A 55623-nucleotide genomic window follows, 5' to 3' on the forward strand; every position below is an offset into this window, starting at 1 on the left:
AGGCCGAGCATGCGCGTGCCCCAGCGCGGCGGCGCGTCCTTGGGCGGCTGCGACGCCTTAAACGGCTTGCCGGTGAGTTCGATGACCTCCAACGCCCGGACGGTGCGGCGCGGGTCCTTGTCCTCGATAATCGAGGCGGCGGCGGGGTCGATTTCTGCAAGTTCGCGGTGCAGCGCATCGATGCCAATGTCCAGACGGCGCGCCTCATACTTCGCCCGGACAGAAGGGTCCGTGGGTGGGAATTGCCAGTCATCCACCAGCGCCTGCACGTAGAGCATGGAACCGCCCACGAGGATGGGCGTCTTGCCGCGGGCTAGGATGTCCTCAACGTCGGCGACGGCGTCGCGCTGGTAGCGCGCCACGGAGGCGGGCTCGGTGACGTCCCAGACGTCGAGCTGGTGGTGCGGGATTCCCTCGCGTTCCTCAAGCGTGAGCTTCGCAGTGCCGATATCCATCCCGCGGTAGAGCTGCATGGAGTCGACGTTGACGACCTCGCCGTCGAGCTCGTGGGCAAGGACGAGGCCGAGGGCAGACTTGCCGGAGGCGGTGGGACCGACGACGGCAATGGGGCGCAGATTATTTTCAGGCATGACTCGACCCATCTTAGGGAAATTCGCCCCTACAACCTAAGACAAAGTGGGCCAGAAACTATTAAAGTGAGAAAAGACGTTTTATTGGCAGCCCCCGCGCGGGGCACGCAAGCAGAAGAAAGCACGGTGTGCGCACATGACTCCCATCCCTACCCCAGGCAATATGCCCAAGCCCGGCCCGCGCCCGGGAGCCAAACCCGGTGCGCACCGCCCTGCCGCACAGCCTGTGCCGGTGGCCACGCCGGTCGCCTCTGACCCGTCCAAATTCGGCCGCGTGGCCGACGATGGCACCGTGTATCTGAAGACCGCTGATGGCGAGCGAGAGATTGGCCAGTGGCAGGCCGGAACCCCGGCTGAGGGCTTGGCCCACTACGGTAAGCGCTTCGACGATCTTGCCACCGAGGTCGAGCTGCTCGAGGCCCGTCTCAAGGCGAACCCGGGCGAGGCCGAGTCCATCAAGAAGACGGCGTCCGAGCTGCGCGAGTCGCTGCCCACCGCCGCCGTCATTGGCGATATCGAGGCGCTGGACAAGCGCCTGACCGCAGTCCTCGAGCACTCGGACAAGGCCGGCCAGCAGGCGCAGGCCGACAAGGCCCGCCGCCGCGAGGAGGCCATCGCTGCCAAAGAGAAGCTTGCCGCAGAAGCCGAGGACCTCGCTGCGAACTCCACCGAGTGGAAAGCGGCGGGCGATCGCATCCGCGCCATCCTCGAGGAGTGGAAGCAGATCCGCGGCATCGACCGCAAGACGGACGACCAGCTGTGGAAGCGCTACTCCCGCGCCCGCGACTCCTTCAACCGCCGCCGCGGTTCCCACTTCGCGGAGCTCGACCGTAGCCGCGCCGCCGCGAAGGCGAAGAAGGAAGAGCTCGTCGCCCGCGCCGAGGCGCTCATGGATTCCACGGAATGGGGCGAGACCGCCCGCAAGTTCCGCGACCTCATGAGCGAGTGGAAGGCTGCCGGCCGCGCCCCGCGCGACATCGATGACAAGCTGTGGGCCGCGTTCCGTGCCGCGCAGGACAAGTTCTTCGACGCCCGCAACGCCCTCAACGACGAGCGCGACAAGGAATTCGCGGCGAACGCCGAGGCCAAGGACGCGCTGCTTGCCGAGTACGACTCCCAGATCGACCCGGAGAAGTCCATCGAGACGGCGAAGAACAAGCTGCGCGAGCTCCAGGAGAAGTGGGAGGACATCGGCTTCGTCCCGCGGGCTCGCATCCGCGAGTACGAGGACAAGATCGAGGCGCTCGAAAAGCGCGTCGCTGACGCCGAGTCCGCCGAGTGGCGCCGCACAGACCCCGAGGTCCAGGCCCGTGTCGCCCAGTTCCAGGCCAAGGTCGACGACTTCACTGCGCAAGCCGAGGCCGCTGAGGCCAAGGGCAAGACGAAGAAGGCCGAGGAGCTGCGCGCCCAGGCCGCGCAGTGGCAGGAGTGGGCTGACACGGCCGCTGCCGCCGCGAACGACCAGTAAATGCGCCTCATTCAGGTCTCCCCGCCCGCTGCCACGCTCGTGGCGGCGGGCGCCTTCGATCCCTCAGACGTCGTGCGCAGCTTCGTCTTCGCCTCGAACCTCGCGGCGCAGGAGGCGACGGGCGACCCCGCCGCGTCCGTCGCGCCGGAGCGCGTCCTCAATCGTCTCAAAGGCTCGACCGAGTCCACGACTCTCCTCTTTGCCGCTGTCGAGGGCCCCGCCGTCGGCGAGGTGGGCGAACTCGGCCTGCCCACCACGCCCGCCGCCGTCGACCCCGGCGCCGACTCCCCGCTCTTTGATTACCGTGGCTTTATCTTGCTCACGCTCCCCCTGCTTGAGGAAAAGGGCCACGCCGACATCGAGCTCGTCCTCGACGTCGATCTATTGCCTCTGCCGGGCGAGCCGCTCGATCTCGAGGGCGAAGAAGTCGCACGCTGGCTCGCCGCGCAGTCCCTCACGCTCATGGGAAAGCTCGGTCGCGATGTCGCGCAGGTGGGACTCACAGTCGAGCCCGAAGACCCGTTCCTCCCCGCATTCCGGGAGCTGGGCTTCGAGTGCAAGCACCGTGAGGAACAAATCGTCTGCTCTGTCCCCGCAGACCCAGCGGTGCCGCTGCTTCCCCACGGGCTCGCCGTGCGCGTGTGGGAGGACTACGACATCCCGGACGCGGAGCTGCCAGACGTCCTGGAGCTGCTCACCGTCGCCGGCGCCGACACGTGCAACGGGGCGCTCACCGTCGAACCCGTCGTGTGGACCGCCGAGCGCCTCCGCGACGCCGCGGCCCGGCTGCGCGACCGCAAGGCGCACACCCTGCTCGTGGGGCTAGAAATCGAGGGTCGCGTGGTGGTTCTCAGCGAGCTCGCACACCAGGAGCACGGGGATCCCGAGGTCGCCGAGTGGACGCTTACCGTCACCGCGCGTGACCGCCGCGGCGAGGGGCTCGCGCGCTTGGCGCAGCTCGTCGCGCTGCGCGAGGTGCGCCGCGTGTGGCCCGAGGTCACCCGTGCGTACGGCTCCTTCGCGCCTGCCGATGCCCCCTCCGCCCAGCTAGCACAAAGCCTCGGCGCGCGGAGGATCTCTGCGGCCGAGGCCTGGGAGCTCAAGCTCTAGTTCTCGCTAGTTTTCGCGCTGGCGGCGGTGACGCTCGGCGGCCTGCGCACGGCGGTCGTCGATGAGGACCGGATTATCGTCTGCGGCATCCTTCGGCGTGTGCGTCTGAACGGCGACGACGGCGTTCGGGCGGGCGGCGAGCTCGCGCACGCGCTCCTCGGCAGCGCGCTGCTCCGGGGACTTGTGCATGATAATCCGCGCGAAGGCGACGACCGCAATGATATCGCCGAGGAGCAACAGGTAGAAACCCGGGCCCGTCGAATTCGCGGCCCAGAAAGCCCACAGCGCGACGAAAAGGCCGAGGCCCACGAGCATCCACGCAATTTGGGCAAGCATCGTACGGCGTGCCACGAGCGTAATAAGCGTGAGAATCATTCCGATGGCCGAGGCGAGGGCGAAGACCTGCTCCATGATGGAGACGTCGCCCAGCCCCAGGAGCGTTTCCGCGCCGCTGAAGCCATTCGTGTTGTCGAAGAGCAGGCTCACAACGTAGAGCAGCACCGCAACGCCCAGCGGGATAGTCGCGCCGCCGAGCTCCAGTGTTTTCGCCGCGCGCTTCTCCGCGGCGAGCGCGTCCTGCAATTCTTTCGTATCACTCATGGAGCTCAACCTTACTCTGGCTTAGCAACCACACGATTTTTCGCCAGGCTCGCCAGCGACCGGCGCGGATGCCGGCTTGCCGATGGACGGCAGGCCTAGACCCACGCCAATCGGCGCGGTGGTCGGGGTCTCGCCCGCGGCCGACATGTCGCCCGCCTTGGTGCGACGGTGCTCAGTGACGCCGGCGTCAGCAATGAGGAAGAAGGATCCTGCGTCCGTGACCGTCGTGTGAACGACGTCGCCGGGTCGTATATCTCCGGCAATCTCATTGCCGGCGGCATCGGAAGGCGTGAAGTGCACGAGGCGGCCGTCGCGGGCGCGGCCGGTAAGACGGTGGGTCTCCTCGTTTTTCCGGCCGCCGGTAGCCTGGACGAGCAGCTCGACGTCGGTGCCCACGAGCTTGGCGTTCTCCTCCGCGGCGATGCGGTCCTGGAGCGCGACGAGGCGCTCGAAGCGGTCCTGGACGACCTCCTTAGGGATCTGATCCTCGCGGGCGCCAGCCGGGGTGCCGGGGCGCGGCGAGTACTGGAACGTGAACGCGGAGGCGAAGCGGGCGCGCTCGACGACGTCCATGGTGGCTTGGAAGTCTTCCTCGGTCTCGCCCGGGAAGCCCACGATGATATCCGTGGTAATCGCCGCATGCGGAATCTTCTCGCGCACCTCGTCGAGGATGCCCAGGAACTTCTTGGATCGGTAGCTGCGACGCATCTCCTTGAGGACGCGGTCCGAGCCGGACTGTAGCGGCATGTGCAGCTGCGGACAGATGACGGGGTTCTCGGCCATGACGTCGATAACGTCCGAGGTGAACTCGGCCGGGTGCGGCGAGGTGAAGCGCAGGCGCTCCAAGCCTTCAATCTTCGCGACTTCGCGCAGCAGCTTGGAGAACGCGAATTTATCGCGCGGCAGGTTGGGGTCCGCGAAGTTCACGCCGTAGGCGTTGACGTTCTGGCCGAGCAGCGTAACTTCGGACACGCCCTGGTCAACGAGCGCCTGGACTTCGGCCAGGATGTCGCCCGGGCGACGGTCCTCTTCTTTGCCACGCAGCGACGGCACGATGCAGAACGTGCACGTGTTATTGCAGCCCACGGACACGGACACCCAGCCGGCGTACGCGGACTCGCGCTTGGCAGGCAGGACGGAGGGGAACTCCTCGAGGGAGTCAACAATCTCAATCTGCGCTTCGTCATTGTGACGGGCACGCTCGAGCAGCGTGGGCAGCGCCGCCATGTTGTGGGTGCCGAAGACGGCATCAACCCATGGCGCGTTGCCCAGCACGGTGTCCTTATCCTTCTGCGCGAGGCAACCGCCCACGGCAATCTGCATGCCGGGGTGATTGTCCTTCGTCTTCTTCAGGTTACCCAGCGTGCCGTAGAGGCGCTTATCGGCGTTCTCACGCACGGCGCACGTATTGAACACGACGAGGTCAGGCTCCTGCTCCTCCGCGGCGGCGACATAGCCAGCCTCTTCTAGCAGACCCGAGATGCGCTCAGAGTCGTGAACGTTCATCTGGCAGCCGAAAGTACGCACTTCATAGGTACGCGCGGAACCATCCGGGTTGGTGCCAGCGCTCTGCGCGATCTGGCCGAGGGCGGCCTCCGGATCGACTCCGGTGACGGCGTTTTTGGGGTTTCTAGTGTTCATGGGGGCGCTCACGTCGGTTCATTCTAACGACGCTCGGGGGTAACTCATAACCGTGCTCTTTCCCGGTTCACCAACTTCGCCGCATGAATGTTTCCCGCCATCCACCAGGCGTTTCTATATATTGACAGATATACTCCTTTTTGCAGGCGGGTGAAGCGTTATCAAAATGTGACCCTATTGCTCACCCTTGTGGCACCGCGCACCTTATTATCCCAACATGACCCGTTCAACATACGGAAGGAAGTAGTGATGTGAGCAACTCCCCAATGATTCGCATCAGCGACGTACAAAAGTACTTCGACGATTATCACGCATTGCGCGACATTAATCTCGAGATCCAGCGCGGCGAAGTTGTTGTCGTGCTCGGCCCCTCGGGATCCGGTAAGTCCACGCTGTGCCGCACCATCAATCGCCTCGAGACCATCGAATCCGGCTCCATCGCCATCGACGGCACCCCACTGCCGGAGGAAGGCAAGGCCCTGGCCACGTTGCGCGCCGACGTGGGCATGGTCTTCCAGCAGTTCAACCTCTTCCCGCACTTGACCATCAAGGACAACGTGACGCTGGGCCCCATCAAGGTGCGCAAGATGTCCAAGTCCGCCGCGAACGACCTGGCGCTCCAGCTCCTCGACCGCGTGGGGATTGCCAACCAGGCAGACAAATACCCGGCGCAGCTCTCCGGTGGACAGCAACAGCGCGTCGCCATCGCCCGCGCGCTCGCGATGAAGCCGAAGGTCATGCTCTTCGACGAACCAACCTCCGCGCTGGACCCGGAGATGGTCAACGAGGTCTTGGACGTCATGACGGACCTCGCCAAGGAGGGCATGACCATGGTCGTCGTCACGCACGAGATGGGATTCGCCCGCAAGGCCGCGGACCGCATCTTGTTCATGGCCGACGGCGAGATCGTCGAAGATACCGACCCCGACTCTTTCTTCACCAACCCGCAATCGGGTCGCGCCCGGGACTTCCTGGGCAAGATCCTCCACCACTAATCCCATCCTCATCTCAAGGAGAAACACCATGTCTCGTTCCCACATCACCCGCGTTATCGCCGCCACCTCCGCCGTCCTTGCCTCTGGCGCCCTGCTCGCTGCCTGCGGCGGCTCCTCCGACTCCGCCTCCGGCGAAGGCGAGGGCCTACTCGCCCACATCGAGTCTGGCAACGTCACCCTCGGCACCAAGTTCGACCAGCCGGGTCTCGGCCTGCGCGAGGGCGACGGGTCCATGTCCGGCCTGGACGTCGACGTCGCGACCTACGTCGTCAACCAGATCGCGAAGGACAAGGGCTGGGCTGAGCCAAAAATCGAGTGGAAGGAAACCCCTTCCGCGCAGCGCGAGACCCTCATCGAGAACGGCCAGGTCGACATGATCGCCGCGACCTACTCCATCAACGCCTCCCGCGCAGAGAAGGTCAACTTCGGTGGCCCGTACCTCGTCACCCACCAGGCGCTCCTCGTCTCCGAGGACAACGCGGAGATCAAGGGCCTCGATGGCCTCGACGGCAAGATCCTCTGCTCCGTCACCGGCTCCACCCCGGCTCAGAAGGTCAAGGAGGCTCTGCCGTCCGTGCAGCTCCAAGAGTTCGACACCTACTCCTCCTGTGTTGAGGCACTCTCCCAGGGCACCATCGACGCAATGACCACGGACGCGACCATCCTCAACGGCTACGCCGCCCAGAACGAGGGCAAGTTCAAGGTTGTCGAGCTCGAGAAGGACGGCAAGCCGTTCACCGACGAGTACTACGGCATCGGCCTCGCCAAGGACGACCAGGAGGCCACGGACGCCATCAATGCGGCGCTTGAGGAAATGCACTCCTCCGGCGAGTTCGACAAGCTCGTCTCCGCCAACCTTGGCGAGGGCGACGCCATCGAGCCGGGTACCCCGGGCGACCTGTCCTTCGTGGAATAACGCCCCCTTAGGCCGGGCTTGACAAGCCCGGCCCCTCCCATCCCCAATGAACGAGGAGAAAACATGAGCTCCATGTGGAGCCAGCTGGGTCCAGAACTCTGGCCCGCGTTTTGGCTCACTATCAAACTCACGCTGTGGTCGGCGTTGGGTTCCATGATCCTTGGCACCATCCTGACCGCGATGCGCGTCTCCCCCGTCGGCATTCTGCGCTTCCTGGCTACGACGTACATCACGATCGTGCGCAATACGCCGCTCACTCTGGTCGTGCTGTTCTGTTCCTTCGGTCTGTACCAGACCCTCGGTGTCACGCTCGCCAGCCGCGAGTCGGCGACATTCCTCATCGACAACAACGTGCGCCTGGCCATCGTGGGCTTTATCCTCTACACCTCCGCATTCGTCGCTGAGTCGTTGCGCTCCGGTATCAACACCGTAGACTTCGGCCAGGCGGAGGCCGCCCGCTCGCTCGGCTTGTCCTTTAGCCAGACGTTTAGCACCATCGTCTTCCCGCAGGCCGTTCGCGCGGCCATCGTGCCGCTGGGCAATACGCTCATCGCGTTGACGAAGAACACGACCATCGCGTCCGTCATCGGCGTCGCCGAGGCCTCGCTGCTCATGAAGTCGACCATTGAGTTCCACGCCAGCCAGCTCTTTGTCATCTTCCTCATCTTCGCAGCAGGCTTCATCATCCTTACGCTGCCCATGGGCCTTGGCCTGGGCAAGCTCTCTGAGAAATTGGCGGTGAAGAAATAATGTCCGTACGCGCCACAGTGCTTTACGATGCCCCCGGCCCTAAGGGCCAGCGCAACAACGTCATCTATACAGTCATCACCGTCATCGTCGCCACCGCGGTCCTCGCGTGGGTGTTCATGAAGCTGAACGAGCGCAACCAGCTCAGCCCTGAGCTGTGGACGCCGTTCCTCAATTCGCAGACATGGACGACGTATCTGCTCCCGGGTCTCAAGGGCACGATCTTCTCCGCCGTCGCCTCCATTCTGTTGGCCATCGTCTTTGGCGTGGTCTTCGGTCTAGGACGCCTGAGCGAGCACCGCCCCGTCCGCTGGGTGTGCGGCATTGTCGTGGAGTTCTTCCGCGCCATCCCCGTGCTGCTGCTCATGATTTTCGCCTACCAGCTCTTCGCGGTTTACGACCTCGTGCCGTCCAAGCACCTCGCCTTCGGCGCCGTTGTCTTCGCGCTCACGCTCTACAACGGCTCCGTCGTCGCCGAGATTCTGCGCTCCGGCATCCGCTCGCTGCCCAAGGGCCAAACCGAGGCAGCTAAGGCGCTGGGACTGAGCCACCAGCAAACCATGTTCAAGGTGTTGCTCCCCCAGGCCGTCGCGGCGATGCTGCCTGCGCTCATCTCGCAGATGGTCATCGCCCTCAAGGACTCCGCGCTCGGCTACCAGATCGGCTATGTCGAAGTTGTCCGCTCCGGTATCCAATCCGCGTCCTTCAACAAGAACTACCTGGCTTCGCTGATCGTCGTCGCCATCATCATGATCCTCATCAACTGGGGACTCACAGTGCTGGCCCAACGCATCGAGCGTCAGCTGCGCGCCGGCCGCGCCCGCAAGAACATCGTGGCCAACGTGCCGCACCATCACTCGCAGGGCCTCGACACCAAGGACGAGGTCAACGCCGATTGGCACGCACCCGGCTACAAGGAAATCCGCAACCCCGCGGAATAACCACCTCACATGGGCACGCCGAACCCCCAGCAACCAGCTGGGGGTTTACTCGTTTTCCAGCTCCGCGCAGCGCGCCTCGAGAGCCGCCTTCGCCACGCGCAACGACGCGCCCTCGTTAAAGCCGCGGCGGGCAAGCACGCCCACGATGCGCCGCAGTACCTTGTCGCGCTCCGCACGGTCTTCCGGGATGGTCTTCACCGAACGAGCCTTTTTAGCAGCAAGATCTTCCATAATTGACTGTTCGGACTCTTGCGTCACCTGCTCGAGCGCCTCCGCGCGGTCTACTTGCACTACCCCCTTACGCTGCAGCTCGCGGTCGAGCACCCACGCCGACTTGCCGCGGCGCGCATGGCGTTGGCGCACCCATTCGCGCGCGAATGCCGCGTCATCGAGCAGGCCCACGTTCGCAAGATCGTCGAGGACCGACTCGATGACCTCCGGGTCAAACTCGGCCCGCACCAGACGGTCATGCAGCTCCGACCGCGAACGCGCACGCTGATCGAGCAACAGGAGCGCGCGCGAGCGCACCTTGGCTTTAGCTTCTTCTTCCTGGACATCAAAAAGCCCGCCCCCGGCGGCACCAGATTCATAGGCTTCTAGTGCTTGGCGTAGCTTTTCGAGCTTCTCGGGAGCGGGTTCTGACACGGCTTACTCGTCGTCGAAGTCGACGGTTGGCACCAAGTCCACAGCCTCGTCCGAGAGACCGTCATCCGCACCCGGGACGTCCATGTGGACCTCTTCATCCGTGGCGGCAGCGGTACCGATACCCAGCTTGGTGAAGATCTTCTTCTCGATCTCATCCGCCAGGTCCGGGTTGTCCTTGAGGAAATGGCGTGCCTTTTCCTTGCCCTGGCCCAGCTGGTCGCCCTCGTAGGTAAACCAGGAGCCCGACTTCTTAATGAAGCCATGCTCGACACCCATGTCGATGATCGAGGACTCACGGGAGATGCCCTCGCCATAGATGATGTCGAACTCCGCAATCTTGAACGGCGGCGAGACCTTGTTCTTCACGATCTTGATCTTGGTGCGGTTACCGATGGCGTCCTGACCGTCCTTGAGCGTCTGAATGCGGCGAATATCGCAACGCACGGACGCGTAGAACTTGAGCGCCTTACCACCGGTGGTGGTCTCCGGCGAGCCGAACATGACGCCGATCTTCTCACGCAACTGGTTAATGAAGATGGCGGTCGTACCCGAGTTGTAGAGCGCACCGGTCATCTTGCGCAGTGCCTGCGACATGAGGCGGGCTTGCAAGCCGACGTGGCTATCGCCCATCTCGCCTTCAATTTCCGCCTTCGGCGTCAGTGCGGCGACGGAGTCGATGACGATGATGTCAATGGCGCCGGAGCGCACGAGCATGTCCGCAATCTCCAGGGCCTGTTCACCGGTATCCGGCTGGGACACGAGCAGGTTATCCGTATCCACGCCCACGAGGCGTGCATATTCCGGATCCAGCGCGTGCTCGGCATCGATGAACGCGGCGATGCCGCCGTCCTTCTGCGCCGAGGCAATCGCGTGGAGGGCCACGGTGGTCTTACCGGAAGACTCAGGGCCGTAAATCTCGACGATGCGGCCGCGCGGGAAGCCGCCGATGCCCAGCGCCACGTCGATGGCGGTATTGCCGGAGGAAATAGCCCGAATAGGCGGGCGATTATCGTCGCCCAGGCGCATGACGGCGCCCTTGCCAAAGTCCTTCTCGATCATCGCCATGGCGGAGTCGAGCGCCTTCTGGCGATCCTCCGCGGCGCTGACCGTGGTGCTCTTCTTGGTCTTTGCAGCCATAGTGTGTCGTCCTTTAATAAGTCTATTGAGCGTCTATGTATCTTACGGGGCGCTAACCCCGCTTACCGAGTTAGACTGCGCGCCCACCCATGTGGGTTCCACGCGCGGTGCAAGTATTTTCTTTCATCCTGCGTCCCGCGGTATGCACAGAACTCTACGTCCCGCCGGAACATGCCCCTCATACTACACGCACGAATGTTCGATGTTCGAATTTTCGGCGCGTGTTCGGGAACTCTCCTACTTACTGTTGTAGTCCACGCCCAGGCGTCGTTCTTCAGGGACTTCAAAATCCTCACACAACTCGCGCCAGACGTCGCGCGGATCGACGCCACGTTCGATGAGTTCGTCCGCCGTGCCGCCGAGCTTCGCCAGCACGTGGGAGTGCGAAATCCACTTTCCCTCGGAGTCACCAAATTCGTCGACGATCAATTGGTGGTATTCGGTCAAACGCATGGCGGCCAGTGTACCGCGCCCCCTTGGCCCGTCGTGGACGCCGTCCCCCAATGCCCTGCATGAACGCTGTTCAAAATCCCTCTTTTACTGGGTTTTCCATCCGCGGTGCTACAGTTTCTCGCTATGAAGAAGAACTCTCTCGCCACAGATCTTGCCTACGTGGCCGTCTTTACCGCACTTGTCATTGTCCTCGCTTTCGTCTCCATCCCTATCGGCACGGCTGGCGTTCCGATCGTCCTCCAGAACGCCGCGCTCATCCTCGCCGGCTTGGTGCTTGGCGGCCGTCGCGGCATGTACGTCGGTCTCCTCTTCCTCTTCCTCGGTCTCGCTCTTCCTGTCCTCGCAGGCGGCGGCACCACCCTGCGCGCACTCGCGGGCCCCACGGCCGGCTACATCATCGGCTACGTCATCTCCCCCGCCATCGCTGGCCTCATCGCCTACCGTTCCCCGCGCAACAAGGGCGGCATGACCGTCATGCTCGCCATCGCAGCATTCGTCGGCCTTGCGGTGCAGTACACCTGCGGCGCTCTGGGCCTCATGGTGCGCTCGGGCATGGAGGCATCGGCAGCCTTCGCGGCCCAACTGCCCTTCATCGCGCCGGACTCCGGCAAACTCGTCGTCGCCATCCTCATCGCGCTCGCTGTCCACGCCGCGTTCCCGGATCTTATGGGCCACAAGAAGACCGCTTCGAAGAAGGCCGCCGTTGCCTAAGGTCGAATTCCGCGGGGTGGGCGTGTCCTATGACGAGACGCTCATCCTCGACGACATCAACCTCACGCTTACCGAACAGCGCATCGGCATCATCGGTGAGAACGGCGGCGGCAAGTCTACGCTCACGCGTCTTATCAACGGCCTGGGAGAGCCCACCACTGGCACCGTCACCGTCGACGGCCTCGACGTCGCCGAGCACGGCAAAGAGATCCGCCAGAAGGTCGGCTTCGTCTTCTCTGACGCCGAGAACCAAATCGTCATGCCGCAGGTGCGCGACGACGTCGCCTTCTCCCTGCGCCGCTTCAAGCTCCCCAAGGCCGAGCGCAACCAGCGTGCCGATGCCGCCCTTGACCGCTTTGGTCTCGCCGACCGCGCCGAACAATCGCCGCACACCCTCTCCGGTGGACAAAAGCAGTTGCTAGCGCTGGCCGCCGTACTCGTCATCGACCCAGTCCTCATCATCGCGGACGAGCCCACGACGCTACTCGATTTGCGCAACCGTGACCGCATCAAGCGCGAGTTTGCCAAGCTTGAGCAACAGCTCATCGTCGTTACCCACGATCTCGAGTTCCTTTCGGACTTCGACCGCGTCATATGCATCGACGACCACCACGTGGCCGCCGACGGCACGCCCGATGAGGTCATCTCTTTCTACCGTGACCTCATGGCCACCCGTCCCCTCTAAAACATGAAACGCCGCACGAATATCCCGCTGTCCGTCTACGTTCCAGGCGACACGTTCATTCACCGGATGAAGCCGAGCTGGAAGATCCTCATTCTGATCGTCTTCATCCTGGTGACGAGCATCTTCTGCCGCACGATACCGCTCGCCGCGGCCTCCGTCTTACTCCCGGCGCTCGCCTTTGTCATCGCAAAGGTTCCGCCGAAGATTGCGTGGAGCCAGATGTGGCCGCCGCTGTTTATCCTCGTTCCACTCGCCGCCTTCCAGTGGTGGGCTCGCGACTTCGAGTACGCCGTGGTCATGTTCCTCACCATCTTCGCCGCGATGATGGCCGCATTCCTCCTCACGCTCACCTCCACGGTGGACGCCATCATGGAGTCCCTCGAGGACTCCCTGCGCCCACTCGCCCGCTTCGGGTTACCGGTGGAAACCATCAGCCTCGCCATGTCGCTCACCATCCGGCTCATCCCGCTCATGTTCGAGACAGTCTACGAGGTCCTCGATGCCCGCAAGGCCCGCGGCGCCGGCTTTAGTCCGCTGGCTTTCGGCACGCCGGTCATTATCCGGTCCATCCGCCGCGCCCGCGCGATGGGCGAAGCGCTCCAGGCCCGCGGAGTCGGCGACTAGGACGCCAGCCTGGATTTCAGAACAAGGAAGGACCCAGAACCGCGCGCATCTGGGTCCTTCGTTGTTCCACACTGCTATCGGCTGATCGCACTACGCCCGGCGGCGTGGGGTTGCGTGGGCGTATTCCTGTCGCAGGGTACGCAAGCTGGCGGACTTCTATCAGATGGGTATTACTGCGGCTAAAAGCTACAGCCCGCGGTAAAAGGCAAACGTGGAAAGAGCTGTCGACATTGCGCAGACCTGGTGCGCGGAATACTTGGATGACCAGGAGTTCTACAGTTATGACCAGCTCAATGAAGCCTTGGTTGTGCAAACGGACTTCATCAATGATAGGCCGTACTTTCGAGGTCAGAAGGTCTCACGTCGGCAACTGTTTGAACTAGCTCCTTTTTCGCGGTGACTCTGGGCGGTAGGGGGCAGGGCGTTGGCTTGGATCCGGGCCCCAACTCGGCTCCGGTAGCGGATACCAGCTAGGCATCCGCGGCAGCATCGCTAATACATCCTCACGAATCCATCCCATTTGTAGCTGAACGATCCGATAATCATCGTCGGGATATTCTTCGTTCAGACCAGCCGTCCACCGTTCACAATGAGCACGGTGAGACACTGCGTGCTCACCAATTGCATTGAATTCTGATTCATGCGGCTCTCCGTGAAAACTCACAGCGATCAAAAACTCTTCACCGGTCTCAAGTGGACGGGTGATCCCGTATGTGCCGTGGAGACTTTTCCTATAGTCGATTGTGACACATTCACACGAGAGAAACTTGTAGTCCAACCCACTAGTTAGCTCTTCCATTTCGGGATAGTCGTCCATTGCATGGACTGCCCACAGTTCCTCGGATTGACGCCACCACCACCTATAGTAACGTTGGCAATCGGGCAAAACGTTAGGTGGGTACATTGGACTCATTTTATTCCACACTCCAATCGTGTATTTGGTGGATAGGCACGTGCATAGTACTTCTTTCCACTTACATCGATAGTTCCAGCAACCGAACCACCGAAGATTGTCTTCTTGTCCCCGTCGCATTTATATGCAAGGGCCTCAGACTTTAAGCTCGCCTCACTTAAGCTATGATTTTCAAACTCCGCTAATTTGACAAATGATCCCATTGGCAACGGAAACCATTGATGGGCATGCAGACTTAGCGAATGGTCGATTCTCGTTACCCGTTTGGAACACTTAGTATAAGCCTTAAATCCGACTATCTTGTCTTCACCCGTGGCACCGCTTTTTGTGCGTCGATGAATATACTGCGGTTCAAGCACGCACGGGCCATATTCTTTGGTAATTGCGGCTCGCTCGGCAACCGCCGGAACACTCCCGTATCCGTTCTGCAAAATGCTGTTTTCGATGCTCCGGAAATACTCTTCCGCGTCAGCAGGAGATGGAAAATAGATGTAAGGAGTCACATATCCGTCAGAGCCATCAAAGACCTTGCCTCGAATAATTCCATTCTCAAACTGCTGCGTTGCTTGCAGAGTTCCCTCTTCAACCACGGCATCAGCAATGGGGTAACCATACTCACCCACTTCAAATCCAGCTGCACCCCATTTCTGAAGTATTTCCCCCTCCACGGAGTGCGCACCAAACCGTGGATGCCAATAAATGGATCCGCCTTGAAATCGCGAAAATCGCCCAACCCGATCTGGCGTCATCGCCTCATCTGCCACAGGAAAGCCGAGCGTCGAGTTTGTTCCACCTTCAGCCAACCACTTGTCTAAAATTAAGCCATTGATGCTCGCCACTTGGAAGCCTTGAAGTGCCGGACTTCGATAAATCCTGCCGCCTTCAAATTGCTGCATCCAACCTGAAACCTCACCGTCGAGAGCGGTCGCACCGTTGACTGGGTTTTCGCCACTGGTCGGATAACCAAGCCATCCCGCTTCCCAGCCATTGCGCGCCCACACTGCGGCAGTCATTCGAGACACCGCATGCGCACCATGCTCCGGCGACCAGTAAATCCACCCATTAACAAACTGCTGACGGAAACCTCGCCCGTCAGGGTTTTGTTTCTTCACCTCCGTTGGGTAAAGAAGCCAACTCGTCAGACCTCCTAGACGCTCATATTGATCGAGAGTTGCACCGCACACTTCAATACCCGTTGGCCAAAAGGACTCACATCGATATGCCGCCCGCGCCAAGCTATCGACCTGAGAACTTTCCTCTGCAACGGTCACCTCAGCATAATCCGCACGTTGCCGATCAACATCAAGCGGCACCCCATAACGATCCGACCACATGCTACCTTGAACCAATTCACTCTGCGGTTGGCTATCTTCAACTACCCTTTCGAGTAACTCGCGAGTTTGCTCAAGATCCTGCTGTGTCTGGCCCTTCTGGCCATCGACAGTAACAGGCTCATCCTCAGGAAAATAAAACTCCTTCTCGTAATCCTCCCGGTCTTCAGGTGCAACAACACGAAGCCCTGAAGTCTCCTCAGAAATTGGCTGCGATTCCATAGCCGGTCTAACTGGAAAATCGAAATTCGAGCTGTCCGCAGCTAGCGCAGGTAATGCTTGCAACGCCAACAGAATTACAGTACCGAAAATGCTCGTTTTCCACCTACTTCGACCAACCAGGCCCTTGTGCGAGCCTTGTGTCACCATTTCGCCTTCTCAGCTTTATGTGATGTAGTTACTATTTTCAGATTATTGTAATTGCTCGCACTTGACATCGTGTTGGAAACGACAACTAAAATTTCCACCACTTCAGCCCAGCCCCTCACTCCGCGAAACTCATCACCTGCCCCTAGGGCTTCAACTAGATCAAGGCCGACTACACCCCATTCAGCCGGGAACTCGAACCAGTACCCCGAGCTCATCCTCGATCCCTACTTCAACCAGACTTGCACAATTTGTCCTAGTCCAAAACCTCATGGACATAACAAATTTTTCCTAGTCCGCGAGTTTTGGCTTAGGCTTTGAGGATTCTGGTGATCAGATTTGTGGATTCTTCGTCGATGTCGGGGTGGGATGTCGTAGCCACTATATAGGAAGCGACGAACGGCATGATTGACCCCGATACTTTTAAGAACGATCGCGACCACCGACTCATCTCCTACGCCGAGCGCGAAAGGTATATCACAGCGGCCACAACGTCACTACCGGAGTCGGTACCCAACGAATATCGAGAATTTTTCACCCAATACGGCGACTTCAGGGCACCGGGTTTCGTACTAGTTTCGCCTCACTACGATCCGCGGGAGATGTACTACATCGATACTGGCTACGGAGCCTTCGGTGACTTGTGCCAGGGCTTTGGCCTCGACTTACAGTACTGGTTCCCGGTGGAACACTATGACGGGTTTTCCTACGCGGTGCATCACCGCCTTCCCGACGGCACAATTGAATTCGGTTCCTACGACTTCTCGAACCAGGCCTATTACCGCGGACCATTCTCATCCATGAAGGAATGGATGGCGTCCCACGCTCGGTCGTCCTAATGGACCGCCATCGGTGGCGACGGCGCACGCCAGGATTTAGGGACAGATTTTAGGACAATGAGGGGTCCGGAACCGCGCGGTTCCGGACCCTTCGTTGTTCTAAACTGCCGTCGCTAGGCGCAACGAAGCCCCGGCATCCTACTGATGCCGGGGCCCGAGCTATCTTAGGTTACTGCTCGCCGCGGAGCTCGCGGAGGCGAGCCTGGACGGCGTCGTCGGAGGCCGTGTTGGGCTGTGCGGCGGCATCGGCAGCCGAGGAGGCGGTAGACGGTGCCTCGATGGCGTCTGCCTTGGTGCCCTCGACGGACTTCGGGGCGTTCATCTCGGCGCGGATTTGCTCGAGACGGGAGTGGCCCGCCATCTGGATGCCCGACTGCTGGACCTCGCGCATGCGGGCGTCGACGGTGTTCTCCGCGAGCTCAGCCTGGCCCAGCGCGTTGGCGTAACGACGCTCGATCTTGTCACGCACAGCGTCGAGCGACGGCGTGTTGGTATTGGTGAGCTCGTTCATGGACTGCAGGGACTCGGAGACCTTCTCCTGCATCTTGGCCTGCTCGAGCTGGGAGAGCAGCTTGGAGCGCTCCTGGACCTTCTCGCGCAGCACGGTGGCGTTGCGCTCGACAGCCTGGCGAGCCGCGGCAGCCTGCTGCAGAGCCTGGTCGTGGAGCTTTTTCGTGTCCTCCACGGACTGCTCGGCGGTGACGAGCTGCGCGGCAAAAGCCTCGGCAGCGTTCTCGTACTCGATGGCCTTGGCCTCGTTGCCGTTCGCGCGCTCCTTGTCGGCGAGTTGAATGGCCTGGCGGGTGTTCGCCTGCAGCTTCTCAATGTCGCCCAGGCGGCGGTTGAGCTGCATCTCCAGCTGGCGCTGGTTACCGATGACGGCAGCAGCCTGCTGGGAGAGCTCCTGGTGCTGGCGCTGGGCCTCGGAGATGGCCTGCTCAATCTGTACCTTGGGATCCGCGTTCTCCTCGATCTTGGAATCAAAGAGTGCCATGAGGTACTTCCATGCCTTCACAAACGGGTTAGCCATAGCTTCTGTGTGGCCCTTTCTCCTAAAGAATTTCGTTTCTAATCCGGCCACCATCCTAGTCAAGCGTTCGGCCGGGCGCCGCCATTCTCCCCTACGGGGTAGGCATTTGTCATCGATTCGCCACCTCATTGCCGGGAAACACACAGGTTCTGGCTCGACGCGCACGAGACGACCCTCGGAGGATAGCCATTCATGCAGGATGCGCCTCTTGGCGTGAATCCGCGAGCAGGGTGAATGACCATCCTCGGAGGGCCAGGTAGGTCCAGATACGCACACGCACCCGCGCAGAGGCGGGTGCTCTGTGTCCGGGTTTAGGCCTCGGAGGCGGCGGGAGCGGTGTTGGCCAGCTCCTCCTCGACGGAGGGCAGAACCATGTTGCCGGCGGCCTCAATGAGGACCTCCGCCACCGTGGTGTCTAGGCCGTGGCAGACGGCGGCGAGCATCTCCGAGGAGACCTCCTTACGGCCGCGCTCGAGCTCAGACAGGTAGCCGGGCGAGACGTGGGCGATGGCTGCGAGTTCGCGCAGCGTCACGCCCTTGTCCGCGCGGAAGGCACGGAGGGTAAGTCCAAGGGCTTCGCGTAGGAGCGGCTCGGGTGCACGACGGCGCTCGGCCGGAGCCACGGACGTGGAAACGGTCTTATCAAGTAGTGCAGTAGTTGTGTTCATCACTGAGTACAACGGGCCGCGGTGCAAAGTTGTTCCCGCTCGACTCAATTTTCTTTCACGGGTGCTGCTGCCAGGCATTCTGCGAGGAAATCAAAGGCTTGGTCCACGGCGCCGCGGCGAATCTCGGCGCGCGTCCCGCCCAGGCCCACAGCGGCGAATTCCTGACCGTCGTTCGCAGCGTTGTTCCAGATACCGATGTAGACGGTGCCGGGTGCCTTGCCCTCTTGGAGGTCGGGGCCTGCGACGCCGGTGAGCGAGACGCCCCAGTCGGCGCCGGTTTCGCGCACGGCGGCATGGGCCATGACCCGGGCAGTCGCGGCGGACACAACGCCTTGGGCCTCGAGTACTGCGACGGGCACACCCGTGAAGTGACTCTTGACCTCAGTCGCGTAGGTGACAAGGCCGCCGCGGAGGGCGGCGGAGGAACCGGGGGCATCGGCAAGCGTGGCGGCGGCAAGACCTGCGGTAAGGGACTCGCAGAACGCGACGGTCTCTCCGCGGGCGACGAGGAGGGCGAGAAGATCGGCGCTACGCATTTTCACGCCGGCCATCGATGAGGTACTGGATGCCGGTCACGACGGTGACGACGACGGCGAGCAGCATGACCACGAGGTTGGGCACATCCATCCAGTGCGGCAGCGGGCAGAGGTACAGCCCTACGGCAAGCGACTGGAGCGCGGTCTTGAGCTTGCCGCCCTTGGAGGCCGGCACGACCTTGCCCTGGCGCAGGAGGAACATGCGCCAGAAAGTAATGCCCAACTCGCGCACGAGAATGACGATGGTGATCCACCACGGCAGGCCGTAGGCAACGTTGAGGCAGATGAGCGCGGTGGTCATGAGCGCCTTGTCTGCGATGGGATCGGCGATTTTGCCGAAGTCCGTCACGATATTGCGGGCGCGGGCGATGTCGCCGTCGAGCTTGTCCGTGATCATGAGCAGGACGAAGACGATAAACGCCCACCACTGGTGGTCAGTGAGCGCGAGCCACGCGAAGACAGGAATAAAAAGAATGCGAAGACTCGTCAACAGATTGGGCAGGTTCCAATTCGACGGCTTCTGAGCGGGGCTTGCGGTCTTCACGCCAGTTATCCTACCCGTTCCCCCTCCCCGCCCGCGGGCTACCGCCTACACTTGGGGGCCATGAAGTACTTCGCCTTTATCTACGATTACACCCCCAACGACCCCCGCCTCGCCGATGTCCGCCCGAAGCACCGTGACTTCATCAACGATCTCAAGGCACAGGGCCACATTCTCGGCTCCGGCCCGTTTACTGATTCGAAGGGTGGCGCGCTCATCGTCACGCAGTACGAGGACGAGAACACAACCGTCGCCCAGGCTATTGAGCTCATGGACGGCGACCCGTTCCACACGGAAGGCATTGTCACCGCGCGTGCCGTGCGCGAGTGGAACCCGGTGATTAATAGCTTCGAGGACTAAGACAAAAGAAACGCCCCGCGTCATCGCGGGGCGTTAGTGCGTTGTGGGGTTAAGGCAGTTGTGCCTTGGGAACCTCGGAGGCAAAGCCGATGAGGTCGCCCTTCTTGTCGCGGACAATCTTGTTGCCCTCGTCATCCCAGTCGTAGTGGTTGTGGGAGACGCGGATGCCGCCTTGGGCCTCGTCGCGCTTGTTCTTCCAGATAGACAGCAGCACCGTAATGGTGAGGATACTGACAATCGTGATGAGCGAGCCGACGGTGGAAATCTCTGGGGCACCGTGGACGTCCTCGCCGCCGTTGATGAACGGCAGGTTGTTATCGTGGAGGGCGTGGAGCAGGAGCTTGGACCCGATGAAGAACAGGATGAGTCCGAGACCGTAGGGCAGGTAGACCAGACGGTCAAGGAGGCCGTCGAGCAGGAAGTACATCTGGCGCAGGCCCATGAGCGAGAAGGCGTTCGCGGTGAAGACGAGGTAAGCCTCGCTCGTGATGCCGTAGATAGCCGGGATGGAGTCGAAGGCGAACATGACGTCAACGGCTCCGATGGCTACCAGGGCAATGAAGAGCGGGGTAAGCCCCTTCTTCCCGGACTTCTCGTCGCGGTGGGTGAGCTTATCGCCATGGTAGCGCGGGGTGACGTGGATGACCTTGCGGAGCATCTTGATGATGAACATGTCGTTCGGGTCGGTCTCCGGGGCATCGCGAATCTCGTCGATAATGAGCTTCACGGCTGTGTAGAGCAGGAAGATCGCGAACAGGTAGAACACGTCCGACCACGCCGCAATAACGGCAGCTCCGAGCAAAATAAAGACGAGGCGGAATGCCAGCGCGAGAACAATACCGATGAGCAGCACCTTTTGCTGGTACTTGCGCGGAATCTTGAAGGCACCCATGATGAGCGCGAAGACGAAGAGGTTATCGACACTCAGCGCCTTTTCCGTCACGTAACCCGTGAGGTACTGCATGCCGTGTTCGTGGTCCCAGACAATCCAGACCATCGCGCCGAAGAGCAGCGCGAGACAGACGTAGAACAAGGTCCACATGCCGGACTCTTTGAGAGTCGGCTCGTGCGGGGTGCGCACGTGGGAGTAGAAGTCAAAGATAAAGAAGCCAAGAATGACAATGAGCGTAACCGCCCATATCCATAGCGGGACGTGCATAAAGACGTATCCTCCGGTCGACGTTGCAAAAAAGACCGGAGGTCTCCCCCGCCCGCCCGCTCCCGCGGGCGCGGAAACTGATGCGGGCCGGCGCGACCGGGAGCCGTGCGACGCTAGGCGCCGCACAACTGACCGTGTTGACGATCAGCGCCGACGGAGTGGGGTACTCCCCTCCAATACTTGGGCTAGCTTACACGAAACCCCGTGGCACTCGTAAGCGCCACGGGGTTTATGGTCACAGCCGGATTAGAACGCGCCGGAGGACGGGTTGTACGTCGCCTCGACGGTCGTCGTCCCCTCAGTGTCCGAGCTCTCCTCGGCGGAGTCAGCCTCCAGGTCAAGCTCCTCCTGGACTTCCTTGGGTGCCTCGGCCGGGTCGGCGCCCTTCAAGTACCACAGCATGGTCTCGAGTTCCTCAGGCTTGGTGAGCACCTCGCGGGCCTTGGAGCCCTCGGAGGGACCGACGATACCGCGAGATTCCATAAGGTCCATGAGGCGGCCGGCCTTGGCGAAGCCGATGCGCAGCTTGCGCTGGAGCATCGAGGTCGAGCCGAGCTGCGAGGTGACGACGAGCTCGACGGCCTCGAGCAGGTCGTCGAGGTCCTTTCCGATGTCCTCGTCGATATCCTTCTTAGATTCGGCCTGCTTGTCCTCAGTGACGCCCTCCGTGTAGTCCGGTTCGCCCTGTGCTTTAGCGGCGTCAACGACAGCCTGGATTTCGTCGTCGGCGACGAAGGCACCCTGCATACGCACGGGGCGACCACCCTGCGGGATGAACAGGCCATCGCCCATGCCGATGAGCTTCTCCGCGCCGCCCTGGTCGAGAATGACGCGAGAGTCGGTGAGCGACGACGTCGCGAACGCGAGACGCGACGGCACGTTGGTCTTGATGAGACCGGTGACGACGTCCACGGACGGACGCTGGGTGGCGAGTACGAGGTGGATACCAGCCGCACGCGCTTTCTGCGTGATGCGGACGATGGACTCCTCGATCTCCTTCGGGGCGGTCATCATGAGGTCGGCCAACTCGTCGACGACACAGACGATGAACGGATACGGGTGCATCTCGCGCTGCGACCCCGCCGGAGCCTGAATCTCGCCGGAGAGGACCTTGCGGTTGAAGTCCTTGATGTGGCGCACGCGCGCGGACTTCATGTCCATGTAGCGCTGCTCCATCTCTTCGACGAGCCACTGCAGGGCCGCCGCGGCCTTCTTCGGCTGCGTGATGATCGGCGTGATGAGGTGCGGGATGCCCTCGTATGGCGTGAGTTCCACCATCTTCGGGTCGACGAGGATGAGGCGCACCTGCTCCGGCGTCGCGCGGGTAAGCAGCGAGACGAGCATAGAGTTCACGAACGCGGACTTACCGGAACCGGTCGCACCGGCGACGAGCAAGTGCGGCATCTTCTGAATCGAGGAGGAGATGAACTCGCCCTCGATGTCCTTGCCCAGGCCGATGAGCATCGGGTCGTCCGAGGCATGCATATTGTCCGAGTCGAGGACCTCACGCAGGCGCACCATCTCACGGTCCGGGTTGGGGACCTCAATACCCACGGCAGACTTGCCCGGGATCGGCGTAAGCAGGCGAACATTCTCCGTCGCCACGGCGTAGGCGAGGTTGGACTGCAGGTTCGTAATCTTCGAGACCTTGACGCCCGGGCCGAGCTCAATCTCGTAGCGTGTGACCGTAGGGCCGCGCGAGAAGCCGGTGACCTGTGCGTCGACCTTGAACTCGTCAAAGACCTCGGTGATCGCCTCGATGATGCGGTCGTTGACCTCCGTACGGGCCTTCGTCGGTGCGCCAGCGGTAAGCAGCGAGGTCTGCGGCAGGTCGTAGTGCGTGTCCGACTGTCCGGCGGCGCCAGACGCCGCGGGGCTTGCCGATGCCGCCGGGGCCGCAGCCGCAGCCTTTCCAGCCTCGGCTTCCGCCTCCACGTTGCGACCGGTCGCCGGGTCCATGCCGGAGCGGGCGATGATGGCCTCACGGATGGCTTCGCGTGACGACGCCTTGGTGTCAGAAACCGGGGCTTCGGCAGCCGGGGCTGCCTTCGGCGGCGTGGAGACGGCCTGGCTGATACGCCCGGTGGCATCGGCAGCAGCAGCGGCCGCACCGGACACGGCCGCGGCGGTCTTGGCGCCCTCGCGCACGGCACCGGTGGCGGCGCCTGCAGCAGCACCCGCCGCAGCACCAGCGACGGTGTTGGCAGCGGTCGTGGCAGTGCGCTTGAGCGAACCGGAATCCTGCTTGCGCGACGAGACAATGTCAGCGACCGACGCCGAGCGCTTGATGGAGCGCGTCGGGGCTTCCGGCTCAGGCTCGGGCTCCTGGGCGGCAAAGGACATCGTGGCCGGCTCGGTAACGGCCGGGAACTCGTCCGTGTCGCCGACGCGCTGGTTCGTGGCCGGGCGGGGGATCTGCTGGGAGCGGCGGCGGGGGCTGCGCGGAACGTCCTCCGTATCCATTGGATGACGGCCAGGCTCCTCCACCGGGTAGTTCTCCATCGGGCTGCGCACGGCGCGGGGACGACGCTCCTCGCTCGGGCGGGAACGCCCCTCGGCGATGGCATCGATATCAGAGTCGGCGCGGCCATAAAGGTCCTCACCCTCGTCGTAGTCTTCGGTACCGCGCTCGGGCAGCCAAGACTTCACGACGGAGACGACCCAATCCCACGCCTGTCGCATGGTGATGCCAGTGACGGTGAGCGCACCGTAGATGATGACCAGGATGAGCAGCGGGATGGCGACGTAGCTGGAGAAACCGGCAGCGAGCAGACCGCCGGTCCAGGCACCCACGGCACCGCCAGCGAATTCGCGGTCCACCCACTCGGTGGGGTTGCCCGCGAAGAGATGGATGAGCCCGAGCATGGACACGATGATGATGGCGGTTCCGCCAATGACGCGGGCGCTCATGACGCCCTCGGGTCCATGGAGGTCGAACATGAGCACGAGGGCTAGCGCGATGAGAGCGACGGGCAGCACGACGGCACCCGCACCGATGGCCAGGTGTGCTGCGGTCGCGATAGCTGCGCCGATGGGGCCCGCGATATCAAGCCACACGGACGCGCCGAGGACCGCTGCCAGACCGATGAGGACTAAGCCCCAGGCGTCCGGGTTCTCCACGTGCACGCCGCGCGGGGCGTGGCGGCTGGCAAGGTTGTCGAGCTCCGCGTCGACGGCAGCCTGCGTGTCGTCCTGCTTCTTCCCTGCCTTGGATGTAGCTCCGGACCGGGACGTGCGACCAGAAATGGTGTCTGACTCCTCTGCTTCAAAGTTGTCGTCGAACTCGTCGACCTCGTCATAATCGTCATAGCTGTCACCACGCCGCGCGGCGCTGGCTATGCCGCTGCCCAGCCCACGGGTAAGTGAACCCACACCGCGGGCCGTAAAACCAAACGCCGCGCCGAGACCGTGGCCTACCGCACGGAAAGCGCTACCGGTCCGCTCGTCGGCGGACACGGCAGCGCGGTGCGAGGAGGTGACGGACAGCGTTTCGGGCGCGCCGGAACGCGCCCGGCCTGCAGGACGCGAGCGCGACGCTGAGGCCCCGGCTGTTTGGTTACGGCGCGCGGAACGATGGGTGCTCGACGCACCCTTCTTGCCCCGCGCGCCTCGCGAAGCAGCATTTTTGACAGACATAGTCGCCACTTTAGCGACTACAACCCCAATAATCACACGCGCCACACGGGCGACAGGATGTTTTCTCTATATATGGCGCTCTTTTCCGCGGCACACGTGATTGTCAAGCGATTGGGCTTGACTTAGAGGCTGGCGCGGTGGATGGCAGACGCATCACCCTCGATGGTGACCTCCGCGGCGTCGCGGCCGTAGGTCCACAGGATGAGCTCGCCCACCGTGCCAGACACACGAACGACGGCGCCGCCGTTGGCCGCCACGCCGTGCTTATCCGCGACGAGGATGCGCGGGTAGCCCGCCGCGAAAAGCGCGACCGGCTGCGCAGACTTGGAGAGCATACGCTTGGCGAGCATGCCCAGAGTCGAATACATCTCGTCGCTGACCGCGTCCGAGAAATCCCGCGGCGTAGTCTGCCCATTGGCGCGGCGCACATCTTCCAAGTGAATGTAGTGCTCCGCGAAATTCACCTTCGAGTCGGCGTAACGCAAAGGATTGTACTTTGAGGCTCCCCTCCCCCACGCGTCCACAAGCTCATCGAAGTCGCGCCCCTTGGCCTGCGCCATGGCGTTGTCGAGGCGACCAGCGAGTGCCGGCACGAACATGCCTGCGGCGGCATCGGGGCGGTTCTCGCGCACCCACAGGTGTGCGGCGAGATCGCGCGTGGTCCATCCTTCGCACAGCGTGGGGGCATCCGGACCAAGTTCATGGAAGAGCGCCACCAAGCGGGCGCGTTCAGCAGACGAAAAAGACATGAGCCCCAGCATAGTCGCGCACTACCCACGCGAACGCGCCTCACGCACACTCACCGAATCTGTACAGGAATTCGGCGTAACTTCACAGTTCTGTGAAAACGCCGAGCGCCCCAGCCGGGCTGCGGCTGGGGCGCTGTGCGCGGTGTCGCTTAGAGCGATTCGAGGGACGCGTGGACCTCGTCATCATCGGCGACGACGTTGCCCGACGCGGTCGGGACGATGGTCGGCAGGATGACCGGCTCGCGCTTGTACTTGGACTCCATGAGCTTGGAGACCTTGCGACGCAGCTTCTGGACCATGCGGTAGGTGTCGTTTTCGCCTTCCGCGGCCAGATCGTTCATGGTGTTCTCCACGAGCTTGGCGACCTCCGGCACGAGGGCACGGTCGTCGTCGGAGAAGCCCGTCGTCGCGACGGTCGGGTGCTCCATGAGGCGCATCGTACGATTGTCGATGACGCAGGTGATGGAGACAACGCCGCCGGCACCGAGGTTGGTGCGGTCAGCCAGGGTGTCAGCGTCGACTTCGCCCATGGACACGCCGTCCACGTAGAGGTTACCGACCGGAATCTGGCCGACGACCTGCGCGCGGCCGTGGCGTAGCTCGACCACAACGCCGTTCTGTGCGAGAACCACGCGATCCTCCGGAACGCCGGTGGAGATAGCCAGCTGCTTGTTCGCACGCAGGTGGCGCCACTCGCCGTGGACCGGCATAGCGTTCTTCGGGCGTGCCGCGTTGTACAGGAAGAGCAGCTCGCCACCGTAGCCGTGACCCGAAGCGTGGACCTTGGCTTCCTTGTTGGTGATGACCTCAGCGCCGATCTGCGAGAGCATGTTCATGACACCGTAGACGGCTTCCTCGTTGCCCGGGATGAGCGAGGAGGAGAAGATGATCATGTCACCTGCGCGAACGGTGATCTGGCGGTGTTCACGGCGGGCCATGCGCGACAGCGCCGCCATCGGCTCGCCCTGCGTACCTGTCGTGATGAGCAGGACCTTGTGCGGGGCCATCTTTGCGGCCTCATCAATCGGGATGATGGTGCCGCGCGGAACCTTGAGGAAGCCGAGCTTCTCCGCGATTTCCATGTTGCGCATCATCGAGCGACCGTTGAAGGCGACCTTGCGGCCGGCGTAGACGGCGGCATCGATAGCAGCCTGCACGCGGTAGACGTTCGAAGCGAAGGACGCGATGATAACGCGCTGCTTCGCGCCCGAGACCAGGCGACGGAAGGTCGCCGGGATGTCGCCCTCAGAGGCCGAAACGCCCGGGATGTTCGCGTTCGTCGAGTCACAGAGCATGAGGTCCACGCCCTCGTCGCCGTAGCGGGACAGCGCCGGCAGGTCGGTGGGACGGCCGTCGAGCGGCGTCTGGTCCATCTTGATGTCACCCGTGTGGATGATGTTGCCAGCCGGGGTGCCAAGCATGATGCCCAGCGCGTCCGGGATGGAGTGGTTGACGGCCCAGAAGCGCAGGCGGAACGGGCCGTAGTTGAGATCCGACTTCTCGTTGACCTCAACGAACTTCGGCTTCTGGCGGTGCTCCTTGCACTTCGCGGCGATGAGCGCGATGGTAAAGCGCGAAGCGATGATCGGCAGATCTGGGCGCAGCTTGAGCAGCCACGGGATCGCACCAATGTGGTCCTCGTGCGCGTGGGTCACGACCAGAGCCTTGACCTTCTTGAGCTTCTTCTCAATCGGGCCGAAGTCCGGCAGGATGAGGTCGACGCCCGGCTCGCCCGAGGACGGGAAGAGGACGCCCGAGTCGATGATGAGGATGTCATCGCCGTACTCGAAGACCGTCATGTTGCGGCCGATTTCGGAAATGCCGCCCAGCGCGTAGAGACGCAGTGCGTCCTTCGGCTGCTTCGGCGGTTCCGGCAGGCGCTGGGTCAGGTCGGCGCCCTGCATCGACTTCGGCACGTTGCGGCGACCGCGGCCATTATTCTTGCCGCCATTGTTGCCGCCGCGACCACGGCCACGGCCACGGTTGTTGCCGCCGTGGTTTTGGTCGCCACCGTTGTCATTGCCGTTATTGTTGTTATTGCCGTTGTTGCCACGGTTGTTTCCGCCGCGGCCACGGCCGCCACGGGAACCGCGCGAGCGGCGGCGGCCGTTGCCCTCGTCGTCGTTGGAGGACGACGAGTGAGCCTCGTTGGAGGCGTTGTTATTCGCCGCAGAAGCCTGCTCGGAGGGAGCCTGGAAAACCGGCGAAGCCGCCTCGTTCGAGGCCGCTTCGTTGCTTTCTGCCGGCGGGCCCGCCTTGCGGGTCACCTTCCGGGCACGTTTTTGGGGTTCAGTCATTCTTAAAGGACTCCAGCCTTTTCCATATCTAGGCGCAGAGCAGCAATCTCGTCCTCATTCGCTCCGAGGACCGGAAGACGCGGCTCTCCGCAATCAATGCCCTGCAGTCGCAGGGCCGCTTTTGCCATGGTTGCTCCACCCAGACGCGCCTGTGCGTGAATGAGCGGGGTCAAGATCTCGGCGTTAATCTCGCGCGCACGCGCCAGATCGCCGGCTTCAAACGAAGTATAAAGTTCTGCGAGAGCCTGCGGCGCGGCGTGGCCGACGACGGAGATAAAGCCCGATGCACCCAGGGCGACCCAGGGCAGGTTGAGCGGATCATCGCCGGAGTACCAGGCCAAACCGGTCTCTCGCATGAGTTCGGCGCCAAGTCCAAGGTTGCCCTTGGCGTCCTTGACGGCACGGATGGTGGGTAGCTCCGCCAAGCGACGCAGAGTATCTGCCTCGATGGCGATGCCAGAGCGGCCAGGGATGTCATAGACGCAGATCGGAGTATCCGTTGCATCCGCGATAGCAGCAAAGTGGCGGTAGACGCCCTCCTGGGAGGGCTTGGAGTAGTACGGTGCCACGACGAGGAGACTGTCAACGCCTACCTCAGTGGCGGCGCGTGCCATCTCGATGGACACGGCCGTGTTATTCGTACCGACGCCCGCGCAGATCTTCGCGCGGTCGCCAACCTCGGCCTTGACGGCCTTGAGCAGGTCTACCTTCTCCGCCGGCGTCGTCGTCGGCGATTCGCCCGTCGTTCCTGAGATGACCAGCTGGTCAATCCCGCTATCGACGAGATGAGCGGCAAGGCGTCGCGCGCCCGGCAGATCGAGGTTGCCATCCCCGTCAAACGGGGTGACCATAGCAACTCCGACGCGTCCGAACGTCTCAACGCCATTCTTTGCTGTCATACCTGTGCTCATGGGGTACAAGGTTACCCGCTCATGGCCCTCATGTGGACATCGGGCCGCGAGTGGCGTCTAAATCCGATCCGCCAGCCCACGCTCACGCGAACGGGCTCGACGCCATCTCCGTCCCATCCGGCAGCTGCGTGATGTGGAAGTCGTCAAAGAGCGTCGGCGCCTGCTCGCGCAGAATCTTCAGGCATTCCACTGCAACGGCCCGCAGCTCCGAGTCAGCATGCTCCGTCGCCCGCGCGCCAATAAACTGGCGCCATGCCCGGTAATTGCCGGTGACCACAATCCGCGACTCAGTCGCGTTGGGCAGCACCGCGCGCGCGGCTTGGCGGGCCTGTTTCTTACGCAGCAACGCATTGGGCTCGTCCTCGAGCTTGTCCTCGAGCGCGCGCAGCAGCTCCTCGTAGACGAAGCGCGTTTCGTCCACGGCCTGCAGCATCAACCGCGTGAGCTCCGGATCCGCTGCCACCAAGTTCGGCAGCACAACCTCCGCTTCCTCCGAGTGGACGAAGCGCTGGCTCAACTGGCTAAACGAGAAGTGACGGTGGCGCACCAGCTCGTGCGAGGCCGAACGCGAAATGCCCCGGATGTAGAGCGTCGCCGTGGCGTGCTCGAGCAACGCATCGTGGCCGACCTCCATGATGTGGTGAAGGTACGTCTCGTTTGTCGCCGTGCGCGGATTGGGCTTATCGAAGGACTCGTAACATGCGCGTCCCGCGAACTCGACCAACGCCTCCGCGTCCGTGGCGGAGTCATCCGGCGCCCAGGACACATCGGCTGGCGCGTGGAATGCCGTGGCCGCGATGAGCTGGACGTCGAGCTTCTTTTCTTTCGCCATTACAGATCCAGGTAGTTATCGAGGCCCACCACGAGACCCGGGTGCTCCGCGATATTGCGCACGCCCACGAGCACGCCCGGGGTAAACGAGGAACGGTCGTAGGAATCCTGGCGGATGGTGAGCGACTGGCCCTGGGCACCGAAGATGACTTCCTCATGCGCGACCATGCCACGCATGCGCACCGCATGCACCGGCACGCCGTCGACGTCCGCACCGCGGGCGCCCTCCAAGGACTGCTCCGTAGCGTCCGGCATGGCGCCCAACCCGGCCTCCTTGCGTGCCGCAGCAATGCCCTGCGCGGTGTGGATGGCCGTGCCCGACGGTGCGTCGAGCTTCGTCGGGTGGTGGAACTCGATGACCTCGGCGGTCTCGAAGAACTTCGCAGCCTGCTTTGCCAGCGTCATGGTAAGCACGGCCGAAATGGCGAAGTTCGGCGCGATGAGCACGTGACCCGCCCCCTCGGCCTTAGTCCACTCCTCCACCTTGGCCAAACGCTCAGCATCAAAACCAGTCGTACCAACCACGGCGTGGATGCCATGCTCGACCACGAACTTGAGGTTATCCATCACCACGCCCGGCTGCGTGAAGTCCACGACAACCTCCGCGCCGTTATCCACGAGCTCCTGCAGCGGGGTGTCGCGGTCAATCTCCGCCACGAGCTCCAGGTCGTCCGCTGCGTTCACACCCTCTACGATGGCTTGCCCGACGCGCCCCTTCGCGCCCAAAACCCCGACCTTGATTGTCATGTGCGACCTCCATACAACGCATTACGGCTACTTTTACTCGTTTCGCCATCCTACTCGTCTCGCACGCGCTCGCTTTTATAACGCCACCAGTCCCACCGCGAGGGCGCCACCGACCGCCCCAGCAAAAGCTAAAGGGACAAACCGGAGCACGAACCGGCGACCCCACACGCCCCATTGCAGGGCCACCAGCTTGAGATCCACCATCGGTCCCACTGTGAGAAACACCAGTTGCGCAACCGGACTGACTCCCACGAACGAGGCTGCAATGAAAGCATCCGCCTCAGAGCACACGCTCATGATGATGGCCAGCATCGCCATCGCAGCAATCGCCAGGAGGGGTTGGCCTGCCAGCGTTTCCAGCCACTGTGCGGGTAGGAGCACCTTCAATGTCGCTGCGATCATCGCGCCGAGCACGAGGCAGCCACCCGCGGAAGCGAAGTCGTCCACGATGTGTCCCGCAACGTGCCGCCATCGGTGCTCGCCTGGGACACGGTGATGCTCATGGCTGCCATGACGGGAGTTTTCGGCGACTGTAACGCCCACGCGTTGCCATGCCCAGCCCACGATGCTCGCCGCAACCAGGCCCGCTGCGAGACGCGCCCACGCCATCGCAGGCGCATCGGGGAAAGCTACGGCCGTCGCGACGAGCACCACAGGGTTGATAGCGGGGCTGGCCAGCATAAACGCCAAGGCTCCACTCGCAGGCACGCCCCGGCGCATGAGCGTTGCGGCCACTGGCACCGCGGAACACTCGCAGCCAGGCAAGATAACCCCGGCCGCGGCCATCCCCGGCACCCCAGCGCGCCCGGCGCGCAGGAATACCGAATCCGGGACAAGCACAGCCAGCACCGCAGAAACAACCACGCCCGCAACAAGGAACGGTGCGGCTTGGAAGACAATGGCGACCAGAAGCGTGGCCCAAGCGTCGAGCGCGCCGTGCAGACGTAACGGTCCCCCAACCCCAAGCTGCAAAGCCACGCCTAGGGCACAAATGACGACAGACCACACGCCGATCTGCCGCAGGCGCGCGCTAGTTTCAACAAGCTCCGGATCAACGTGGTGCGGGACTCTAGTGCTCATACGGATCCTCCGGCACCCCAATAGCGGAGATGTCGCGAGAAGCTGCCACGGCTAGCACCGGTTCTTGGCCCGGACTCACTGCGCCGGTCACCTCATACCAGGCGTCCTCGCTCAGCGCGGCGTTGGTATCCAGCCGCACCGAATAGGCCATGGCATCGGCCGCACAGCAAGAAATGGTGAAGCGGGTCAGGCGCCATCCGTCCTCCGCACGCACGGCGAACCCGCGCACCGTTACCTTTTTGCCAGCAATGTTCTCCGGCTCCAAGTGTGCGCGCACGTTCAACTCACGGATTCCCGCGGTCTCCCCCAGCGGAGCGAACGCAGATTTCCCGCGCAACTCTGAGGCCGCAGGCTGCCGGGCGCCTGCGTGATTCTGAGCGACCGTCGAGCCCAACTGATGCGGCTGCGCGAGCCACACCAGCGCCAGAGGAACGAGCAACAACCATGCCATGCGCGGCACGGGCCGATCCGCCCGCGCAACTATCGCCGCTCCGAAAAGCACCACACCGGCTGCAATGAGGAGCCAGCTAAACCGTGGCGCAAGGTAACGGGCCACGTCTCCGACTGCGACCAGCCACACCAGCCCTAGAGCGAACACGCCCACGAGCACCACGCCACATTGCCGCACTCGCACCTCACCCATACTTCTACGCCGTTATTGAAACCGCCCTACTATAACCCGCTTTCCGCCTAGACTGGAAGACATGAGTACCACACGCCACTTCCGTTACTCCGCTCTCCTCGCGCTGCCGTTAATCGTGGCTGGCTGCTCAAGCACCGAGCCTTCCGATGCCCCCGCCTCCCCCCTCGCAGCAACCTCCAGCTCGGGAACCACTAGTGCAGCAACGTCCAGTACCGAATCCAGCGCCCTGGCATCGAGTCCGGAGTCGCCCACCACGAGCACCGATCCCGAAGACACCGCCGGTTCCGCACCCGCCGGTTTCCTCGGCACCCCGTCGCTCGCGGACCAGCCGCTCACGCAAGCCGAAGGCGCCGAACTCGTCCCCGTCGCCGTGCGCGTCGGCTCGCACGAGGGCTACGACCGCGTCGTCATCGAATTCACCGGCCCCGGAAAGCCTGGCTGGTACACGCAGTACACCAACTCCCCCGCAGCCCAGGCCTCCGGCAAGCCCGTCGCCTACGACGGGGCCACCGCCCTCGTCCTCGGTATCGAAGGCACCCCGTGGCCGTCTACGCCGCAGCTCCAGCAGCAGTACGCCGAGTTCACCACCTACCCCGGCGCAGGCGCCGTCACCGGAGTCAACTTCGTCAACGCCTTTGAGGCGCAGTCTCAATTCGTCATCGGCCTCGACCGCCAGCTGCCCTACTCCGTGACCTTCCTCGAGGGCCCGCCGCGCGTCGTCGTCGACTTCCAGACCTCCTAGCCCCGCGCGCCTGGATTTCAGAACAACCAAGCCCCAGATTTTGCGAGATCTGGGGCCTTCGTTGTCCTGAAAACCGCGAACGGCCCGCACGGAACGAATCCGTGCGGGCCGTGTGAGCGTCAAGCGCTCATCCGATGAGGACTAGTCCTCCTCGACCGGGACGAGGGAGATCTTGCCGCGGTTGTCGATGTCCGCGATCTCGACCTGAATCTTGTCGCCGACATTGACGACGTCCTCGACGCGCTCGATGCGCTCGTCGCCGCCCAGCTTGGAGATGTGGATAAGACCGTCGCGGCCCGGCGTGAGCGAGACGAAAGCACCGAAGGCGACCGTCTTCACGACGGTGCCGAGGAAGCGCTCGCCGACCTTGGGAAGCTGCGGGTTGGCGATGGAATTGATGCGCTCGATGGCGGCATCGGCAGCCTCGCCCGTGGTGGCGGAGACGTACACAGTGCCGTCTTCTTCGATGGAGACGTCCGCGCCGGTTTCCTCAGTGATGGCGTTGATGGTCTTGCCCTTCGGGCCGATGAGCTCGCCAATCTTGTTCATCGGGATCTTCACGGACGTGATCTTCGGGGCCAGGCCGGACATCTCGTCCGGACCCTCGATGACCTCAGCCATGGTGTCCAGGATGGTGGCGCGGGCATCACGTGCCTGTTCCAGAGCCTGCGCCAGGACCTTAGACGGAATGCCGTCCAGCTTGGTGTCGAGCTGCAGCGCGGTAATGAACTCGGAGGTACCGGCGACCTTGAAGTCCATGTCGCCGAATGCATCCTCGGCGCCGAGGATATCGGTGAGCGCGACGAACTTCTCCTTGCCGTCGACCTCGCCGGAGACGAGGCCCATGGCAATACCGGCGACCGGAGCCTTGAGCGGCACGCCCGCGTTGTACAGGGACAGCGTAGAGGCACAGACAGACCCCATGGAGGTCGAACCGTTGGAGCCGAGAGCCTCAGAGACCTGGCGGATGGCGTACGGGAAGTCCTCACGGGACGGGATAACCGGGAGCAGGGCGCGCTCGGCAAGCGCACCGTGGCCGATCTCGCGGCGCTTCGGGGAGCCGACGCGGCCGGTCTCACCGGTGGAGTACGGCGGGAAGTTGTAGTGGTGGATGTAGCGCTTGGAATCGACCGGGGTGAGCGAGTCGATTTGCTGCTCCATCTTGAGCATGTCCAGGGTGGTCACACCGAGGATCTGGGTCTCACCGCGCTCGAAGAGCGAGGAACCGTGGGCGCGCGGAACGAGGTCGACCTCGACGCCCAGGTCGCGGATGTCGGTGACACCGCGGCCGTCGATACGGAAACCCTCAGCCAGAATCTTGGAACGGACGATCTGCTTCATCACGGCGTTATACGCAGCGCGAATCTGCTTGGAGGCATCCTCCAACTCCGCGAAGCGGTCGAGGAGATCCTCCTCGATGTCTTCCATGTACTCGTTGGTCGCGTCGTCGCGGTCCTGCTTGCCTGGGATGGTGAGCAGCTCGCCCAGCTTCTTGGAGGCCTTCTTTTCCACGGCCTTGAACACGTCATCGGTGTACGGCGGGAAGAGCGGGAACTCCTGGGTTTCCTTTGCGGCGCGCTCGGCCAGGCCAGCCTGTGCCTCACACAGCGTGCGGATGAACGGCTTAGCGGCCTCGAGGCCCTCGGCCACGGTGGACTCCTGCGGTGCCGGGGCACCGTCCTTGATGCGCTCGGCGACGTTCTCGCCAGCACCTGCCTCGACCATCATGATGGCGACGTCGTCCTTGCGGCCCTTCTTCACAATGCGGCCGGCGACGACCATCTCGAAGAGAGCTCGCTCGTGCTGCTCGGCGTTCGGGAAGGCGACCCACTGGCCCTTCGGGTGCTTATCATCGGCGATGAGCGCCATGCGTACGCCGCCCACGGCGCCGGAGACCGGCAGGCCGGAGAGCTGCGTCGCAGCAGACGCGCCGTTGATGGCGACGACGTCGTAGTACTCGTCCGGGTCCATGGACATGACGGTGATGACGACCTGGACCTCGTTGCGCAGGCCCTTGACGAAGGTCGGGCGCAGCGGGCGGTCGATAAGGCGGCAGGCCAGGATGGCCTCGGTGGAGGGACGACCCTCGCGGCGGAAGAAGGAGCCCGGGATCTTGCCCGCGGCGTACATGCGCTCCTCGACGTCGACCGTCAGCGGGAAGAAGTCAAAGCCCTCGCGCGGCTGGTTCGACGCGGTGGTCGTGGCCAGCAGCATGGTGTCGTCATCCAGGTAAGTGGTGACGGAGCCGTCCGCCTGACGGGCCAGCTGGCCGGTCTCGAAGCGGATGGTGCGGGTACCGAAGTCCCCATTGTCGATGGTGGCAATCGCCTCGGTGATGCCAAATTCCTCATCAACGTTAAATTCAACAGCGTTCTTAGCGCTCAAAGTTTTCTACTCCTTGTAGCCCGGCGATCATCGGTGCCGCCGGTTGAAAAATCGTTGGGTTTTCTACAACGAGTAGCGATTTTAGCAGCTTTCCTGGGATTATGTCGAACATCACGCTCCCCGACTCGCGGTACAGGCTTAGGCTTAAACCATGGTCATGTTCGTGTTGTGGTCGCTGCCCACGCTGGTGTTTCTTCTTCTCCGGCGCCAGCCCGTGACCGTCGGACTCGGGCGGCCGCAGGCGCACGGCTGGACGTGGGCCGGCATCCTGCTGCTCGTGTTGCTGGTGCTGAGCTACCTCGTGTTGTTGCCTGTGCCGGCGGAGGTTGTCGCCCAGACCACGACTGCAACAACGGCAATGGGATTCCTCGCGATGGCGCTGCGCGCGGTGGGCGAAGAAATCTTCTTCCGCGGTTTCCTACAAGGAATTATCACCCAACGCTGGAATGCCGGCGCGGGAATTACAGTGCAGGGTCTCCTCTTCGGCCTCATCCACCTACCGCTGGCCATGATGGATGTCGCCCTCATCCCGCTCTTTGTTGTGCAGATTGCCACCGGCTTCGCCCAGGGTTGGCTGCGCGAGAAAAGCGCTTCTTTATGGCCCGGCGCCGCCGTGCACGCTGCCATCAACATCCTCACGGCAATGCTCCTCGTGTAGCCCACGCGCGGGACTAGGCGAACGGGTCGCGCCCTCCCAGCTTCATGTCGAAGCGCGCATAGTCCTCAAGCGACGCAAAGTGGCGCGCATAGAGGTCCACGTCTCCCTCGACCGTGCCGTAGAGTGCAGGCGCGACATCCACGATGTGGCGCATGACGATCGTGGGATGCTCTGCCGATTCTTGGCTACGCGCCAGCGCCATGACCTTCGCGCGCGCCTCATCGTCGTCTGTGGCACGGACGAGGACAATATCTTCGCGGAAATACGACGGCGCGCTGGGCTCTACCGATTCAAGTTCAAAAACGACAATGCCGATATACGGTTCCATGGTGCCAAGCTACCGTCTCAGGGGCCGCGATACCTGCTTCGTGATCACGACGGCCCTAGAAAGCAACACACCCCGTCCGAAGACGGGGTGTGAAAGCAACCGGAAGGCTTAGCGACGCAGGCCCAGGCGGGCGATCAGGTCACGGTAGCGGTCGATGTTGGTGGCAGCCAGGTACTTCAGCAGGCCACGACGACGACCAACCATCAGCAGCAGACCACGACGGGAGTGGTGATCGTGCTTGTGGGTCTTCAGGTGCTCGGTCAGAGTGTTGATGCGGGAGGTGAGCAGAGCAATCTGCGCCTCCGGAGAGCCAGTGTCGGTCTCGTGCAGGCCGTACTCCTTGAGGATTTCGGCCTTCTTCTCAGTGGTCAATGCCATGAGTATTACTCCTCGTTTTATTTCAGTCCGCATGAAATGTCGCGCCGCGAAAGGCGCGCCTGCAACTGCTGCGAACCGCAGTACACAGACTTCGGAAGATATTACAGGTCAGCGCTGAATTTACCAAAAAGCTCGGCCATACGTGCCATGAGGTCGTCGACGAAGCGGTCGATATCCACACCGACTGCCGCGCGCGAGGTGACCTCCGTGTGGAAGCGGGCCGGGTCTCCCGTGGTGCGGCCTTCGTGAGTGCACATCATGTTGATGGGCAGCCAGTCGATGAGGCTCGGGGTTAAGGCGGTCGCGACGGCGAGCGGATCATGCAGGCCACAGCCGCCCAGCTCCGGCTCGGACTTCGCGTAGGCGTCGATGTAGTAGTCGAACATGTCGGCGTAGATGTCCCCTACCAGGGTTCCACGCCACTGCGCGGTGTGCTTCTTCGTGAGCACGGTGCGCGTCGTGACATCGAGACCCACCATGGACACGTTCGTACCGGTACGCAGCAGGAAGTCCGTTGCCGCGGGGTCTTGGATGACATTGGCCTCGGCCAGCGGCGTGACGTTGCCGGGGACGGTGAGGGCTCCGCCCATAAAGACCACGGGGGCATCGGCAAGCTCGGGTGCCTCACGCATCGCCGCGGCGATGGTGGTCGACGGTCCCGTGGGAATCATGGTGAGATCCGCGCCGTGGGTGCGGTAGGCCTCGATGAGGAAGTCGACCGCATCGGTGGTGATGATCTGCTCCGGGGCGGCGGGCAAGGCGACGTTGCCCACACCGTTCGAGCCATGAATGAACGAGGATATCTCGAGGACCTCGAAGCCGGGCTTCTGCGGGCCCGGGATGACAGGAATCTCGGGGTGTCCCAGCAGCTCGAGAAGCGCGCGAGAGTTGGCGACACCCTGCTCGACGTCGACATTGCCGTAGGTACCCGTCACCGCCAGTAGCTCGGCCTCGCCACGCTCGTGGGCGGAAATCGCATAAGCCAACGCGAGCGCGTCATCAATACCGGTGTCGAGGTCGAGGATGAGCTTCATCTAGCCCTCCTTGAGGAAGTACTGGTCGGGGGTCCAGCCACGGGCGGCGGCATCGGCAGCCAAGGCAACGCGCGCGGCGGCGACGTCGCGGTGCATATTCTCCAGCAGCTCGTCCACGGAGTTGAACTTCACCATGTCCCGCAGGTGAGCGACGAATTCGACGGTGGCCTCGTGGCCGTAGAGATCAGCCTCGCGGTCGAGTACGAAGGACTCGATGGAGCGCTCCTCGTCGCCGAAGGTGGGGTTCGTACCCACGGAAATCGCGGCGGCGTAGGCGCGGCCCGGTTCCATGTTGCCGTCCACACGCGCGGCGGTCGGGTCGATGTAGAACCAGCCTGCGTAGACGCCGTCAGCAGGCAGCGCGTGCGTATCCGGGAAATACTGGTTGGCGGTGGGGAAACCAAGTTCCTTGCCGCCGCGGCCGGCACCGCGGACGACAGGGCCGTTAACACTAAACGCGCGGCCGAGCGCCCAGTTGGCGTGCTCCACGTTGCCTTCGGCAAGCTGAGAGCGCACGTAGGTCGAGCAAATATCCACGTCGTCGTCGCTGAGCAGCGGAATGACGGTGACGTCGAATCCTTGTGTCTTTCCTAACGCAGTGAGCAGTTCCGGCGTGCCGGCGGCGTTCGCGCCGAACGAGAAATTCTGGCCCACGACCACACCGCGGGCGTGGAGGGCGTCGACGAGGAGCCGGTCCACGTACGCCTCTGGGCTCAGGCCGGCGAGTTCTTTGGTGAAGTCGATAACGAGGACGCCGTCGACGCCGTAGCTCTCCAGCAAACGCAGGCGCTCCTCAAGGGTCGTCACGGCCAGCGGCGCGCGCTCCGGCAGGAAGACCGACACGGGATGCGGGTCGAAGGTGACGACGACGGCCGAGCGGCCCTCGGCGTGGGCACGTTCCACGGCGGCATCGATAAGCAGCCGGTGGCCGCGGTGTACGCCGTCGAAAACGCCGATGGTCACGATGCTGCCGTGCGAGCACTCGACCTCGCTGAGTCCATACCAAATATCCACGCGCACCATGTTAGTTCACGCGTGCCCCGTCGCTTAGACTAGCGGACATGACTGATGCACTCGCCACCTCCGGCCTCGTTGTCGTTGACAAGCCCGCGGGCATGACCTCCCACGATGTCGTGGGGCGTCTGCGCAGGTTCTTCCACACGAAGAAGGTGGGCCACGCGGGCACGTTGGATCCCATGGCGACGGGAGTGCTCGTCCTGGGCCTCGAGCGCGGCACGAAGTTCCTCGCGCACATGGTCGCCTCCACGAAGGCCTATGACGCCACCATCCGCCTGGGCCAAGCGACCTCCACGGATGACGCGGAGGGCGAGACCATCTCTTCTGCGGACCCGTCCGCGCTTTCCGATGCCGCCATCACCGACGGCGTCGCCGCGCTCACCGGAGACATCATGCAAAAGCCCGCGGCAGTCTCCGCTATCAAGATCGACGGCAAGCGTGCCTACGAACGCGTCCGCGCCGGCGAAGACGTCGAGATTCCCGCGCGTCCTGTAACGATTTCTCGCTTCGACATCCTGGAGATTCGCCGGGGATCGTTTGTAGACGTCGACGTCCACGTGGAGTGCTCCTCGGGTACGTATATCCGCTCGCTGGCCCGCGACCTCGGCGAAGCACTCGGCGTGGGCGGGCACCTCACGGCCCTGCGGCGAACCGAGGTCGGGCCTTTTACCTTGGCCGACGCACGCACGCTGGAGGAACTGGAAGAATCCCCTACCTTGTCGCTGTCTCTCGACGAGGCGCTGGCGCGCTCCTATCCGGTCCTCGACGTCACGGAAGAAGAAGCGGCGGCGCTGGCCATGGGCAAATGGCTCGAGCCGCGGGGCTTGAAAGGCGTGCACGCGGCCGTGGACCCGTCCGGCAGGTCCGTTGCGCTCATCAAGGAGAAGGGCAAGCGCCTCGCGACGGTCTTCGTGGCGCGGCCGTCGACGCTCTAAGTCGAAGTATGAATGAGTCACGGAGTTTCTTGCCGAAAACCCATGACTCATTCACGTTTGAACCCGCACGCGAAGTGTCAGAGGGTATGCGGCACCACGGTCGAGACGATGACGTAGCCGTCGCGGATGACCCAGCGGCCCTCGATGAAAGGCACGGGCGTGGGGCGCGCCAAGATATAGGAGATGAGCGTGCCGTCCGCGCGCAACGAGATTTCCGCTTGGTCGAAGTCGAGCCAGCGCTGCGTCATGGGAAACCACGCCTTGTACGTGGCCTCCTTCGCGCAGAAAAGCAAGCGGTCCGGGCAGGTCACGCCGGCGGCGACGAGCTTGGACATTTGGGGCACCTCGCTGGCCCGGGCGATGGCGTCGAAGACGCCTTCGGGGAGGACATCGGCAGGCTCGGCGTCGATGCCAATCGACCGGACGGAGGAATAGGGTGCCGCAACGGCCGCGCGAAAGCCCTGGGTGTGGGTAATGGAGCCCACGAAACCGTCCGGGAAGAGCGGCATGCCGCGTTCCCCTCTTAAGACGGGCCCCGTCGCGCCGAGCTCGGAGAGGGCTTGGTGGGCGCACCAGCGGGCGTCGCCGAATTCGGCCTTGCGCACGTCCACGGCTTGGCTAACCAGGGTGCGCTCGAGGGGATCGAGGCCGTCATAGTTTAAAAGGTCGGGTTCCGAGGTGCGCACGTAGCAAAAGCGCGCGGAGTCAGGGAAGAGCACGTTATCGATCATGAGCCCATCACCTTGTACGGCCAGACCTGTCCGTCGCGGCTTTGCCATTCGCGCGGGTAGCCCAGGGAAACCTCGGCGTGCGTGACGCCGTCGATCTCCTCGACCACCGGGATGTGGAGGTGACCGTAGATGACCTGCTGCGCGTGGTAGCGCTTCGGCCACGCGCGGGTATGGCGGGTGCCGCACCACAGGGCGACCTCGGGATAGCGCATGCGCTGCGTGGGCTCTTGGACGAGCGGCCAGTGGTTAATGAGAATCGTGGGCCCGTCGATCCGGGACAAGCGCTTAATCGAGTACGCGAGGCGGTCCCAGCACCACGCGCGGATATCAACGAAGGGGGCGATGGCCACCTCGTCGGTCATCATGATGCCCTTCTCCCCCGCCGCGGAGACGGCGTCCTCGGCCGAGACACCCGGCGTGCGGAAGCTGTAATCGTAGAGCGTAAAGAGCGGGACGATGGTCACCCCGTGGAAGACGGGGTACGGGTCCTCTGGCGTAATGACGCCCAGGCGGCGGCAGCCGGCCACGAGCTTGGCGTACTTCGCGCGGCCGCGGAAGCGGTCCTGGCTGCGGGCAAAAAGCTCGTGGTTGCCAGGAACCCAGATGACGGTGGCATAGCGCGACGCCAGCTCGCCGAGGATCTCCAAAATGAGGTCAGTGCGCTCCGCAACATCGCCAGCGACGATGAGCCAATCACTTGGATCGGAAGGCTGCAGCGCCTCGATGCGGGGCCGGTTTGCCTTGGCCGCCGCATGCAGATCGGACACGGCCCATAGGGTTGCCATCTACAGCTCCTTTCTGGCCCACTTCATTGACTTAAAACGATAAATCACGCCCACGGTGCGGAGGGCGATAAACGCCGCGAGTCCGGCCCACACGCCGGTAAGCCCCCAGTCCAGGGCATAGGCGAGGAAAACGCCGGGCAGATACCCCAGGATAACGGAGGCAAGGGTGAGCGTGCGCAGGAAGGCGGCATCGCCCGCGCCGAGCAGCACGCCGTCGAGTGCGAAGAGCACACCACCCGTGATGACCATGGCAACCATGACCCACCACGGTCGCGCAAGCGCGTCGAGCACCGCGGAGTCCTGGGTGAAGATCCGCGGAATGAGGGAGGCACCCACCGCGAAGACGACCGCGAGTGCCACCGCGAAGCCTGCCGAGTAGCCCACAATCCGCTGCCCCACTCGCTTGGCGGAGTGACCAGCGCCGAGGGCCGCACCGATAAGCGTCTGCGCCGCGATGGCGAGCGAGTCGAGGACGAGTGTCAGGAAATTCCACAGCTGCGTCATAATCTGATGCGCGGCCAGGGGCGCCGTGCCGAAGCGTCCCACCACGGCCGTCGCGGAGAGCATCGCCACCTGGAACGCGAGCGACCGCACGATGAGGTCGCGGCCGAGCACCAATTGCTTGCCGATGACCCCTCGGTCCGGGCGCCAGTCCCCCTCATGTTCGCGGTGGAGCTCACGCAGGAAGCACGCGGCGATGATCCCCATGCCCAGCACGGTCGCCGCCGCGGAGCCGAGAACGCCCCAGAAGTGCACGAAGATGGGCACGGCGATGGCACCCGGGATGAGCCCGGCCAGGGTGAACAACAGCGGCTTGCGGGTATCTTGGACGCCGCGCATCCAGCCGTTGCCGGCCATTTCCACGAGGGTAAGCGGGATGGCGAGCGCCGCGAGGCGCAGCCACTCGGCGGCTAGGCGCGCGACTTCCTCGGAGCCCGTCATGAACCTGCCGATGCTCCCGGCGAAGACCCACATGAGGGCCATGAGGATCGCTCCCACGCCCAGGGCCACCCAGGTGGCCTGGACGCCCTCAGCGACGGCGGCCTGGCGGTCGCCACGGCCGTAGAAGCGGGCGGAGCGCGCCGTGGTGCCATAGGACAGGAAAGTCAGCTGGGTGGTGACGACCGATTGCACGGTCGCGGCGGCCCCCAGGGCCGCGAGCGCCGTGGCACCCAAGCGTCCCACGACAGCGGTGTCGAGGAGCAGGTAGAGCGGCATCGCGGCCAGCACGCCCAAGGCGGGCAGGGCTAGGCCGAAAATCCGTCGCGCGGAAACTGTCTCCTCGGTCATTCTTCGGCGAGCAGGGTGACGAGCTGGTTGATGATCTCCCCCTCGTCACCGTACGTGGTGTAGCCGGCGGCCGGCACGTGTCCGCCACCCCCGAGGCGGCCGGCGATCTCGGCGCAGTTGACCGTGGACGAGCGCAGGGAGACCGCCCACACGCCGCGGGACTGTTCCTTGAAAACGACGCCAATATCAGAACCGTCGAGCGCGCGGACGAAGTCGACGAGCGACTCCACGGAGCCCTCGGCCGAACCTTCAGCGAATTCGAGCGAGGCGACGAGGATGCCCAGGTGGTGCGGGCCCGCCGGCAAGATGCGCAGGCCAGAGAGCACGCGGCCGACCATCTGCAGGTCATCCGCATTCGTGGAGTCAATGAGGTCCACGGCGATCTGCTTGGTGTCGAGCCCGTATTGCATGTAGCGGTGGGCGTACATGTGCATGGCCGGACGGCCCCAGCGGAAGGAGCCGGTGTCCGTCATCAGGCCGGCGTAGAGGCCGTGCGCGATCTTCGTATCGAGCTGGACGGAGAGCAAGTCGAGCACGCGCGTCAATACGACCGTCGTGGACTCGCACTCATCGAGCACGAGGTTGATGGAGCCAAACCCTTTGTTCGAGGAGTGGTGGTCGATGCACACGAGGTTGTCGACCGTCGCCACGTCGTCTTCGAGCAGACCCGTGCGGTCGATGGCGCCGCAATCCACCGTGACGTAGACGTCATAGTTTTCCGGCAACGAGGAGGCGAGCTGAATGCGCTCGGAGCCCGGAATGGTGAGCAGGTTCTCCGAGACCGGGCGGCGCTGGCCGATGACGATGGTCGACTCCTTGCCCAACTGATCCAGGCCGAGGGCGAGTGCCGAGGCCGAACCGACGGCATCGGCATCCGGGCGCAGGTGTGTGATGATGCAGACGCGCTGCGCCGCCTTGAGGGCGTCAACAACCGCCTGGAATTGTGCTTCAGTTCCGGCCATCTACTCCTCCTCGCCCGACGTCTTGTACGGGTTCGCGTCGCCCGCTGGACGCGCGTTCTCCTTGAGCTTGGCCAGCTCCGCGTCGCGCTGACGAGCGCGCTCAAGCAGCTCCTCCATGTGCGCGGAGGCCTCCGGCACGGCATCGAACTCGAAACTCAGTGTGGGCGTAAAGCGCACGGAGAGCTGATCGCCCACGATCTTGCGCAACTGACCCTTGGCGCGGTGGAGCGCCTCGGCCGCCTGGTCCAGATCCGGCTCGGAGTTCAGGTCCTTGCCACGGACGGTGTAGTACACCGTGGCGTCGTGCAAATCGCCGGTGACGCGGGTGTCCGTGATGGTTACCAACTCGAGACGGCGGTCTTTAATCTGACGCTCGATGGCACTGGCGACGATCTCCTGAATGCGCTTGGCCATACGGGCCGCGCGGGCGTGATCAACCATGGCTACTCCTTCATGCTTACAGCTTGCCGCAGACGCGGCGTTCAACCAACCAAGTCTAGAGGACAAGCCCTCCCTCGCGCACCTAGCGGGGCGGGCACGCGAAAGCCCGCGTTTCCTCAATTCAGGAAACGCGGGCTCAGCGTCGAATTATTCCGGTATAGAACTCACGCGACTAGTCGCGCGGAACCTCGACCTCTTCGTAGGCCTGCAGGATGTCGCCCACCTGGATATCCGGGTAAGACAGGACAGCACCGCACTCGTAACCGGCGTTCATCTCGGTGACATCGTCCTTCTCGTGACGCAGAGACTCGATCTTCGCGTCGGAGGAAATGACGTTGCCATCGCGGACCAAGCGCACCTTGCCGTTGCGCTTGATCTTGCCCTCGGTGACCATAAGGCCGGCGATGGTACCCACCGCAGAGGACTTGAACAGCGCGCGGATCTCGGCCGCACCAGTGTCGCGCTCTTCGTAGATGGGCTTGAGCATGCCCTTGAGAGCCTGCTCAATCTCTTCGATGGCGCGGTAGATGATGGTGTAGTAACGGATGTCCACGCCTTCGGCGTTGGCCTCCTCCGTTGCCTTACCCTCAGCACGCACGTTGAACGCGATGATGATGGCGTCCGAGGCAGCCGCGAGCGAGACGTTGGTCTGCGTGACAGCACCGACACCGCGGTCGATGATGTTGAGCTGGACCTCGTCGTCGATCTCCAGGTCGAGCAACGCGTCCTCGAGGGCTTCTACCGAACCGGCGTTGTCGCCCTTGAGAATGAGGTTGAGCGTGGAGGTCTCCTTGAGCACGGCATCCAGGTCTTCGAGAGAGACGCGCTTGCGGGACTTCGCCTGCAGAGCGGAACGCTTGCGGGCATCACGCTGCGCGGCAATCTGACGCGCGACACGGTCGTCCTCGACCACGAGCAGGTTGTCGCCCGCACCCGGCACGCCGTTGAGACCCTGGACCTGGACCGGGCGCGACGGACCCGCCTCGTCCACGTCGTTGCCGAACTCGTCGAGCATGCGGCGCACACGGCCATGTGCGTCACCCACGACGATGGAATCACCGACGCGCAGCGTACCGCGCTGAACGATGACCGTCGCGACCGGGCCACGGCCACGGTCGAGGTGGGACTCGATAGCAACGCCCTGGGCGTCCATGTTCGGGTTCGCCGTGAGCTCGAGCGCCGCGTCCGCCGTAAGGATGACAGCCTCGAGCAGGTCCTCGATGTTCGTGCCGGCCTTCGCAGAGATGTCGACGAACATGGTGTCGCCGCCGTACTCCTCCGGGATGAGGCCGTACTCGGTGAGCTGGCCACGAATCTTGTCCGGCTGTGCCTCGGGCTTATCGACCTTGTTCACCGCAACGACGACCGGGATGTCCGCAGCCTTCGCGTGGTTGATGGCCTCCACCGTCTGCGGCATAACGCCGTCATCGGCAGCGACAACGAGGATCGCCAAGTCCGTGGACTGGGCACCACGCGCACGCATGGCGGTAAACGCCTCGTGACCCGGGGTATCCAGGAACGTAATCGTGCGCGGGCCATCTTCGAGCTCCACCGTGGTCTGGTAGGCGCCGATGCCCTGGGTGATGCCGCCGGCCTCACCCTCGCGCTCGTGCGTCTTACGGATGGTGTCGAGCAAGCGGGTCTTACCGTGGTCGACGTGGCCCATGACCGTGACGACTGGGGGACGCTTCTCCTGGGCTTCCTCGCCGCCTTCGTCCTCGCCAAACTGGAGGTCGAAGGACTCGAGGAGCTCGCGGTCCTCGTCCTCCGGCGAGACGACCTGCACCTCGTAGTTGATCTCAGAGCCGAGCAGCTGCAGCGTGTCCTCGGAGACGGACGCCGTTGCGGTCACCATCTCGCCGAGGTTGAACAGAGCCTGGACGAGCGCTGCCGGATCGGCACCGATCTTCTCAGCGAAGTCAGCGAGCGACGCGCCGCGACGCAGGCGAACGACCTTGCCGCCGCCGTCGGGCAGGCGGACGCCGCCAACCTCGTGCTTCTGCTGCTCTTCGTACTCATGGCGCTTCTGACGCTTCGACTTCTTGCCGCGACGCGGAGCGCCACCCGGGCGTCCGAATGCACCCGCGGTGCCGCCGCGACGACCGCCGCGACCGCCGCCACCACGGAATCCGCCGCCACCAGCAGCGTGCTGGCCCGGACGGGAACCGCCGCGGCCGCGTCCGCCGCCACCGGCGTTGGAGGACTTGGACGGCATCGTAGCCGGATTCGGGTGCGCCGGCATCATGGCCGGGCTCGGACGACGACCGCCGCCCTGCTGGCCACCCGGACGACCCTGGCCGCCCTGCTGGCCGCGGTTCTGACCGCCACGGTTCTGGCCGCCCTGGCCACCGTGGCCACGACCTTCGCCGCCCTTACCTGCGCGCGGGCCCTTGGAGCCACCCGGACGCGGGCCCGGACGGTCGCTCGAACCCGTGGAGAACGGGTTATTCGCCACACGACGCGTGCCGCCCGGCTTCGGCATAGAACGCGGGGTCGGTGCGCCCGGCTTCGGGGCAGCGGACTGACCCGGCTTCGGGGCGCCCTGCGCCGGTTTCGACGCGGGCTGGCCCGGCTTAGCGGCGTTAGACTTCTCTGCACCCGGCTTGGGTGCGCCCGGCTTCGGTCCCGACTTCTCCGCGGGCTTGCCCGGCTTCGCCTGCGCAGACGGGGCCTGCTGGCCCGGCTTGGGGTTGCCAGCGCCCGGCTTCGGGGCAGCAGACTGTCCCGGCTTGGCAGCACCCGACTTGGGCGCGCCACCCTTCGCGGGCTGCTGGGCGTCATCCTTGGCGCCCTGCGGCTCGTAGAAGGCACGCATCTTCTTCACCACCGGCGGTTCGATGGTGGACGATGCGGTTTTAACGAACTCGCCCTGGTCCTTCAGGGTCGCGAGCAGTTCCTTGCTGGTTACTCCGAGCTCTTTCGCGAGCTCGTGAACGCGTAGCTTTCCGGCCACTTGTCTCCTCTTGGTTGTTACTTGAGGATGGCCGCGAAAGTGGCGGCCACCGTCAAGAGTTGTTGTTGACGACTTTCATCGCTGATGCTTCATCGTTGTGCGCTCATCAGTGTGGGGTCTTCCTTTATGCAATCTGGGTCCGGCACCACGTTAGGGCGCCGCGACCGACTCCAGGTACGAACGTACTTGACCTGTGTCCACGTGGGTAGACGTGCGCAGCGCGCGACCGAAAGCTCGGCGGCTCTCTGCTAGCTCATATGCGCCCACATCCGGCGTGAGCCACGCTCCCCGTCCGGGAAGGCGGCGGTGCGGATCGGCCACGACGCGAGTTGGATCTGCGGGGTCGAGGACCACGCGGAGCAGCTCGGTATCGGGGCGGCGGTCGCGAGTGGCAATGCACGTACGCACACGGGGTGACGTCATAGCGAGGTCAACTCCTTCGTGCTCGTGCACGCCCCGATTCAGGGCGCGCGGGATTACCACCGGTGTCCACCGGCGCATGAGGGCCGTTCCCTAGTCTACGCGACATGACGCAGAATTTGAACTTAGGGTAAACGCGCCGCCACTCAAGCGTGGCGGCGCGACACCAAAATTACGCGGCGCGACACCACAATTTACTCTGCAGACTCCGCGTCCGAGTGGATGTCGATCTTCCAGCCGGTAAGACGCGCGGCGAGACGAGCGTTCTGGCCCTCCTTGCCGATGGCGAGCGAAAGCTGGTAATCCGGCACGGTGACGCGGGCGATCTGCGCCTCCGGATCGAGGACGTCGACGCGCACGACCTTAGACGGTGCAAGCGCATTGCCCACGTAGACGGCCGGGTCCTCGTTGAAGTCAATGATGTCGATCTTCTCGCCGTGGAGCTCACGCATGATGTTGTTGACGCGCGCCCCCTTGGGGCCAATGCAGGCGCCCTTGGCATTAAGGCCCTTGGCCTTGCCCTGCACGGCGATCTTCGTGCGGTGGCCAGCCTCGCGGGCAATGGAGATGACCTCCACGGAGCCGTCGCCAACCTCCGGGATCTCCAGCTCGAAGAGGCCGCGGACGAGCTCCGGGTGGGTGCGCGAGAGACTCACCTGCACGGCAGCGCCGTTCTTATGCACGTCGACGACATACGCCTTGACGCGGTCACCGTGCTTCAAGGTCTCGCCCGGGATCTGCTCGGCGGGCAGGAGGATACCGTCCTGGGCGTCGGCTTCGGTGCCGAGCTGGACCACGACGATACCGCGCTCGTTGGCGCGCGCGTCGCGCTGCACGATGCCGGAGACCACGCGACCGGTGAGCGGCGTGTAGGAATCAAAGGTGCGGTCGGCCTCAGCCTCACGCATGCGGCGCAGGATGGCGTCGCGCACGGCGTGGGCGCCCACGCGGCCGAAGTTGGCTGGGGTGTCGTCATATTCGGTGACGACCTCGCCGGTCTCCGGGTCGGTCTCGGTGACGATGACGGCCACGGCGCCGGTGTCTCCGTCGATGTCCACGCGGGCCTTGACGTTCTCGTCCGGCTCCGTCGCGCGGTATTCGCGGTAGGAGAAGAGCAAAGCGGATGCGATGGTCTGCAGCAGATCACCCACGGGGATGCCCTGCTGCGTCTGGATGGTGCGCAATGCCGCGATGTCGATATTCACTTATTAGTCCTCTCGGTCAGCCTGCTCGGCTGCTTGTTCAAACGATTGCTCAGTCACTCGAAGCTCGTCTTCGGGTGCGCGTGCGAATTCAATTTCTACCACCGCGCCGGCCAGATTTTCCAATCGTGCGACGCTCACGCGCAGCTCTTTCTTCGCGCGCGCGACGAGGATCACCGAGGACTCGTCAGGAGACAGCGCTCCCAGCCGGCCCACGGTCCTCCCCTCCAGCGAAATGACACGGCCACAGTTGCGACGGAAATGGCGCGGCGCGGTGAGCGGCAGATCCACGCCCGGCGTGGAAACCTCCAGCGTGTAGCCTGCGCCGAAATTGAGCTCGCCGCGCGCCTCTAGGTCGTCGAAAAACGTGGAGATCTCATCGGAGACCTCCCCCAGCAGATCCGAGCTCGGGCGTTCGTCGCCATCGACGCGGATAACCACCTGGGACTTCTTTCCAGCCGGAGTTGCCTTGACGTGCTCAAGGTCGAGCCCGCGCGCAGCCAACAGCGGGGTAAGCCGCTCGGTCAAAATCTGTGGAGTGGGAAAAGCCATGCGTTCTACCCTAGCTGCTTCCCACGCCTCGCACGCGCGCTAAGGTTGACTGCGTGTTACGCCGAATGCTCATTGCCGCCGTCTTGCCCGCCGCCCTGCTCACCGCCGGGTGCGCGCCTATCGTCGACTACTTCGGCCCGCGGCCGGACCCGACCCTTATCGAACTCGCCGCGCAAGCGCAGTCCCAGGGCAACGCAGAGCATGCCGATGCCCTCTGGGCCGAGGTCGCCCGCACCTGCGGGTTCGCCGAGGACGGCACCTCCCCTGGCTCCTGCCAGGTCGACCGCGACGCCGCCATGGCGGAGTACTCCACGAAGCACGCCGAGCCCATCGATCCGCTCACCGCCGCCGTCCCCGTCGAATCCCGCGCGCTCATCGTCTCCCACGCTATTGACGATGCCGCCAGCGCCGCGCCGCAGCTCGCCGAGCCGGACCTTATGCTTACCCCAGCCGAAATCGACCAGGCAAAGGATCTCCTCGCGTGGGAATACGAGACCATCTGGGGACTGGACACGGCGAAGGCATTTGCGGCGGGCGATCAGGAGGGGCGCATCGGCAGCCTCATCGCTGACCACGAGCAGATCGCCGCATGGCTGCGGGGCCTGCTGGCAGACGCCAAGGCCGAGGCCCCGGCGCAGGCCGCGGCCTACACTGCGACGGACCTGCCGCTGCCCACAGACACGGCGAGCTCCGCAGACTACGTCACGCAGTTAAACGCACGCACGCAGGAACGCTGGACGCAGGCGGCGACAATCGCGGGCCGGGACGAAGCCACAGCTGCCGCGACCACCGAGGCGACGGATGCGACCGCGTGGCTGCGCTGGCTCGTGGGGACCGCCGCCTGGGCGCGCACCGTCTAGCGGGTAGAGTGGGCGGTTATGACCGCTTCACGCCAGAAGTCCGCACGCTGGCTCGCTCTCCTCTTACTCATCCTCGGTATCGGGGCGATGTCGCTGGGAGGTGTGGAGCAGCCCAACGCGGGTACTCATTCCCTGCCGAGCGACGCGGAGTCCACCCGCGTCGCCAACATCCAGGCCGAGGTTCAGGAGGCCTCGGGCGCCGGCGGATCTCAGGCGGCCATCGTCTTCTTCAGCGGTGACGTGCGCACACACATGGACGAGTTGCAGAAACTCGCCGGTGACTTGGGCCCCGTCATTCCGAATGAGGCCGGCGACGGTGCCATCGTGCCCTACAACGTGGAGTCCACGAGCTCCTCGCAGAACGCCACCGAGGTCGAAGACCTACGCGCGCGCCTCACCGACGGCGCACCGGAGGGCGTGACCGTCCAGGTCACCGGCCCGGCCGCGATCCGCGCTGACCTCGCCAGCGTCTTCGAAGGCGCCAACTTCCTGCTCCTTGGCGTCACCGCGGCCATCGTGGCGCTCCTGCTCATCGCGACGTATCGCTCCCCCATCCTGTGGATCCTGCCGCTGCTCGTCATCGGCATCGCTGACCGAGTCGCCGCAACCATCTATACCTACGTCCTCGACGCCACCGGCCTCGCCTGGAACGAGTCGACCTCCGGCATCCTCTCCGTCCTCGTCTTCGGCGCGGGCACGAACTACGCGTTGCTGCTCATCTCTCGCTACCGCGATGAGCTCACGCGCCACGAGGACCGCTTCGCCGCCATGGCCGCCGCCTGGCTGCCCACGCTCAAGGCTGTCACCGCCTCGGCGACGACCGTGATCCTCGGCGTGCTCTGTCTGCTGCTCTCCTCCGTCCCCAACACCCGTGGCCTGGGCCTCGCGTCCGCCACGGGCATCATCATCGCGTGGCTCTTCGCCCTGTTCGTCCTGCCCGGCGTGCTCGTGACCTTCGGTCGCTGGATCTTCTGGCCCCGCCGCCCCGAAGTCGGCACCGAGCCGAACCACAAGCTCTGGGACCGCGTGGGCGGCCTTGTGGGCGCACGCCCCAAGCTCGTCACGGCCGTCTCCCTTCTCCTGCTCGCCGTGTGCGCTTCCGGCTACGCCCACATTTCCACGGGGCTGACCCAATCCGACCAGTTCCTCGACACCCCGGAATCCATCTCCGCTGGCACCGAGCTCGAAGAGAAATTCCCCGAGCAATCCGCCACTCCGACCATTATCGCCACCCGCGACGCGGACGCGGTGAAGGAGGCCCTCCCCGACGCTCAAGAGACCGGCGCCGGCAACGGCTGGACGCTCTTCCAGTCTTCCGCCCATTTCTCTGAACTACGCGGGCAGCTGCCGGGCGAGACCTACGTGGGCGGCTCCGACGCTCAGCTCGCGGACGAAGAATCCGCCGCAGCCGACGATCGCCGCACCATCTTCCCGCTCGTCCTCGCTCTTGCATGTGGCGCGCTCATCCTCATGCTGCGCTCCCTGCTCGCGCCGCTCATCATGGTCGCCTCCGTCTTACTCACCAATGTCGCCGCCCTGGGCCTGGGCTGGTGGGTAAGCTACTACATCTTCGGCTTCGACCGCTTCGCCTCCACGACGCCGCTTTTCGCGTTCGTCTTCCTCGTCGCCCTCGGCATCGACTACACGATCTTCCTCATCACCCGTGCCCGCGAGGACGCCCGCAGTGTTGGCACCCGCCGCGGCGTGCTCACCGCGCTCTCGGCCACCGGCGGCGTCATCACCTCAGCCGGCATCCTGCTGGCCGCCGTCTTCGCCGCACTCGGCGTCCTCCCCCTCGTCGTCCTCGCGCAGCTGGGCATCACGGTCTTCATCGGTGTCCTCCTCGACACTCTTATCGTGCGTACCGTCCTCGTGCCCGCCCTCGTCCAGCTCCTCGGCGAGAAATTCTGGTGGCCTGCCCACCCGGCCGGAAAATCCGACTCGGAAACGGTTTCCCTTAAATCTGCCGGATCCCCCGCTGCGCAGCGCTCCTGATAGAAGCCTGTCCTTCCGCTGAGCGGAGGACAGGTAATTATGCGTTGAATTTCATTGCACACAATCGCATGGACTCCTACATTGGGTCGGCATGGACGCGGCAGGCCCTCCTCCCGCTGCTTTCAAGAATCTGACCTCAACCATGCAAAGGAGCACTAACTCCATGCGTTCTATGACGAAGACTCTCGCAACCTTCGGTGCCGCCACAGCGCTTACCACAGCGCTTACCGCCGTCGGCGCCCCCGCCGCTCACGCCGCCTCCACCGCGGCCTGGGACCAGGTCGCCGCGTGCGAGTCCGGCGGCAACTGGAATATCAACACGGGCAATGGCTACTACGGCGGCGTCCAGTTCAGCTACGACACGTGGGCCGGCTACGGCGGTCAGCAGTACGCGCCCACCGCAGACCAGGCCACCAAGGCCCAGCAGATCGACATCGCCGAGCGCGTCCTCGCTGGCCAGGGCGCTGGCGCCTGGCCCAACTGCGGCGGCCCGCTGACCTACTAGCCGCTAGCGCGTGAGCCGATAGGCCGCACGCATTATGAGCAGCTGCGCCGGAAGGCGCAGCACGTGATAGGCCTTCTTCCCCCACCCCGCGCCGGTCTTCAAATCGCGCGCGGCGTGATAGAAGTTCGCCGGCCACACGGCCGCGAGCAACCCGAGCGCTGACCACCCGCCCACAGGGCGGGTTTTCTTATTGATTACTGCGGCACCCGTCCCCAACTCCCACACGCCCGAGGCGTAGTTGTACAACCGCGCCGTGCCCGGCAACTGCGGCGGCACGATGGACTCAAACTCCTCCTTCTTTACGAAGTGGAGGGTGCCCATGGTGAGCATGACCGAACCGAACGTCAACGCGCGGGCTTCATTCCAATCGATGTTCATACCTCGAGCCTAGCCCCACCAACCGTGGTGACGCACGCACAAGGAAACCACCAAAGGTAAACCACACATCTCCCAGACCCGCTCGGTTTACTTCCTCTGGTTTCCTTTTACATAGTCGTTACACAGTCGAACAAAAGGGAGCCTCACAAGATCCCTTCTGTCCCTCCACAATCACGAACGCCCCACCGACACACGTCGATGGGGCGCCTCGCCTCAGAAGTTAACCCTTAACCACGCACGAGCGAGGTGAGCTTCTCCACAATCTCCGCAGCCGGGACCTCGAGGGTCTCGCCTCCGCGGATACGCAGCTCAATAATGCCATCCTTGAAGGAGCGGCCCAGGATCGCGATGAACGGCATGCCCAGCAGCTCGGCGTCCTTGAACTTCACACCCGGGGAGACCTTCGGTCGGTCGTCGAAGAGGACCTCGATACCGGAAGCATCCAGGTCAGCCACGAGCTTGTCGCCCGCCTCGAGAGCCGCCTGATCCTTGTTCGCAACGACCACGTGGACCTGGTACGGCGCCACATCGATAGGCCAGTTGAGGCCCTTCTCGTCCGAGCGCTGCTCGGCGAGAACAGCCATCATGCGGGAGACGCCGATGCCGTAGGAACCCATGGTCGGGACGGCGCGCTTGCCGTTCTCGTCGAGGATCTGGACGTCAAAGGCCTTCGTGTACTTGCGGCCCAGCTGGAAGATGTGGCCCAGCTCGATGCCGCGCTCCAGCGTCAGCGTGCCCTGGCCCTCCGGAGCCGGGTCGCCTTCCTTGATCTCCGCTGCCTCGATGAACTCGTCGACAGTGAAGTCACGGCCAGCCACGCACCCCACCACGTGGCGGTTCTTCGCATCCGCGCCCGTGATCCAGGAGGAGCCGTTGACCACGCGCGGGTCAGCGTAAACCTTGACGCCATTGGCATTAAGGGCACGCGGCCCCACGTAGCCCTTGACCAGGAACGGGTATTTCTTAAAGTCGGCATCCGACGCCAGCTCAAACTCGACCGGCTCCAGCGACGCCTCGAGGCGCTTCTCGTCCAGCGCGCGATCGCCCGGGATGAGAACCGCAGCGAGCTCCCATTCCTTCTCTTCTTCCGATGCCGCCGGCGCGGCAGTCTTGATGACCATGCACTTGAGCGTGTCTGCGCCCGTTACGGCGCGACCGTCGATCTCGATGCCCTCGCCATTCGCCCAGTCCACGAGGGTGTCGATGGTCTCTGCATCCGGGGTCGTGTACTCGGTCACCTCCGGCTGGCCTTCGATGGGGGCCTCCGCCGGAACCGGGGTGACAACGGCCTCGACGTTCGCCGCGTAGTCGCCATCAGTCGCGCGCACGAAGGTATCCTCGCCCGCAGGCGAGACGGCCAGGAACTCCTCCGACGCAGAGCCACCCATGGCACCCGAGGTCGCCTTGCAGATGGCGTAATCGATCTTCAAGCGGTTAAAGATGTTTTGGTACGCCTGACGGTGACGCATGTAGGACTCGTCCAAGCCCTCATCCGTCATGTCGAAGGAATAGGAATCCTTCATCACGAACTCGCGGCCACGCAGAATGCCCGCACGCGGACGCTCCTCGTCGCGGTACTTGGTCTGAATCTGGTACAGAGTGACCGGGAAGTCCTTGTACGAGGAGTACATGTCCTTGACGGCAAAGGCGAACATTTCCTCGTGCGTCGGGCCCAGCAACATGTCTGCGCCCTTGCGGTCCTGGAGACGGAAGAGGTTATCCCCGTACTCGGTCCAGCGGTCCGTGAGCTCGTAGGGCTCGCGCGGCAGCAGCGCCGGGAAGAGCATTTCCTGGCCGCCGATGGCATTCATCTCCTGGCGGACAACATCCTCAATCTTGCGCAGCGTGCGCAGACCCAGCGGCAGCCAGGTGTACACACCAGGCGCGGCACGGCGCACGTACCCCGCGCGGACCAAGAGCTTGTGGCTGGTGACTTCGGCGTCGGCCGGATCCTCGCGCAGAGTGCGCAGGAAGAGCGTAGAAAGGCGTGTAATCATGGTTCCCAACTTTACCCCGCTGGGCCGGGCGCTACGCTAGTGGCATGCTCATCGTCCTCCCACCTTCTGAAACCAAGGCGCCCGGAGGCACCGGCGCCCCGCTTGACCTGGACTCTTTGTCCTTCCCGGAACTTAACCCGGCGCGCCGCGAAATCGCGGAAGTCTTAAGCTCCCTGGACCCCGACGAGGCGCTCAGCATCCTCAAGATTTCGCAGAAGCTGCGTGGGGAGGCCGTCGCCAACACGGAGCTCTTTACCTCCCCCACCATGCCCGCCCTTGAGCGCTACACCGGCGTCCTCTACGACGCTTTGGACGCTCCCTCGCTTTCCGATGCCGCCCGCTCCCGCCTCGCCGTCGGCTCCGCCCTCTTCGGACTCGTCCGCGCAGGCGATCTCATTCCCCACTACCGGCTATCCGGCGGCACGAAACTCGAGGGCCGCACCATGAAGTCGCGCTGGGGCTCGTTCATCACGGACGCGCTCACACGGGTCCAGGACGAGGAACTCGTGGTCGACCTGCGCTCCGGCACGTACCAGCAGCTCGGCCGGCTCCAAGGCGCTGTGACCGCCCGCGTCGAGTCCGTGCAGGAGGACGGCTCCCGCAAGGTAGTCTCCCACTTCAATAAGCACTACAAGGGCCAGCTCGCCCGCGTGCTCGCGACCGCACCCTCGGAGGCCTACTCCATCGACGACGTCGCCGCCCTTGCCCAGGCCGCAGGACTCACCACCGAAACCCGTCGAAACGAGCTCGTCCTCGTCATCTAAAACTCGTCACCATTTACCCCATTGCGCTGTGCTTTCACCATCCAGTGAATAAAATTAATGGTATGACACGGCGTAAGAAATCTCTGGTGTGGCTCAGTTCGATCCTCGCGGTGCTCGTAGTCATCGCGCTTCTCGCGGGGTACTTCTCCGCGCGGATCATCCTGCACTTTCTCTTCGCCCCGCAGCACGACATTGACGTCTACACTTCCCCTGCGCTGAAGGCCGCCCACACCCGCATCACTACCGAAGACGGGCTCGGTCTCGACGCCTGGGAGCTCGCACCGGACACCGACCCGAAGGGCGGCGTTGTCATCCTTTCCGGCCTCCAAGGCCCAAGTGTGACGCACCTCCACGAGTTCGGCGAGTTTCTCCAGGACCAGGGCTACACCGCGCTGCTGCTGGAGATGCGCG

Annotated in this window: 55 protein-coding genes (2 of these 55 running past the window's edge); 19 read left to right on the forward strand and 36 right to left on the reverse strand. The window is 63.7% G+C overall.

Annotated features, from left to right (window positions below):
- A protein-coding gene (gene miaA, locus HMPREF2559_RS05895) for a tRNA (adenosine(37)-N6)-dimethylallyltransferase MiaA (protein ID WP_148138784.1) crosses the window boundary here: on the reverse strand, nucleotides 1-590 show its 5' portion. 322 nt of this gene lie to the left of the window's left edge; only the first 590 of its 912 coding nucleotides appear in the window; the start codon lies at nucleotides 588-590; its stop codon lies off the left edge, out of view.
- 136 nt (nucleotides 591-726) lie between these two features.
- Here miaA and HMPREF2559_RS05900 point away from each other — a divergent pair, with 136 nt between their 5' ends.
- Both HMPREF2559_RS05900 and HMPREF2559_RS05905 read left to right on the forward strand, forming a co-directional pair.
- Nucleotides 727-2058, forward strand: coding sequence for a DUF349 domain-containing protein (locus HMPREF2559_RS05900; protein WP_070539872.1), 1332 nt, complete (start codon nucleotides 727-729; stop codon nucleotides 2056-2058).
- Nucleotides 2059-3168: a hypothetical protein gene (locus tag HMPREF2559_RS05905; protein ID WP_070539875.1), complete on the forward strand. Its 1110-nt coding sequence runs from the start codon at nucleotides 2059-2061 to the stop codon at nucleotides 3166-3168.
- Between the two features lie 6 nt (nucleotides 3169-3174).
- On the opposite strand, the gene HMPREF2559_RS05910 is transcribed toward HMPREF2559_RS05905, so the two are convergent.
- Complete coding sequence (locus tag HMPREF2559_RS05910) at nucleotides 3175-3768, reverse strand: DUF2304 domain-containing protein (protein ID WP_066486572.1); 594 nt, start codon at nucleotides 3766-3768, stop codon at nucleotides 3175-3177.
- 21 nt (nucleotides 3769-3789) lie between these two features.
- Nucleotides 3790-5409: a tRNA (N6-isopentenyl adenosine(37)-C2)-methylthiotransferase MiaB gene (gene miaB / locus HMPREF2559_RS05915; RefSeq protein WP_255357122.1), complete on the reverse strand. Its 1620-nt coding sequence runs from the start codon at nucleotides 5407-5409 to the stop codon at nucleotides 3790-3792.
- 266 nt (nucleotides 5410-5675) lie between these two features.
- Between miaB and gluA the strand changes: the two genes are divergently transcribed.
- From gluA to HMPREF2559_RS05935, 4 genes are all read left to right on the forward strand, one after another.
- A complete protein-coding gene (gluA, locus tag HMPREF2559_RS05920; RefSeq protein WP_049145056.1) occupies nucleotides 5676-6404 on the forward strand; it encodes a glutamate ABC transporter ATP-binding protein GluA in 729 nt (242 codons plus the stop codon).
- 28 nt (nucleotides 6405-6432) lie between these two features.
- Nucleotides 6433-7320, forward strand: coding sequence for a glutamate ABC transporter substrate-binding protein (locus tag HMPREF2559_RS05925; protein ID WP_066486575.1), 888 nt, complete (start codon nucleotides 6433-6435; stop codon nucleotides 7318-7320).
- 63 nt (nucleotides 7321-7383) lie between these two features.
- Entirely contained in the window at nucleotides 7384-8070 is a 687-nt protein-coding gene (gluC, locus tag HMPREF2559_RS05930; RefSeq protein WP_066486577.1) for a glutamate ABC transporter permease GluC, read from the forward strand.
- A complete protein-coding gene (locus HMPREF2559_RS05935) occupies nucleotides 8070-9008 on the forward strand; it encodes an amino acid ABC transporter permease (RefSeq protein ID WP_066486580.1) in 939 nt (312 codons plus the stop codon). The genes gluC and HMPREF2559_RS05935 overlap by 1 nt, the downstream gene beginning before the upstream one ends.
- A 45-nt stretch (nucleotides 9009-9053) precedes the next feature.
- Here the strand turns inward: HMPREF2559_RS05935 and recX are convergent, their stop codons facing one another.
- The 3 genes from recX to HMPREF2559_RS05950 all read right to left on the reverse strand — a co-directional run bounded on the left by recX (nucleotide 9054) and on the right by HMPREF2559_RS05950 (nucleotide 11243).
- The gene (gene recX, locus HMPREF2559_RS05940; protein WP_066486582.1) at nucleotides 9054-9653 is read right to left on the reverse strand and encodes a recombination regulator RecX; all 600 of its coding nucleotides are present in this window, start codon (nucleotides 9651-9653) and stop codon (nucleotides 9054-9056) included.
- 3 nt (nucleotides 9654-9656) lie between these two features.
- Nucleotides 9657-10790 (reverse strand): recombinase RecA, encoded by a 1134-nt coding sequence (gene recA / locus HMPREF2559_RS05945; RefSeq protein WP_066486592.1) that lies wholly within the window; start codon nucleotides 10788-10790, stop codon nucleotides 9657-9659.
- Between the two features lie 237 nt (nucleotides 10791-11027).
- Nucleotides 11028-11243 carry a DUF3046 domain-containing protein gene (locus HMPREF2559_RS05950; protein ID WP_066510055.1) on the reverse strand — a complete coding sequence of 72 codons (216 nt, stop codon included), beginning with the start codon at nucleotides 11241-11243 and terminating at the stop codon, nucleotides 11028-11030.
- A gap of 123 nt (nucleotides 11244-11366) precedes the next feature.
- Here HMPREF2559_RS05950 and HMPREF2559_RS05955 point away from each other — a divergent pair, with 123 nt between their 5' ends.
- From HMPREF2559_RS05955 to HMPREF2559_RS05965, 3 genes are read left to right on the forward strand one after another with little or no spacing between them, the layout of a single operon-like run.
- Complete coding sequence (locus HMPREF2559_RS05955; protein WP_066486596.1) at nucleotides 11367-11954, forward strand: biotin transporter BioY; 588 nt, start codon at nucleotides 11367-11369, stop codon at nucleotides 11952-11954.
- Complete coding sequence (locus HMPREF2559_RS05960; protein ID WP_066486598.1) at nucleotides 11947-12639, forward strand: energy-coupling factor ABC transporter ATP-binding protein; 693 nt, start codon at nucleotides 11947-11949, stop codon at nucleotides 12637-12639. The genes HMPREF2559_RS05955 and HMPREF2559_RS05960 overlap by 8 nt, the downstream gene beginning before the upstream one ends.
- A gap of 3 nt (nucleotides 12640-12642) precedes the next feature.
- Complete coding sequence (locus HMPREF2559_RS05965; RefSeq protein ID WP_066486601.1) at nucleotides 12643-13263, forward strand: energy-coupling factor transporter transmembrane component T family protein; 621 nt, start codon at nucleotides 12643-12645, stop codon at nucleotides 13261-13263.
- 909 nt (nucleotides 13264-14172) lie between these two features.
- Here HMPREF2559_RS05965 and HMPREF2559_RS12410 read toward each other — a convergent pair.
- Complete coding sequence (locus HMPREF2559_RS12410; RefSeq protein ID WP_083297789.1) at nucleotides 14173-15876, reverse strand: LGFP repeat-containing protein; 1704 nt, start codon at nucleotides 15874-15876, stop codon at nucleotides 14173-14175.
- 401 nt (nucleotides 15877-16277) lie between these two features.
- Here HMPREF2559_RS12410 and HMPREF2559_RS05975 point away from each other — a divergent pair, with 401 nt between their 5' ends.
- Nucleotides 16278-16712, forward strand: coding sequence for a hypothetical protein (locus HMPREF2559_RS05975; RefSeq protein ID WP_066486609.1), 435 nt, complete (start codon nucleotides 16278-16280; stop codon nucleotides 16710-16712).
- Nucleotides 16713-16881: 169 nt separating this feature from the next.
- Here the strand turns inward: HMPREF2559_RS05975 and HMPREF2559_RS05980 are convergent, their stop codons facing one another.
- From HMPREF2559_RS05980 to pgsA, 4 genes are all read right to left on the reverse strand, one after another.
- On the reverse strand, nucleotides 16882-17742 hold the full coding sequence (locus HMPREF2559_RS05980) for a PspA/IM30 family protein (RefSeq protein ID WP_066509621.1): 861 nt from the start codon (nucleotides 17740-17742) through the stop codon (nucleotides 16882-16884).
- A gap of 311 nt (nucleotides 17743-18053) precedes the next feature.
- The gene (locus HMPREF2559_RS05985) at nucleotides 18054-18410 is read right to left on the reverse strand and encodes a helix-turn-helix domain-containing protein (RefSeq protein WP_066509623.1); all 357 of its coding nucleotides are present in this window, start codon (nucleotides 18408-18410) and stop codon (nucleotides 18054-18056) included.
- Nucleotides 18411-18454: 44 nt separating this feature from the next.
- Nucleotides 18455-18946: a nicotinamide-nucleotide amidohydrolase family protein gene (locus HMPREF2559_RS05990; protein WP_066509625.1), complete on the reverse strand. Its 492-nt coding sequence runs from the start codon at nucleotides 18944-18946 to the stop codon at nucleotides 18455-18457.
- On the reverse strand, nucleotides 18939-19490 hold the full coding sequence (pgsA, locus tag HMPREF2559_RS05995) for a CDP-diacylglycerol--glycerol-3-phosphate 3-phosphatidyltransferase (RefSeq protein ID WP_246818459.1): 552 nt from the start codon (nucleotides 19488-19490) through the stop codon (nucleotides 18939-18941). The genes HMPREF2559_RS05990 and pgsA overlap by 8 nt, the downstream gene beginning before the upstream one ends.
- Before the next feature lie 60 nt (nucleotides 19491-19550).
- On the opposite strand from pgsA, the gene HMPREF2559_RS06000 reads away from it, so the two are divergent.
- On the forward strand, nucleotides 19551-19847 hold the full coding sequence (locus tag HMPREF2559_RS06000) for a YciI family protein (protein WP_070539881.1): 297 nt from the start codon (nucleotides 19551-19553) through the stop codon (nucleotides 19845-19847).
- A gap of 49 nt (nucleotides 19848-19896) precedes the next feature.
- Here HMPREF2559_RS06000 and HMPREF2559_RS06005 read toward each other — a convergent pair whose 3' ends face one another.
- From HMPREF2559_RS06005 to HMPREF2559_RS06045, 9 genes are all read right to left on the reverse strand, one after another.
- Nucleotides 19897-21006: a TerC family protein gene (locus HMPREF2559_RS06005; RefSeq protein WP_070539883.1), complete on the reverse strand. Its 1110-nt coding sequence runs from the start codon at nucleotides 21004-21006 to the stop codon at nucleotides 19897-19899.
- Between the two features lie 246 nt (nucleotides 21007-21252).
- Nucleotides 21253-24642 (reverse strand): DNA translocase FtsK, encoded by a 3390-nt coding sequence (locus HMPREF2559_RS06010; RefSeq protein WP_148138785.1) that lies wholly within the window; start codon nucleotides 24640-24642, stop codon nucleotides 21253-21255.
- A 122-nt stretch (nucleotides 24643-24764) separates the two neighbouring features.
- Nucleotides 24765-25403, reverse strand: a complete 639-nt coding sequence (locus HMPREF2559_RS06015) for a TIGR03085 family metal-binding protein (RefSeq protein ID WP_066486646.1) — start codon at nucleotides 25401-25403, stop codon at nucleotides 24765-24767.
- Between the two features lie 137 nt (nucleotides 25404-25540).
- Nucleotides 25541-27688: a ribonuclease J gene (locus HMPREF2559_RS06020; RefSeq protein ID WP_083297790.1), complete on the reverse strand. Its 2148-nt coding sequence runs from the start codon at nucleotides 27686-27688 to the stop codon at nucleotides 25541-25543.
- A 2-nt stretch (nucleotides 27689-27690) separates the two neighbouring features.
- Entirely contained in the window at nucleotides 27691-28599 is a 909-nt protein-coding gene (dapA, locus tag HMPREF2559_RS06025) for a 4-hydroxy-tetrahydrodipicolinate synthase (RefSeq protein ID WP_066509637.1), read from the reverse strand.
- Between the two features lie 82 nt (nucleotides 28600-28681).
- Nucleotides 28682-29431 (reverse strand): FAD-dependent thymidylate synthase, encoded by a 750-nt coding sequence (thyX, locus tag HMPREF2559_RS06030; protein WP_066486650.1) that lies wholly within the window; start codon nucleotides 29429-29431, stop codon nucleotides 28682-28684.
- Entirely contained in the window at nucleotides 29431-30177 is a 747-nt protein-coding gene (gene dapB / locus HMPREF2559_RS06035; protein ID WP_066486652.1) for a 4-hydroxy-tetrahydrodipicolinate reductase, read from the reverse strand. Before dapB ends, thyX begins: the two co-directional genes overlap by 1 nt.
- A gap of 75 nt (nucleotides 30178-30252) precedes the next feature.
- A complete protein-coding gene (locus HMPREF2559_RS06040) occupies nucleotides 30253-31257 on the reverse strand; it encodes a permease (RefSeq protein ID WP_070539889.1) in 1005 nt (334 codons plus the stop codon).
- Complete coding sequence (locus HMPREF2559_RS06045; protein ID WP_066486661.1) at nucleotides 31247-31900, reverse strand: TIGR03943 family putative permease subunit; 654 nt, start codon at nucleotides 31898-31900, stop codon at nucleotides 31247-31249. Before HMPREF2559_RS06045 ends, HMPREF2559_RS06040 begins: the two co-directional genes overlap by 11 nt.
- A gap of 61 nt (nucleotides 31901-31961) precedes the next feature.
- Here HMPREF2559_RS06045 and HMPREF2559_RS06050 point away from each other — a divergent pair, with 61 nt between their 5' ends.
- On the forward strand, nucleotides 31962-32642 hold the full coding sequence (locus tag HMPREF2559_RS06050; RefSeq protein ID WP_070539892.1) for an AMIN-like domain-containing (lipo)protein: 681 nt from the start codon (nucleotides 31962-31964) through the stop codon (nucleotides 32640-32642).
- Nucleotides 32643-32783: 141 nt separating this feature from the next.
- Here HMPREF2559_RS06050 and HMPREF2559_RS06055 read toward each other — a convergent pair whose 3' ends face one another.
- Nucleotides 32784-35027: a polyribonucleotide nucleotidyltransferase gene (locus HMPREF2559_RS06055; protein WP_066509644.1), complete on the reverse strand. Its 2244-nt coding sequence runs from the start codon at nucleotides 35025-35027 to the stop codon at nucleotides 32784-32786.
- Between the two features lie 151 nt (nucleotides 35028-35178).
- Here HMPREF2559_RS06055 and HMPREF2559_RS06060 point away from each other — a divergent pair, with 151 nt between their 5' ends.
- Nucleotides 35179-35685: a CPBP family intramembrane glutamic endopeptidase gene (locus tag HMPREF2559_RS06060; protein ID WP_066486668.1), complete on the forward strand. Its 507-nt coding sequence runs from the start codon at nucleotides 35179-35181 to the stop codon at nucleotides 35683-35685.
- 13 nt (nucleotides 35686-35698) lie between these two features.
- Here the strand turns inward: HMPREF2559_RS06060 and HMPREF2559_RS06065 are convergent, their stop codons facing one another.
- The 4 genes from HMPREF2559_RS06065 to HMPREF2559_RS06080 form a co-directional block, all read right to left on the reverse strand.
- Nucleotides 35699-36013 carry a DUF4288 domain-containing protein gene (locus HMPREF2559_RS06065; protein WP_066486671.1) on the reverse strand — a complete coding sequence of 105 codons (315 nt, stop codon included), beginning with the start codon at nucleotides 36011-36013 and terminating at the stop codon, nucleotides 35699-35701.
- 108 nt (nucleotides 36014-36121) lie between these two features.
- The gene (gene rpsO / locus HMPREF2559_RS06070; protein WP_066486675.1) at nucleotides 36122-36391 is read right to left on the reverse strand and encodes a 30S ribosomal protein S15; all 270 of its coding nucleotides are present in this window, start codon (nucleotides 36389-36391) and stop codon (nucleotides 36122-36124) included.
- Nucleotides 36392-36492: 101 nt separating this feature from the next.
- Nucleotides 36493-37425, reverse strand: a complete 933-nt coding sequence (locus HMPREF2559_RS06075) for a nucleoside hydrolase (RefSeq protein ID WP_070539895.1) — start codon at nucleotides 37423-37425, stop codon at nucleotides 36493-36495.
- Nucleotides 37426-38448, reverse strand: a complete 1023-nt coding sequence (locus HMPREF2559_RS06080) for a bifunctional riboflavin kinase/FAD synthetase (protein WP_066509648.1) — start codon at nucleotides 38446-38448, stop codon at nucleotides 37426-37428.
- Nucleotides 38449-38486: 38 nt separating this feature from the next.
- Between HMPREF2559_RS06080 and truB the strand changes: the two genes are divergently transcribed.
- Nucleotides 38487-39377, forward strand: coding sequence for a tRNA pseudouridine(55) synthase TruB (truB, locus tag HMPREF2559_RS06085; RefSeq protein ID WP_066509655.1), 891 nt, complete (start codon nucleotides 38487-38489; stop codon nucleotides 39375-39377).
- A gap of 77 nt (nucleotides 39378-39454) precedes the next feature.
- On the opposite strand, the gene HMPREF2559_RS06090 is transcribed toward truB, so the two are convergent.
- From HMPREF2559_RS06090 to rimP, 9 genes are all read right to left on the reverse strand, one after another.
- A complete protein-coding gene (locus tag HMPREF2559_RS06090) occupies nucleotides 39455-40108 on the reverse strand; it encodes a 4'-phosphopantetheinyl transferase family protein (RefSeq protein ID WP_066486690.1) in 654 nt (217 codons plus the stop codon).
- Nucleotides 40105-40893, reverse strand: a complete 789-nt coding sequence (locus tag HMPREF2559_RS13120; protein ID WP_066509656.1) for a metallophosphoesterase family protein — start codon at nucleotides 40891-40893, stop codon at nucleotides 40105-40107. The genes HMPREF2559_RS06090 and HMPREF2559_RS13120 overlap by 4 nt, the downstream gene beginning before the upstream one ends.
- The gene (locus HMPREF2559_RS13125) at nucleotides 40894-42183 is read right to left on the reverse strand and encodes an MATE family efflux transporter (protein ID WP_066509664.1); all 1290 of its coding nucleotides are present in this window, start codon (nucleotides 42181-42183) and stop codon (nucleotides 40894-40896) included.
- Nucleotides 42180-43145: a DHH family phosphoesterase gene (locus HMPREF2559_RS06105; protein WP_066509665.1), complete on the reverse strand. Its 966-nt coding sequence runs from the start codon at nucleotides 43143-43145 to the stop codon at nucleotides 42180-42182. The genes HMPREF2559_RS13125 and HMPREF2559_RS06105 overlap by 4 nt, the downstream gene beginning before the upstream one ends.
- Nucleotides 43146-43586 (reverse strand): 30S ribosome-binding factor RbfA, encoded by a 441-nt coding sequence (gene rbfA / locus HMPREF2559_RS06110; protein ID WP_066486702.1) that lies wholly within the window; start codon nucleotides 43584-43586, stop codon nucleotides 43146-43148. It abuts the gene before it with no gap.
- 172 nt (nucleotides 43587-43758) lie between these two features.
- Nucleotides 43759-46539, reverse strand: a complete 2781-nt coding sequence (gene infB, locus HMPREF2559_RS06115) for a translation initiation factor IF-2 (protein ID WP_066509667.1) — start codon at nucleotides 46537-46539, stop codon at nucleotides 43759-43761.
- A 150-nt stretch (nucleotides 46540-46689) separates the two neighbouring features.
- Nucleotides 46690-46962 (reverse strand): YlxR family protein, encoded by a 273-nt coding sequence (locus tag HMPREF2559_RS12420; RefSeq protein WP_083297791.1) that lies wholly within the window; start codon nucleotides 46960-46962, stop codon nucleotides 46690-46692.
- A 191-nt stretch (nucleotides 46963-47153) separates the two neighbouring features.
- On the reverse strand, nucleotides 47154-48164 hold the full coding sequence (nusA, locus tag HMPREF2559_RS06120; protein WP_066486705.1) for a transcription termination factor NusA: 1011 nt from the start codon (nucleotides 48162-48164) through the stop codon (nucleotides 47154-47156).
- Between the two features lie 3 nt (nucleotides 48165-48167).
- On the reverse strand, nucleotides 48168-48713 hold the full coding sequence (rimP, locus tag HMPREF2559_RS06125) for a ribosome maturation factor RimP (protein ID WP_068801852.1): 546 nt from the start codon (nucleotides 48711-48713) through the stop codon (nucleotides 48168-48170).
- A gap of 53 nt (nucleotides 48714-48766) precedes the next feature.
- On the opposite strand from rimP, the gene HMPREF2559_RS06130 reads away from it, so the two are divergent.
- The 3 genes from HMPREF2559_RS06130 to HMPREF2559_RS06140 all read left to right on the forward strand — a co-directional run bounded on the left by HMPREF2559_RS06130 (nucleotide 48767) and on the right by HMPREF2559_RS06140 (nucleotide 52073).
- Nucleotides 48767-49573, forward strand: coding sequence for a DUF4439 domain-containing protein (locus HMPREF2559_RS06130; RefSeq protein ID WP_141628427.1), 807 nt, complete (start codon nucleotides 48767-48769; stop codon nucleotides 49571-49573).
- Between the two features lie 18 nt (nucleotides 49574-49591).
- Complete coding sequence (locus HMPREF2559_RS06135; RefSeq protein WP_070539901.1) at nucleotides 49592-51568, forward strand: MMPL family transporter; 1977 nt, start codon at nucleotides 49592-49594, stop codon at nucleotides 51566-51568.
- A 163-nt stretch (nucleotides 51569-51731) separates the two neighbouring features.
- Complete coding sequence (locus tag HMPREF2559_RS06140) at nucleotides 51732-52073, forward strand: transglycosylase family protein (RefSeq protein ID WP_066486726.1); 342 nt, start codon at nucleotides 51732-51734, stop codon at nucleotides 52071-52073.
- Between the two features lie 3 nt (nucleotides 52074-52076).
- Here HMPREF2559_RS06140 and HMPREF2559_RS06145 read toward each other — a convergent pair whose 3' ends face one another.
- Both HMPREF2559_RS06145 and HMPREF2559_RS06150 read right to left on the reverse strand, forming a co-directional pair.
- Entirely contained in the window at nucleotides 52077-52451 is a 375-nt protein-coding gene (locus HMPREF2559_RS06145) for a DoxX family protein (protein ID WP_070539904.1), read from the reverse strand.
- Between the two features lie 227 nt (nucleotides 52452-52678).
- A complete protein-coding gene (locus HMPREF2559_RS06150; protein ID WP_070539907.1) occupies nucleotides 52679-54448 on the reverse strand; it encodes a proline--tRNA ligase in 1770 nt (589 codons plus the stop codon).
- Between the two features lie 44 nt (nucleotides 54449-54492).
- Between HMPREF2559_RS06150 and yaaA the strand changes: the two genes are divergently transcribed.
- Nucleotides 54493-55212 (forward strand): peroxide stress protein YaaA, encoded by a 720-nt coding sequence (yaaA, locus tag HMPREF2559_RS06155; RefSeq protein ID WP_066486738.1) that lies wholly within the window; start codon nucleotides 54493-54495, stop codon nucleotides 55210-55212.
- Between the two features lie 62 nt (nucleotides 55213-55274).
- On the forward strand, nucleotides 55275-55623 hold the beginning of the coding sequence (locus tag HMPREF2559_RS06160; RefSeq protein ID WP_083297792.1) for an alpha/beta hydrolase family protein. The gene runs 596 nt beyond the window's last position; only the first 349 of its 945 coding nucleotides appear in the window; it begins with the start codon at nucleotides 55275-55277; its stop codon lies beyond the right edge, outside the window.

The organism is Corynebacterium sp. HMSC072G08, assembly GCF_001809185.1.
GTDB classification, from domain to species: Bacteria; Actinomycetota; Actinomycetes; order Mycobacteriales; family Mycobacteriaceae; genus Corynebacterium; species Corynebacterium phoceense.

Bases quoted from the DNA above. Each gene is read 5' to 3' on its own strand.
- HMPREF2559_RS06000 (WP_070539881.1), top strand. From the start codon at position 19,551: ATGAAGTACTTCGCCTTTATCTACGATTACACCCCCAACGACCCCCGC.
- HMPREF2559_RS05985 (WP_066509623.1), bottom strand. From the start codon at position 18,410: ATGAACACAACTACTGCACTACTTGATAAGACCGTTTCCACGTCCGTG.
- HMPREF2559_RS13120 (WP_066509656.1), bottom strand. From the start codon at position 40,893: ATGGCAACCCTATGGGCCGTGTCCGATCTGCATGCGGCGGCCAAGGCA.
- HMPREF2559_RS06140 (WP_066486726.1), top strand. From the start codon at position 51,732: ATGCGTTCTATGACGAAGACTCTCGCAACCTTCGGTGCCGCCACAGCG.
- HMPREF2559_RS06075 (WP_070539895.1), bottom strand. From the start codon at position 37,425: ATGAAGCTCATCCTCGACCTCGACACCGGTATTGATGACGCGCTCGCG.
- HMPREF2559_RS06145 (WP_070539904.1), bottom strand. From the start codon at position 52,451: ATGAACATCGATTGGAATGAAGCCCGCGCGTTGACGTTCGGTTCGGTC.
- HMPREF2559_RS06005 (WP_070539883.1), bottom strand. From the start codon at position 21,006: ATGCACGTCCCGCTATGGATATGGGCGGTTACGCTCATTGTCATTCTT.
- miaB (WP_255357122.1), bottom strand. From the start codon at position 5,409: ATGAACACTAGAAACCCCAAAAACGCCGTCACCGGAGTCGATCCGGAG.
- recA (WP_066486592.1), bottom strand. From the start codon at position 10,790: ATGGCTGCAAAGACCAAGAAGAGCACCACGGTCAGCGCCGCGGAGGAT.
- HMPREF2559_RS06065 (WP_066486671.1), bottom strand. From the start codon at position 36,013: ATGGAACCGTATATCGGCATTGTCGTTTTTGAACTTGAATCGGTAGAG.
- HMPREF2559_RS05950 (WP_066510055.1), bottom strand. From the start codon at position 11,243: ATGCGTTTGACCGAATACCACCAATTGATCGTCGACGAATTTGGTGAC.
- HMPREF2559_RS06090 (WP_066486690.1), bottom strand. From the start codon at position 40,108: ATGATCGATAACGTGCTCTTCCCTGACTCCGCGCGCTTTTGCTACGTG.
- HMPREF2559_RS05905 (WP_070539875.1), top strand. From the start codon at position 2,059: ATGCGCCTCATTCAGGTCTCCCCGCCCGCTGCCACGCTCGTGGCGGCG.
- HMPREF2559_RS05990 (WP_066509625.1), bottom strand. From the start codon at position 18,946: ATGCGTAGCGCCGATCTTCTCGCCCTCCTCGTCGCCCGCGGAGAGACC.
- HMPREF2559_RS12420 (WP_083297791.1), bottom strand. From the start codon at position 46,962: ATGACGTCACCCCGTGTGCGTACGTGCATTGCCACTCGCGACCGCCGC.
- HMPREF2559_RS06135 (WP_070539901.1), top strand. From the start codon at position 49,592: ATGACCGCTTCACGCCAGAAGTCCGCACGCTGGCTCGCTCTCCTCTTA.
- HMPREF2559_RS06105 (WP_066509665.1), bottom strand. From the start codon at position 43,145: ATGGCCGGAACTGAAGCACAATTCCAGGCGGTTGTTGACGCCCTCAAG.
- rimP (WP_068801852.1), bottom strand. From the start codon at position 48,713: ATGGCTTTTCCCACTCCACAGATTTTGACCGAGCGGCTTACCCCGCTG.
- truB (WP_066509655.1), top strand. From the start codon at position 38,487: ATGACTGATGCACTCGCCACCTCCGGCCTCGTTGTCGTTGACAAGCCC.
- thyX (WP_066486650.1), bottom strand. From the start codon at position 29,431: ATGGCGAAAGAAAAGAAGCTCGACGTCCAGCTCATCGCGGCCACGGCA.
- HMPREF2559_RS13125 (WP_066509664.1), bottom strand. From the start codon at position 42,183: ATGACCGAGGAGACAGTTTCCGCGCGACGGATTTTCGGCCTAGCCCTG.
- HMPREF2559_RS05955 (WP_066486596.1), top strand. From the start codon at position 11,367: ATGAAGAAGAACTCTCTCGCCACAGATCTTGCCTACGTGGCCGTCTTT.
- HMPREF2559_RS05980 (WP_066509621.1), bottom strand. From the start codon at position 17,742: ATGGCTAACCCGTTTGTGAAGGCATGGAAGTACCTCATGGCACTCTTT.
- HMPREF2559_RS05935 (WP_066486580.1), top strand. From the start codon at position 8,070: ATGTCCGTACGCGCCACAGTGCTTTACGATGCCCCCGGCCCTAAGGGC.
- HMPREF2559_RS05925 (WP_066486575.1), top strand. From the start codon at position 6,433: ATGTCTCGTTCCCACATCACCCGCGTTATCGCCGCCACCTCCGCCGTC.
- HMPREF2559_RS05975 (WP_066486609.1), top strand. From the start codon at position 16,278: ATGATTGACCCCGATACTTTTAAGAACGATCGCGACCACCGACTCATC.
- HMPREF2559_RS06040 (WP_070539889.1), bottom strand. From the start codon at position 31,257: ATGAGCACTAGAGTCCCGCACCACGTTGATCCGGAGCTTGTTGAAACT.
- gluC (WP_066486577.1), top strand. From the start codon at position 7,384: ATGAGCTCCATGTGGAGCCAGCTGGGTCCAGAACTCTGGCCCGCGTTT.
- HMPREF2559_RS06020 (WP_083297790.1), bottom strand. From the start codon at position 27,688: ATGACTGAACCCCAAAAACGTGCCCGGAAGGTGACCCGCAAGGCGGGC.
- HMPREF2559_RS05910 (WP_066486572.1), bottom strand. From the start codon at position 3,768: ATGAGTGATACGAAAGAATTGCAGGACGCGCTCGCCGCGGAGAAGCGC.
- HMPREF2559_RS06015 (WP_066486646.1), bottom strand. From the start codon at position 25,403: ATGCTGGGGCTCATGTCTTTTTCGTCTGCTGAACGCGCCCGCTTGGTG.
- HMPREF2559_RS06010 (WP_148138785.1), bottom strand. From the start codon at position 24,642: ATGTCTGTCAAAAATGCTGCTTCGCGAGGCGCGCGGGGCAAGAAGGGT.
- HMPREF2559_RS06060 (WP_066486668.1), top strand. From the start codon at position 35,179: ATGGTCATGTTCGTGTTGTGGTCGCTGCCCACGCTGGTGTTTCTTCTT.
- HMPREF2559_RS06050 (WP_070539892.1), top strand. From the start codon at position 31,962: ATGAGTACCACACGCCACTTCCGTTACTCCGCTCTCCTCGCGCTGCCG.
- HMPREF2559_RS06150 (WP_070539907.1), bottom strand. From the start codon at position 54,448: ATGATTACACGCCTTTCTACGCTCTTCCTGCGCACTCTGCGCGAGGAT.
- gluA (WP_049145056.1), top strand. From the start codon at position 5,676: ATGATTCGCATCAGCGACGTACAAAAGTACTTCGACGATTATCACGCA.
- yaaA (WP_066486738.1), top strand. From the start codon at position 54,493: ATGCTCATCGTCCTCCCACCTTCTGAAACCAAGGCGCCCGGAGGCACC.
- dapB (WP_066486652.1), bottom strand. From the start codon at position 30,177: ATGACAATCAAGGTCGGGGTTTTGGGCGCGAAGGGGCGCGTCGGGCAA.
- HMPREF2559_RS06080 (WP_066509648.1), bottom strand. From the start codon at position 38,448: ATGGTGCGCGTGGATATTTGGTATGGACTCAGCGAGGTCGAGTGCTCG.
- HMPREF2559_RS12410 (WP_083297789.1), bottom strand. From the start codon at position 15,876: ATGGTGACACAAGGCTCGCACAAGGGCCTGGTTGGTCGAAGTAGGTGG.
- HMPREF2559_RS05965 (WP_066486601.1), top strand. From the start codon at position 12,643: ATGAAACGCCGCACGAATATCCCGCTGTCCGTCTACGTTCCAGGCGAC.
- rpsO (WP_066486675.1), bottom strand. From the start codon at position 36,391: ATGGCATTGACCACTGAGAAGAAGGCCGAAATCCTCAAGGAGTACGGC.
- HMPREF2559_RS05900 (WP_070539872.1), top strand. From the start codon at position 727: ATGACTCCCATCCCTACCCCAGGCAATATGCCCAAGCCCGGCCCGCGC.
- dapA (WP_066509637.1), bottom strand. From the start codon at position 28,599: ATGAGCACAGGTATGACAGCAAAGAATGGCGTTGAGACGTTCGGACGC.
- rbfA (WP_066486702.1), bottom strand. From the start codon at position 43,586: ATGGTTGATCACGCCCGCGCGGCCCGTATGGCCAAGCGCATTCAGGAG.
- HMPREF2559_RS06045 (WP_066486661.1), bottom strand. From the start codon at position 31,900: ATGGGTGAGGTGCGAGTGCGGCAATGTGGCGTGGTGCTCGTGGGCGTG.